The sequence below is a fragment of the Streptacidiphilus cavernicola genome (genome assembly GCF_042510955.1).
Taxonomy (GTDB): domain Bacteria; phylum Actinomycetota; class Actinomycetes; order Streptomycetales; family Streptomycetaceae; genus Streptacidiphilus; species Streptacidiphilus cavernicola.
In genome coordinates this window covers 277,681-332,571 of the sequence record NZ_JBHFAB010000002.1, presented here as the reverse complement: position 1 = coordinate 332,571, position 54,891 = coordinate 277,681, and the positions used below count along the sequence as shown (strand labels likewise).

Genomic DNA, 54,891 nt, shown 5'->3' with positions numbered 1-54,891 from the left:
CCCGGCCAGCGAGCTGAGGTCGTGCGAGATGACCACCACCGCGACGTCCAGCTCGTGCCGCAGCCGGTCGAACAGCCGCAGCACGTGGTTGCGGTTGGACGCGTCCAGCGCGCTCACCGGCTCGTCCGCCAGCAGCAGCCGGGGCCGGGTGACCACCGCGCGGGCGATCGACACCCGCTGCCGCTGGCCGCCGGACAGCCGTCCGGGCAGCCGGTCCGCCAGCGCCGGGTCCAGGCCGACCTGCCGCAGCGCCGCCGCGGCCCGCTCGGCCCGCTGCTCCCTGCTGCCGGCGCCGGTCACCGCCAGCGGCTCGGCGACCAGGTCACGCACCGTCAGATCCGGGTCCAGCGACCGCAGCGGGTCCTGGAACAGGTACTGCACCGCGCCCGACCTGCGGTAGTCGCGCAGGGCCCGGCCGCGCAGCCCGGTCAGCTCGGTGCCGTCCACGGTGATCCGGCCGGCGGTCACCGGCGAGAGGCCGACCACCGCCCGCGCCAGCGTGGTCTTGCCGGAGCCGGTCTCGCCGATGACGCCCAGCACCTCCCCGGAGCGCGCCTCCAGCGAGACCCGGTCCAGCACCCGCCCGCCCCGCCCGAACGCCACCGACAGACCGTCGACGTCCAACAGCGCCGTCATGTCCCCGCCTCCTGGAGTACCGTCCCCGACAGCGCCAGCTCGTCCGCCCGCAGGCAGCGGGTGCGCCGCCCGCCCGCGTCGCCGAAGGCCCGCAACGGCGGCGGCGCCGCGGAGCAGGCCTCCCGCGCGTAGTCGCAGCGGTCCGCGAACCGGCACCCGGCCGGGGCCGCCCCGGCCTCCGGCGGGCGGCCGGGGATCACCGCCAGCTCGCGCCGCTCCCAGTCGCCGACCGAGGCCACCCGCAGCAGCGCCTGGGTGTAGGGGTGCGCCGGACGCGTCAGCACCTGCTCGGTCGGGCCGTCCTCGACGATCTCCCCGGCGTAGAACACCAGGATCCGGTCGCAGACCTCGGCCACCACCGCCAGGTCGTGGCTGACCAGCAGCAGCGCCAGGCCGTGTTCGGCCCGCAGCCGCGCCAGCAGGTCCAGCACCTCCGCCTGGACCACGGTGTCCAGCGCGGTGGTGGCCTCGTCGGCGACCAGCAGCTCCGGCTCCCCGGCGACGGCGGTGGCGATCAGCACCCGTTGCAGCATCCCGCCGGACAGCTCGAACGGGTAGCGGTGGAACACCTGCTCCGGCCGGTGCAGCCCGACCGAGCCCAGCAGCTGCACCGACCGGCGCCGGGCCTCGGCCCGGGAGAGGCCGTGCCGCACCCGCAGCGGCTCGGCCAGCTGCCGGCCCACCGTCAGCGAGGGGTTGAGGTAGGAGGCCGGATCCTGGAACACCGCGCCCAGGTCCACCCCGCGCAGCCGCTCCCAGCCGCGCCGGTCCAGCGCGGTCAGCTCGGTGCCGGACAGCACCGCCGACCCCCGCGACACCGCGCAGCCCGGCGGCAGCACCCCGAGCACCGAGCGGCAGGTCAGCGTCTTCCCGCTGCCGGACTCGCCGACCAGGCCGACCGCCTCCCCGGCCCGCACCGTGAACGACACGTCCCGCACGGCCTCGGTGGACCCGCCGTCGACGGTGATGTGCAACCCGTCCACGGCCAGCACCGGCGACCCGCTAAGCGGCGATCCGGACATCTGCCCTCTCCTCACTCGGTTCGGCCACCGGCGCCGGTTCGACCCGGTCGATCCCGTCCCTGATCGCGTCCGCCAGCAGGTGCAGCGCACCGACGGTGACCATGATCAGCAGGCCCGGCAGCAGCGGCGCCCACGGCTGCTGGGCCAGGAAGCCCAGGTCGGAGGCGAGCATTCCGCCCCAGGTCGGGGCCGGGGGCTGGACCCCGAGCCCGAGGAAGGTCAGCGAAGCGACCGTCAGCAGCGCCGTGGCCAGCGCCTGCGCGGTGGTCACCGCGACCGTCGGCAGCACCTTGCTCCAGATGTGCCGCCGCAGTACCCAGCTGCGCGAGGCCCCCATCAGCTCGGCCGCCTCCACGTACGGCACCTGCCGCAGCCCCAGCGCGGCGGCCCGGGTGACCCGGAAGAACAGCGGGGCCAGCAGCACCCCCAGCGACAGCATCGCCTGGTGCAGCCCGTTGCCGAGCACCCCGACCGCCGCGATCACGAACAGCGTGAACGGCAGCGACATCAGCGAGTCCACCGCCCGTAGCGAGATCCACTCGAAGGCCCGGCCGAGCCAGAGCGAGGCCAGGCCGGGGACGATCCCCAGCACCAGTCCCGCGCCGACCGCCTCCAGCGCCCCGGCCACGGACAGGCCGGTCCCGGCGAGCAGCCGGCTGAGCACGTCCCGGCCGAGGTAGTCGGTGCCGAGCAGGTGCGCGCCGCTCGGCCCCTGCAGCACCCGCGCGGTGTCCTGGGCCAGCGGGTCCTGCGGCGCGAGCTGCCCGCCGAACACGGCCAGCACCCCGACCAGCAGCAGCACCCCCAGCGCGACCCGGGCGATCGGCACCCGCCAGGTGTTCCGGAAGGTCCTCATCCGGTCACCCCTTCCCGACGGGCCCGCTCGCGGCGCCGCCCGGCCGGGTTGAGCGCGGTCAGCCCGGCGTTCACGGCCAGGTTGGCGACCAGCACCACGGCGACCGTGACCAGCAGCGTGCCCTGGATCACCGGCACGTCGTGCTCCTGCGCGGCCTGCAGCGACAGCTGCGCGATCCCCGGCAGGTTGAAGATCCGCTCGGTCACCACCGCGCCGCCGATCAGCATCGGCACGCTCATCCCCAGCACTGTCAGCGCCGGCCCCGCCGCGTTCCGCAGCACATGCCCGAACAGCACCCGCCGCCGGGACAGGCCGCGCATCGACGCGCCGGTCACGTAGTTCTCCCGGAGCGCCCCCACCAGCGAGGTCCGCAGCTGCCGGGCGATCCCGGCCGCCGCCTCCAGGCTCAGCGCGAAGGCCGGCAGCAGCGAGAACCGCAGCCACTGCCCCGGATCCTGCCCGAACGGGACGTAACCCCCGGACGGCAGCAGCCCGAACTGCACCGACACGATCGCGATCAGCCCGATCGCGATCACGAAGGCGGGCAGCGTCCCCAGCACCGCGCACACCCCGGTGACCGCGCGGTCCACCCGGCCACCGTCGCTGAGCGCGGCGGCGATCCCGCCCGCGCCGCCGATCAGCACCGCCATCAGCAGCGCCAGACCGGCCACCGACAGGTCCACCGGCAGCGCCTGCCCGATGCTCTGCGACACCGGGACGGTGGTGAACCAGGAACGCCCCAGGTCGCCGTGCAGCGCGTGGCCCAGCCAGGAGGCGAACTGCAGCGGCAGCGGCCGGTCCAGCCCGAACTGGTGGTTCATCCGGGCGATGTCGGCCGGGGTCGCGGTGTCGCCGAGCACCGCCGCGCCCGGGTTGGCGCTGGACAGCGCGCCCAGCCCGAAGGTCAGCAGCGAGGACAGCAGGAACACCGAACCCGTCGTCAGCAGCCCGCGCCCCAGAGGCTTGGGCGCCCGCGCCGCGCCGCCCAGCAGCCCCCGCAGCCGCAGCCCGCCCGGGTCCGCCACGCCGATCGCGCTCATCCGGCGGTCACCCCCTCGAACCGCTGCACCACGACGTCGGCCGGGATCGGCGAGACGCTGCGGTGCCGGGCCAGGATCCGCGGCACGGTGTAGAGGAAGACGTTGGGCATGGTGCGCACCGCCAGCGCGGTCGCGGCCTGGAGCACCTTCGGGTAGTCGGGGGAGTCCAGCGGCGTCGCCGACACCTTGGCCACCGCCGCCAGCAGCTCCGGCGGGGTGCTCCGGCCCGGGTTCATCAACCCCTGCTGCCCGAACAGCACTTGGAACGCCTGCGCCGCCGAGTCGCGTCCGGCGAACTGGTCGGTGAACAGCTGCTGCGAGTGCTGGACGTAGACCACCTGGGTGGCGGTCGCCTGCGGGATCACCTTGATCGTGGCGTTGACGCCGATCGCCTTCAACTGCGCCTGCACCTGCTCCGGCAGGCCCTCGGCCGCCGAGGTGGTCAGGGTCAGCTCCAGGCCGTTCGGGTGGCCCGCCTTGGCCAGCAGCGCCTTGGCCCTGGCCGGGTCGTAGGGGTAGAGGCCGTCCGAGGCCGGATCGTGTCCGACGTAACCGGGCGGGAAGGGCTGGTTGCTGACGCTGCCGTAGCCGAACTGCTGGGTCTTCAGCAGGGCCTGACGGTCGATCGCGTACTGCAGCGCCAGTGCCACGTCCGGGTCGTCGAACGGCGCCTGCCCGGCGTTGACGTCCAGCACCGCGACCACCATCGAGGGGATCACCTGCACTTCGAGCCCGGCCGCCTTGGCCGCGGCGACCTGGCTGCCCGGGATCTGCGCCACGTTGTACTGGCCGGACTGCAGCGAGGCGATCACCGTCGAGGCGTCCGGCAGCGGGTAGACCTCGAAGTTCTCCAGCTTGATGTTCGCCGCGTCCCAGTAGCCCGGGTTGCGCTTCAGCACCGCCCTGGCGTTCTGGGTGTAGGAGGTGAGGGTGAAGGGACCGGCGCCGACCGGCTGGGTGGCCAGCCCGGCCGGGTCGCCCTCGAAGGCCTTCGGGCTGACGATCATCCCGGTCTTCCCGGCCAGCAGACTGGGTATCTGGTAGTCGGCCTGACTGAGCGTCAGCACCACCGTGGACGGGGTGCTCGCGGTCACCTTGGCGACGTGCGCCAACTGGGCCGACACCAGCGACTTGGGGTCGGTGCGGCCCCGGTCCAGACTCTTCTTCACCGCGGCGGCGTCCAGCGCGGTGCCGTCGCTGAAGGTCAGCCCCGGCCTCAGGGTGAAGCTGATCTCGGTGCCGTCCGCGTTGTAGGTCCAGCCCGAGGCGAGCGCGGGGACCGGGTTGCCGTGCGGGTCCAGCTTGGTCAGCGCCGAGTAGACCAGCGAGAGGTCGTGGACGTCCCAGCCCGCCGAGGAGAAGACCGGGTCCCAGGAGGTCGGCAGCGCCCACCCCCACTTGACGGTGCCCTGCGAGGCTCCGGCCGCGCCGGTCGAGGAGGAGCCGCTTCCGCAGGCAGTCAGGGCGACGGCGGCGCCGGCGCCGAGGCCGAGTCCGAGGAACGAGCGTCTGGCCAGCGGGCTCGTGCCGGGGGAGGTCGGGGCAGCAGTCATGACGGATCGTCACCTTCTGTGGAGGCGCGCCGAATCACCCCTCAACCGGGGGTGCGGGCAGCGCGCGGCGCCGCGACGGCGCGGGCAGGGGAGTTCAGGGAGTGGTCGCGCCGGAGGGCGCGGGAAAACGGGACGGAGTCCGTCGGAACCGACCGGGGCGCGGAGGCCGCAGCTGGGGCCGCGGCGGAAGCGCGGCGTGCGGGGCCCGGGGTCGGCAGGTCAGCGACAGAGGGCGCTGGAGGTGCGCCGCAGGTCCACGTAGCGGCACACCACGGCGGGGTGCGTCGTAAGCATGTGCCCATCCTGGCGGGGCGAGCGCGCGCTGTCAATGGACACCAAAAGGTGTCCCATTGGGCGGACGCCGCGGACTACACCCGCTGGGCGACCAGCCCGAGCTGCGGCAGCGCGTCGGCGAGCGGGCCGGGGTTGTCGCCGAAGTTGGGCCGCCAGTGGGTGCACGGCACGATGCCCGGCTCCACCGGGCGGAAGCCGGGGATCAGCGCGGCCAGCTCCTCGGCGGAGCGCAGCTTCATCGGCGCCACCAGCCGGGAGTAGCGCGCGATGGCCTCGTTCATCCGCTCCTCGGCGCCCGGCTTGAGCGCCGCGTGGGACAGCACCAGGTAGCTGCCCGCGGGCAGTCGGGCGTGGTAGGCGGCCAGGATGTCGGCCGCCTGCTGGTCGTCGGTGACGAAGTGCAGCACCGAGGCCATCAGTATCGCGATCGGCGCCGGGCCGGACGGGTCCAGCAGCCGCACCACGTCCGGGTCCGCCATGATCGCGGCCGGGTCCCGCAGGTCGCCGTGGACGCTCGCGGCGCGGTCGGTGGCGGCGTTGGTCTGCAACTGGCGCTCGCGCACCACCAGCGGGTCGTTGTCGACGTAGACGGTCCGCGCCTGCTGCGGCACGATCTCGTGGATGTTGTCGATGGTGGGGATGCCCGCCCCCAGGTCGAGGAACCCCTCGACGCCGATGCCGGCCAGGTAGTGGACGCTGCGCTGGACGAAGGCCAGGTTCGCCTTCAGTACGGCTGGGAGCTCCGGCATCGCCGCCAGCACCTGCTCCGCGGCCCGCGCCTCGACCTCCCTGGCGTGACCGCCGCCCAGGTACTTGTCGTAGAACCGCGCGGTGGTGGCCCCCGGGACGGTGCGCTCGGGTTCCGGCCTTGCGGCGTCCTGCGGCATCTGCGAAGCCCTCCCCCTCGGCGGCGGGCCACCAGGCCTACCCGCGGACCACTTTGATGATCAGTCTAGTGCCTCGTCGGCCCGGCCGGTGGCCGGTTGCCCAGGCAGTTACGGCTGTCCGCGCAGCGCCGGGTGCCCGGCGGCCTCGTCCGGGTGGAACCACAGCGCGGCGCCCGCGGTGTCCACCCGCACCGCGTCCGCGGCGACCGGGCCGCCGGTGGTCAGCAGCGCCGACTCGGCCGCGGTGAGGCTCCGGTGCAGGGCGAGCGCGGCGGCCGGGGACAGCCGCTCCGGCCCGGCCTGCACCGGGACGCCGAGCTGCCGCAGCGCCTCCGCGTAGGCGGCCGGCGGACGCCACCCCGGCACCAGCCGGTAGGCCGTCGGCGTGCGCAGCAGCAGGGTCGGCAGGGCGTAGCGGAAGCCGTCGTCCAGCTCCTTCGCGCGGCCCGGATGCGGGGGCGGGCCGACCAGGTCGAGCACCTCCGGCAGCGGGGCACGGGCCTCGGCCCGGTCCGCCCGCACCGAGGCCAGCACCGCCGCGGACGCCGCGTCGGCGCGCAGCCGCTCAGGGTCCAGACCGGGCACGTCGCGGACGCAGTCGCGCACCCGGGCCCCGGTGTCGGCGGGCCGTCCCAGCACGAACACCGACTCCCGCAGTCGGCGCAGCACCCGCTCGGCGACCGCGGGCCCCTGCGCCTCGGCGGCGCGGGCGGCGAGCGAGGCGGGCCAACTGCTCCGGGCCACCCGGTCCAGCGCGGCGGCGCGCGGAGCGCCGGTGTGCCCGGCGACCTCGGCCAGGTAGCGGCCGTACCAGGCGGCCTCGACGGCCGGGTCCGGCGCGGGGTCGTCGTCGGCGTCGAACAGGATCGCGTAGGCCCGGCGCCAGCGCGCCCGTCCGGCCAGCACCGCCCGGAGCTGTCGGAAGGCGGGCTCCGAGCCCCAGGCCCAGGGGCAGAGCGGGTCGGTGTACTCGACCACCTCCAGCTCCGGCCGGGCGTCCGCGGTCACACCGGGACCCGTTCGGCCAGCAGCGAGCCGACGCTGGTCCCGGCCAGGATCCGGCGGGCCTGCGCCTCGACGTCGCGCCAGACGTCCGGCACCCCGGCGGCGGGGCCGGGGTAGGCCAGGCCGCCCAGGGTCTCCCCGCGCAGCGTGATCAGCTCGCCGTCCACGGCCAGGGCCACGTCCAGCAGGGTGATCTCCTCGGCCGGCCGGCCCAGCCAGTACCCGCCCTCGCAGCCGCGCTGGCTGCGCACCAGCCCGGCCCGGCGCAGGTCGCCGACCACGGACTTGAGGAAGCGGAACGGGATCTCCTGCGACGAGGCAATGGTCTCGCAGGTGAGCGGACGCGCCGTGTCCTGGGCGAGTTCGAGCAGGGCCCGCACGGCGTAGTCCGCCTTCGCGGAAATGTGCATGCCCGTCATTATCCCCGCGGGCGGCCCCGGCAGCAATGGACACCTCTTGACATCCTTTCGCCGCGGCTCCTACCGTCGGCTGCACCGAGACCCCTCCCAGGACGGCCCCGATGAGCACCGACCGAGCCACCTCCGCCTGCGACGGCTTCCACCCGGACCTGCCGGACCACCCGCCGCACGGCCGTGCCGCCGACCCGTCCGCGCGCAGCCGAGTGCACCACATCCGCGCCGACGACCTCGACGGCGACACCGCGCAGACCGGCGGCATGCGCCGGTTCGCGGCGGTCAGCGGCGCGCGGGTCGGCTCGGAGCGGATGTGGATGGGGCAGACCCATGTCGCCCCGGCGACCTCCTCGGCCGACCACCACCACGGCGCGTCCGAGACCGCGATCTACATCGTCAGCGGCCACCCCGAGTTCGTCTTCCTGGCCGAGGCGGAGGACGGCGAGCAGGAGGTCCGGCTGCGCACCGGCCCCGGCGACTACGTCTTCGTCCCCCCGTTCGTCCCGCACCGCGAGGAGAACCCGGACCCGTCGGTCGAGGCCGTGGTCGTCATCGCCCGCAGCACCCAGGAGGCGGTGGTGGTCAACCTCCCCGCACTGACGGTCCACCACCCCGGCTGAGCCGGGCGACCACCGGTACGAGGCGGGCCGCTGGACCGGGCTGCGGGACTGACGGGCAGTCAATTCCTGGCTCAGTCGCCGGGGGCTTCGTCCAGGTCGAACCAGATGGCCTTGCCCTCGCCGCGCGGCTGCATGCCCCAGCGGTCGGAGAGGAGGTCCAGCAGGATCAGGCCGCGGCCGGAGGAGGCCATCTCGCCGGGGGAGCGGCGGTGGGCCAGCTCGTCGCTGCGGTCCGCGACCTCGATCCGGAGCTGCCGGAACCCGGCCGGGCCCGACATCGAGGCGACCAGCGCGGCCTCGGTCTCGGTGTGCACCAGGACGTTCGCCAGCAGCTCCGAGGCCAGCAGCACCGCCGCGTCGACCTGCTCGGGCGCGGCCCAGTCGTGCATGATCGCGCGCAGCTCCTGCCGGGCGCCGGAGATCCGTTCCGGCTGGTCCTGGGCCACCGTCAGCACCAGCCGCCGGCCGGGCGGCTCCGGCAGCTGGTCGACCGAGTCGCGGCGGAGCAGCAGCAGCGCGATGTCGTCCTCGCGCCGGTCGGCGAGGTGCCCCGGGCCCTCGTGCGAGGCGGGCCCGTGCACGGCCCGGATCAGCGCGTCCGCCATCCCCTCCAGGTCGTCGGCCGGGCCGGGTGACATGGTGTCACGGACCCGGACCCAGCCGGAGTACATGTCGTGGCCGCCGGTCTCGATCAGCCCGTCGGTGCACAGCAGCATCACCTCCCCGGACTGCAGCTCCATGGTGGTGACCGGGTAGTCCTCCTCGTCCGGCATCAGCCCCAGCGGCAGGCCGCCCTCGACGTGCCGGATCAGGCAGGTGCCGTCGGGGGTGCGGATGACCGGGTGCGGGTGTCCGGCGCGGGCGATCTGCAGGGTGCCGCGGGCCGGGTCGGCCTCGATGTAGACGCAGGTCGCGAACCGGTCCTCGTCCAGCGCGGCCAGGAAGCGCGAGGTGCGGGCCAGCACCGCGTCCGGGCGGTGGCCCTCGGCGGCGTAGGCGTGCACCGCGGTGCGCAGCTGCGCCATCAGCCCGGCCGCGTGCACGTCGTGGCCCTGGACGTCGCCGATCACCAGCGCCATCCGGCCCTCGGGCAGGTCGATGATGTCGTACCAGTCGCCGCCGACCATCAGCCCGCCGCCGGTGGGGACGTAGCGGGTGGCCACGCTGATGCCGGGCGCGGCGGGCGCGCCGGTGCCCATGCTGCGGCGCAGGCCGCGGGAGAGGGCGCGTTCGGACTCGTTGGTGTGGGCGCGTTCGAGCGCGTGCGCCAGCATCCGGGCGACGGTGGAGAGCACCGCGCGCTCGTCCGGGGAGAACCGCACCGGGGTGCGGAAGGAGGCGAGCCAGGCCCCGGTGGTGCGTCCGGCGGTGACCAGCGGCAGGAAGGCCCAGGAGCGCCGTCCGAAGCCGGTGGCCAGCGGCCAGGTGGCCGGGAACCGGTGCTGGTACTCCTCCGGGGAGGACAGGTACACCGCGCGGCCGGTGCGGACCACCTCGGCGGCGGGGTAGTCGGTCTCCAGCGGCATGGTGAAGCTCTGTTCGGCGCCCTTCTGGTGCCCGTGCTGCCCGACCACGGTCAGCATCCCGCCCTCGGAGCCGAAGACGGCGAGGCCGTCGGGGGAGAACCCGGGCATCGAGAGCGACGCGACCACCCGCAGCACCTCGCTGGTGGTCCCGGCCTCGGCCAGCGCGCGACCCGCGTCCAGGAGGAACGCCTCGCGGGAGCGGCGCAGGTGCCGCGGCGCCGGGTCGGCCGGGTACGGGCGGCCCGGGTCGGGCGGGGCCGGGCGTCCCGGGTCGGGCGGGTGCACCCCCTGGTTCAGCGCGTCGATCTGCCGCCGCTCGGTCGCCAGCGGCCCACCCCCGCCCTCGGTGCCCCCGCCCTCGGCGCCCGCGCCCGCTGTGCCGCCGTCCAGCGCGGTGCCCTGCAGCTGGTAGCCGCTCCGCGGCGGGCCCACCGCCACCTGCAGGTGCAGTACCCGCAGCAGCCGCTCCTGCTCGGTCAGCACCCGTACCCGCAGTTCGAACGGTCGCCGCTCGGAGACGGCGAGCGCCGCGGTCGAGCGCAGCCGGATGAAGTCCTCGGCGTGCAGCAGCGACCGCAGCCGCCGTTCCGGCAGCAGGGCGACCGTGTCGTCGAGCCCGAGCAGCCGGGCGCAGGCCGGGTCCAGTTCCAGCGCGCCCGCCTCGCGGTTCCAGCGCCAGACTCCGATGCCCGCAGCGCTCAGGACGTCCCCGGCGCGCAGCGGCAGCGCGAGGTCGTCGTGCTCGTCGGCCAGGCCCATCGGAATTGCCCCTTCCGCCTCCATGGATGACCCCACGGAAGGAATATACGGACAAAGCCTATTACGTCGGACTTCCAACAGGCCCGGCCAGGGCCACCAGGTCGCGCCAGCCGTCCTCGATCCGCTCCGCGGAGAAGTGCCGCTGCCGGTGCAGATGGTGCAGCAGGGCCGGTTCCAGATAGCCGACCAGGGCCTGTGCGAGCGGTTCCACGTCCCCGCCGCGACCGGCGCAGCCAGCCTGTCGCAGCAGGGTACAGACATGGGTGACGCGCAGGGCCCTGGCCGGCACCAGACATCGCTTGGTCGCGCACGGCTCGGCCGCCAGCAGTACGTCCAGGTAGCGCAGTTCGAAGCGGACCGTGGCGACGCCGAACGCCTCCAGCCGCTCCAGCGGGTCCGCGCCCGGCCCCAGCGGCGGCGGGCCGGTCATGAAGGCGTGCTGGTACTCCTGCTCGGCGTGGTCGATCAGGGCGAGCATCAGCCCGGCCCGGTCGCCGAAGCGCCGGAACAGGGTGCCCTTGCCCACGCACGCGGCGGCGGCCACGGCCTCCATGGTGACGTGCTCGGCTCCCTGCTCGGCGACCAGCGCCGCAGCCGCGTCCAGCAGCCGGACCCGGTTGCGCGCGGCGTCGGCGCGTTCACGCGGGGGCTGTCCGAGGACGGGGAGTTCTGAGCGGTCCATGCGCTCAGGATAGTCCGAAAAAGAGAAAGTGGACCGCAGTCCGCTTTTGCTGCTACACCTGTACTCGCACACCTCGCCCCGCCTGCCATCACTTCAGGAGTTCCCCGTGTCCGTACGCATCCTCGCCCTCGTCGGCAGCCTCCGCGCCGGCTCGCACAACCGCCAGCTCGCCGAGGCCGCGGTCCAGCACGCCCCCGAGGGCGTCGAGATCGTGATCCATGAGGGCCTCGCCGAGATCCCCTTCTACAACGAGGACATCGACGTCGAGGGCGACGTGCCCGCCGCGGCTGCCAAGCTGCGCGAGGCGGCCGGTTCGGCCGATGCCTTCCTGCTGTTCTCCCCGGAGTACAACGGCACCGTCACCGCCGTGCTGAAGAACGCCATCGACTGGCTGTCCCGCCCGTACGGGGCCTCCGGCTTCGCCGGAAAGCCGGTCGGCGTGGTCGGCACCGCCTACGGCCAGTTCGGCGGCCTGTGGTCGCAGGACGAGGCCCGCAAGTCGGTCGGCATCGCGGGCGGCGTCGTGGTCGAGGACGCCAAGCTGTCGGTCCCCGGCTCGGTGGTCCGCTTCGCCGAGCTGCACCCGAAGGACGACGCCGAGGTCGTGGAGCAGCTGCCGCTGGTCCTGGCCCGCATCGCGGAGGCCGTCAACGCCGCGCCGGTCGCCTGACCCGCTGTCATATCATCAGGGCGCACCCGATCGGGCCGGTTCCGCTGTCGCGGACCGGCCCGATCGGTGTGTCAGACCAGGTCACTGGTCAACCGGGTGACCACCGAGAGCGACTGCTCCAGCGTGTCCACGGCCTCCAGTGCGGTCTTCAGCGAGTCGGCTATCTTCTCGCGGCGTTCCGGGACGGTGTCGTGCCCGGCCGCGCCCGAGGTGATCCGCACCTGGTCGCCGTCCGCGAGCACGTTCAGGCCGATGCCGAGCTGCTCCAGAGCCTGCGGCAGCCGCTGGGCCAGTGTCCGCAGTGCGTGCGCGACGTCGTAGACGTCACCGGGGGAGTCGTAACCACCTTTCAGTGTCTCGTAGTTGAGCGAGCGGATCTCGTCCGCGGCAGCTCGTGCGTACTCGTACGGTGCGCGATTCTGGTCCATCGGCATCCTTCCGGGGGGTGAGGGAGATCTTAGGTCCCGTCCCTGGGGGAGCCGCAGCCGGAACATTGCAGTAACTATTTTGCGGGAATCCTATTGCAGAAGGAATCTACTGCATCTACGGTGAAGCCATGAACGAACCCGCCGCCCCGCGCCGGCTCACCGACCCGGACATGCTCAAGGGCCTGACCCACCCGCTGCGCCGCCGGCTCTACCGGCTGCTGCTGCAGCTCGGCCCGGCCACCGTCACCCTGCTCGGCGAGCATGTCGAGGCCGACCCGGGGCAGCTCAGCTACCACCTGCGCGAGCTGGGCCGGCGCGGCTTCATCGAGGAGGCGCCGGAGCTGGCCAGGGACCGGCGCGAGCGCTGGTGGCGGGTGGTGCCCGGTGCGGTCTCCTGGTCCGTCGACCAGTTCACCGACCCGGCCGACCGCGCCGTCGCCGAGACGGTGCACCGGGACATGGTCGCCGACCAGTTCGAGCGGCTGCGCGCGTTCCAGGCGGCCAAGCAGGAGTGGCCGCCGGAGTGGATCGCCGCCAGCACCACCTCCAACAACTACCTGCGCCTCACCTCCGACGAACTGACGGTCCTGAACCACGAGTTGAACCAGCTGTTGCAGCGCTGGTCGGCGCTCGGCCGGATCGACCCGGCGACCCGTCCGGACGAGCGCCCCGACGACCGGCGCGAGAACGTCTTCCTCTTCCTGCACGCCTTCCCGGAGAAGCCATGACCGCCGCTGCCACCGCCCCCGCCGCCACGACCGCCGGTACGTCCGCCGCCGCCCCGCCCTCCTCGGTGCTGCGGGACCGCCCCTACCGGCGCTATCTGACCGGCCAGAGCCTGTCCCAACTGGGGGACCAGGTCTGGTGGGTGGCCCTGTCCTGGACCGCGGTGCAGCTCGGCTCGGCGGGCACCGCGGGCCTGCTGCTCACCGTCTCCTCGGTGCCCCGGCTGCTCCTGCTGCTGTTCGGCGGGGTGATAGCCGACCGCTACGACATCCGCCGACTGATGATCGGCAGCGACGCGGCCCGGGTACTGGTCACCCTGCTCGCCGCCGGGGCGGTGCTGCTCACCCCCAGCCTCGCCGTGCTCGCCGCGCTGGCCGTGGTCTTCGGCACCGTGGACGCGCTGTTCCTGCCCGCCGCCGGGGCGATGCAGCCCCGGCTGCTGCGTCCCGAGCAGTACGCGTCCGGGGCGGTGGTCGCCAACATGGCGGCCAGGATCGCGCTGGCCCTGGGCGCGCCGCTGGGCGGTCTGGTGGTCGCCCTCGGCGGGGTGCCGCTCGCGCTGGTGGTCGACGCGGCGACCTTCGCGGTCTCGCTCGGCACCCTGGCCACGGTCCGGCCGAGGCCCCTCCCGGGCGCGGCGGGTGACGCCGGGTCCGCCGCCCCGAGGCCGCCGCGCGGCTCCTACCTCGGCGACTTCCGCTCCGGGTTCGCCTTCCTGGCCCGGCACCGGGTGCTCGGCCCGCTCACCCTGGTGATCCTGCTGACCAACCTGGGCTTCGTCGGCCCGATGAACATCGGCATGGCCGAGCTGTCCGCGGACCGCGGTTGGGGCGCGGGCGGCATCGGCCTGATGCTCACCGGCTTCGGCCTCGGCGCGGCGGCCGGGGCGCTGCTGACGACCCGTCTGCGCTCGACCCGGCGGCCCGCGCTGTGGATCACCGGCTGCGGCGCGGTCGAGGGCGTCGCCCTGCTCGGCACGGCCTTCGCGCCGACCCTGGGGCTCGCCGTCGCCACCACCGCGCTGATCGGGCTGTGCAGCGGCCCGATGGCGGTGCTCTGCTCGGTGCTGACGCAGCGGCACACCCCGGACGAGTTCCGCGGCCGGGTCTCCTCCTTCAACGCCCTGATCTCGCTCGGGGTGGTGCCGCTGGCCTCGGCCGCCACCGGCTTCGCCATCGCGGCGGTCGGCCTGGACCGCGCCTACGCCCTGTGCGCGGCACTGGAGGCGGCCGGACTGCTGCTGCTGTTCGCCCCGGGCTTCCGCCGGGCCGGGATCGCCTCCGCCCCGTGAAGATTGGTCCAGACCTTGCGCAGCCCTTTGTTCATGAGTTGAAATATGGGCGGAACGAGCTGGGCGCGGCCGGAGCGGACCGTGCCCAGTGCTGTCATGCCCATGGCATTCCCTGACCCCCACCGAAGGGCCGCGCCACGATGACCAGCAGAACCAGCAGGAAACGAACGCTGCTCCCCACCCTGCTCGCCGGTGCCCTCGCCGCCGGCGGGCTGATCCTGGCCGGCCCGACCGGCACCGCCCACGCCGCGGGCGAGCAGGTCGGCGTCACCCTCACCACCACCTCGGGTTCGAGCGGACGCACCGTCACCCGCGGTCTGCAGCAGCAGGCACCGGTCACCTTCAGCGCCGGGACCGGCAGCGCCGGCCAGGTCGTCAACGTCAACCAGAACACCAGGTACCAGCAGTTCACCGGCGCCGGTGCGTCCTTCACCGACACTGCCGCCTATCTGCTGAACAGCAGCGGCGCGCTCAGCGCGGCCACGCGCAACACCGTGATGAACAACCTGTTCAGCCCGACCACCGGCATCGGCCTGGACTTCCTGCGGAACCCGATGGGCGCCTCCGACCTGGCCCGCGGCAACTACACCTACGACGACATGCCGGCCGGCCAGACCGACCCCACGCTGGCCCACTTCTCCATCGCCCACGACCTCACCGACGTGCTGCCGCTGACCAAGCAGGCGCAAGCGCTGAACCCCAGCCTCAAGGTGATGGCCACCCCGTGGACCGCGCCGCCGTGGATGAAGGACAGCGGCGCCTACAGCCAGGGCTGGCTGCAGGCGCAGTACTACGCCGCCTACGCCCAGTACTTCGTCAAGTACGTGCAGGCGTACCGGGCCCAGGGCGTGCCGATCGACTACGTGTCCGTGCAGAACGAGCCGACCTGCTGCTCCGGCTACCCGTCGATGCAGTGGAACGGCACCGGCCTGGACTACTTCACCGGTACCGACCTGCTCCCCGCCTTCCACGCGGCCGGACTGAGCACCAAGGTGCTCGCCCTGGACTGGAACTGGGACTCCTACGCCTCCTACGGGGCGCCCACCGTGAACGACGCGGCGGTCCGCAACGACCCGCTGTTCGGCGGGATCGCCTGGCACGGCTACGAGGGCGACGTCGGCGAGCAGACCACGATCCACAACCAGTACCCCTCGGTGCCCGCCTTCGACACCGAGCACTCCGGCGGCACCTGGATCGCCAACCAGCAGCAGGAGGACATGGACAACATCATCGACTACACCCGCAACTGGGGTCAGTCGGTGGTCAAGTGGTCGCTCGCGGTGGACCAGAACATGGGCCCGCACAACGGCGGCTGCGGCACCTGCACCGGGCTGGTCACGGTCCACAACGGCGACAGCCGCAGCGGGCAGGTCGACTACACCGTCGAGTACTACGACATGGGCCAGCTCACCAAGTTCGTGAAGCCCGGCGCCTACCGGATCGACTCCACCGCCAACTCGGCCGTCCCCAACGTCGCCTGGCTCAACCCGGACGGCTCGAAGGCGCTGGTGGCCTACAACGGGTCGGGATCGACCCAGCCGCTGACCGTCAACTGGAACGGCGAGACCTTCACCTACAGCCTCCCCGCCCAGACCACGGCCACCTTCACCTGGAACACCGGCACGGGCGGCGCCGAGACCGTGCTCCCGCGCACCGGTTGGACCGTGTCGGCGTCGTCCTCCAGCACGGCCGACGTGCCGTCGAACGCGATCGACGGCAACGCGGCGACGCGCTGGTCGACGGGCGCGGCGCAGACCCCGGGGCAGTGGCTCCAGTTGGACCTGGGCAGTGCGAAGACCTTCAACCAACTGGCGCTGGACACGGGTTCAGCCAGCACCGGCGACTATCCGCGCGGCTACACGGTGCAGTCCTCCAATGACGGTTCGACCTGGGGTCCGGCGCTGGCGACCGGCGCCGGGTCGGGGCAGCTGACCACGATCTCGTTCCCCTCCACCACGGCGCGGTATCTGAGAGTCACTCAGACCGGCAGCTCCGGAAGCTGGTTCAGCGTCGCCGAAGCCAACCTCTACACCGCCTGACGGACGCACGGCCTCCCACCCGAACCCCGTACGGGTGGGAGGCCGTCGCCGTCACGTCGTTCCGTTCACCTCACTGAGCGAAGTTCGGCATGGCCGGGCGCGTCAGGTCCGCTCGGCCCCTGGGCTCCTCCCACTCCTCCTGGCGGCCGAGCGCGGTCATGTCCAGGAAGGCGTACGCGCCGCCGAGCTGCTCGGTACCGCGGGCGAAGGTCGAGTAGGTGTGGAACACCGTCCCGCCGTCGCGCAGGAAGCAGCTGTAGCCGGGCATCTCCATCGGCTCCTCCAGCAGCCAGCCCTGTCCGGCCTGCTCCAACGCGCCGCCGTCGCGGTAGTTGTACTCGACCGGCGCCACCGCGGCGTCCATCGAGACATGGAAGTCGAAGTTGAAGTCGCTGTCGGACGAGGAGTACCAGGGGTACGGCCAGCCCCGGCGCTCGCGGTAGGGCTCGATCTTCGCCAGCGGGGCGCGGGAAACCAGGACGAACGCGGTGTCGCGGACCGCCAGGTGGGCCACCAGCCCCGGGGACATCTCCTCCAGGCCGGCCGAGCAGCTCTGGCAGGCCTCGTCCCAGGACGGGTCGAACATCACGTGCTGGAGGATCAGTTGGCGGTGGCCGCCGAACAGGGCGTCCAGGCCGGCCTCGCCGTCCGGGCCCTCGAAGCGGTAGTCCTTCTCCACCGCGACCATCGGCAGCCGCCGCCGGTCGGCGTTGAGCGCGTCGCGGGCCCGGGTCGCCTCCTTCTCCCTGGCCAGCAGTTCCCTGCGCGCCACGAGCCACTCCTCGTGGGACACGACCTGCGGTAGAGCCATCACGACCTCCGATCCGAGGGGCCGCGGTCGGCTCCCTCCAGGTGGTGACGAACCGGGGGAGCGGAACTCATCGGTCGTTCACCGGCCCTTTCGCGGTCGCGTCGGGGCTGCGACACTCGCATGACATGAGCAGTTCACCAACCTCGGGTGGAACGGTGGTTCGTACGTCATCCAGCGCTCCTAGGCTGCTGCTCCGTAGCCGCGGGCTGCCATGTCCTGACCCACCCCGTCCCAGTGGAGTTCTCCCATGCGTTCGAGGTCCCGCACACTCTGGTCCCTGGCCACCGCCGCAACCGTCGCCGCCGCCTTCGGCGTGGTCGCGGTGGCCCAGCCGCACGGCACCCCGGTGGCGGCCAAGCCCGTCGCCAGCTCGGTGCCCACCCCGGCCCACGTCGTGGTGGTGATGGAGGAGAACCACTCCTACTCCGACATCATCGGCAACAGCGGCGCCCCGTACTTCAACTCGCTCGCCTCCCAGGGCGCGCTGCTCACCTCCTCGTACGGGGTCACCCACCCCAGCGAGCCGAACTACATGGCGCTGTTCGCCGGGAGCACCTTCGGCCTGAGCGCCGACACCTGCCCGGTCAACAAGGGCAACGTCGCCAACCTCGGCTCCGAGCTGCTGGCCGCGGGCAAGACCTTCAAGGGCTACTCCGAGGGCCTGCCCTCCACCGGCTCCACCACCTGCTCGTCCGGCAAGTACGCGCGCAAGCACTCGCCGTGGATCAACTTCAGCAACGTGCCCGCCGCGGACTCGCTGCCGTTCACCTCGTTCCCCACCAGCGCCTCCGGCTACGCGAGCCTGCCGACGCTGTCGTTCGTGATCCCCAACCTCAACGACGACATGCACGACGGCACCATCGCCGCCGCCGACACCTGGCTGAACAGCAAGATGTCCGCCTACGCGACCTGGGCCAAGGCCAACAACAGCCTGCTGATCGTCACCTGGGACGAGGACGACTACACCGAGAGCAACCAGATCCCCACCATCGTCGTCGGCCAGTCGGTCAAGACCGGCCACTACGACGAGACCGTCAACCACTACAACCTGCTGGCCACTCTGGAGCAGATGTACGGTCTGGCGGCCGTCGGCTCCAGCGCCACCGCGCCCGCGATCACCGACATCTGGAACTGAGCAACCCGCCACCATGACCGACCCGTCCCCGCGCGCCCGGCGGCTGCCGTTCCGGATCCTGGCAGCCGCCGCCGTGTGCGCCGCCGCGCTCGCCCTGCTCGGCGGCGCCGTCCCGGCCTCCGCCGGGCCCGTGGTCACCGTCGGCGAGGGCGACTGCGGCTCCGGCTGGACCCCGGCCGCGGCCGGACCGCAGTCGTTCCAGCTCAGCGACACCGCCCGGGACCCGGCCGAGGTCTACCTGGTCTCGGCGGACGGCGGCGAGGTCTACGCCGAGGTGCTCTCGCTGCTGCCCGGCGTGCCGCGGACCCTGGCCACCGCGCTGGGGCCCGGCCGCTACGCGCTGCGCTGCGTCTTCACCGACGGGACGGTGCGGACCTCCCCGGTGCGCGGCCTCACCGGGGCCGTCGCCGACCCGGTCCGCGGCATCCCGCCGCTGCCGGACCTGGACCTGGCCGGACCGGTGAACGCCTACCGCCGCTACGTCGACGCCGCGCTGCCCGGCCTGCTCGCCGCCGGCCGGGTGCTGGACGCGGACGTCCGGGCGGGCGACCTGACCCGGGCCCGCGCCGACTGGCTCACCGCGCACCTGGACTACGAGCGCCTGGGCGCCGCCTACAACAGCTTCGGCGACTTCGACGCCGCGATCGACGGAACGGCGGACGGCCTGCCGCTGGGCACCGCGGACCCGTCCTGGACCGGCTTCCACCGGATCGAGTACGGCCTGTGGCACGGTCAGTCCGCGTCGGTGCTAAGGGTACTGACGCACCGTCTGGTCGGCTCGGTGCAGGGCATGATCGCGGACTTCCCCAGCGCCGACATCGACCCGGGCGACCTGCCGCTGCGTAGCCACGAGATCCTGGAGAACGCGCTGCAGTTCCAGCTCACCGGTAGCTCCGACTACGGCAGCGGCACCGCGCTGGCGACGCTCCGGGCCAACGTCCAGGGGACCGTGGCAGTGCTGGCCACGCTGACCGGGCTGATCGCCCCGCGCGATCCGGGCCTGACCGGCCGGCTCGACTCCGGCCTCACCGCACTGGACCGCGACCTCGACGCCGACCGCACCCCGGCCGGGGCCTGGATCCCGCCCGCCGCACTTACGCTGACGCAGCGTCAGCGGCTCGACAGTGACCTGGGCGGGCTGCTGGAACAGCTCTCCACCGTCCCCGACCTGCTCCAGGGAAGGCCGAACGCATGACCGCCGACGCCGCCGCCGACGCCGCTGCCGCCGAACTGACCGGCCCCGGGCCGGGCGCTGACCCTGGACCCGGCCCGAGGCCTGGCCTGGGCCGCCGTACCTTCCTGCGCGGGGCGGCGCTCGGCACCGTGACGGGGGCGGGCGTCGGCGTGCTGGCCGGGGCGGAGAACGCCGACGCGGACTCCGGCCGGGCCCCGGGCGCGGACCGGCGGATCCCCTTCGAGGGCCCGCACCAGGCCGGGATCACCACCGCGCCGCAGGCCGCGGCGACCTTCGCCGCCTTCAACGCCACCGCCGCCGACCGGGCCGGGCTTGAGCGGCTGTTCCGCACCCTCACCGACCGGATCCGCTTTCTGACCGCGGGCGGCACCCCGCCCGCCGTGGACGTGGCACAGGTCCCGGCCGACAGCGCCACCCTCGGCCCGGTCGTCCCGGCGGACGGGCTGACCGTGACGGTCGCGGTCGGCGCCTCGCTGTTCGACGCCCGCTACGGGCTGGCCGGGCGCAAACCGGCCCGGCTGAAGCCGATGCCGGTGTTCCCCAACGACGACCTGGCCGGCTCCACCGAACTGCACGGCGACCTCTGTCTGCAGATCTGCGCCGACTCCCGGGACACGGTGATGCACGCACTGCGCGACATCGCCAAGCACACCCGCGACGGCATGCAGCTGAGCTGGAAGGCCGACGGCTTCCACGCCGGACCGCGGCCCACCGGGGTCCAGCGCAACCAGCTCGGCTTCAAGGACGGCATCGCCAACCCGGACGTCCGCGACGCCGCCGTCACCGACGCCCTGCTCTGGACCGGCGGCGGGCAGCACGGCGAACCGGCCTGGACCGACGGCGGCAGCTACCAGGTGGTGCGGATCATCCGGATGCTGGTCGAGTTCTGGGACCGGGTCTCGCTGCACGAGCAGGAGACCATGATCGGCCGCCGCCGCGACAGCGGAGCCCCGCTGGACGGCACCGCCGAGACCGACGTCCCCGACTACGCCGCGGACCCGCAGGGCATCGCGGTCCCGCTGACCGCGCACATCCGGCTCGCCAACCCGCGGGACAGGGCGACCAGGGCGCAGCAGATCCTGCGCCGCGGCTACAACTACGACCGGGGCGTCGACAGCAACGGCAACCTCGACGTCGGCCTGCTGTTCTGCAGCTACCAGCAGGACGTCGTCCGTCAGTTCGAGGCAGTCCAGGCCCGCTTGGCGGACGAGCCGCTGGTCGACTACATCCGCCCCACCGGCGGCGGCTACTTCTTCGCCCTCCCCGGCGTCCCCGACCCGACCGACCACCTCGGCTCGGGCCTGCTGGCCTGACGCGACTTGGTCTGGCCGGACCTGGCCCGATCTGACCTCGGCGGCCGGATCGGGGAGACTGCTCGGGTGAACCCTGCCTGGCTCGACCTCCCCGTCCGTGCGGCCGTGCCCGCGTTGCTGCGGGCGCTCGACGCCCGGGGGACCGCGGTGCTCGCCGCGCCGCCCGGGACCGGCAAGACCACGCTGGTGCCGCTGGCGCTGGCCGGGCTGGTCGACGCGCTGCCGGGGCCGCTGCGGCGGGTGCTGGTCGCCGAGCCGCGCCGGCTCGCGGTGCGGGCGGCGGCCCGGCGGATGTCCTGGCTGCTGGACGAGGCCCCCGGCGGGCGGGTCGGGCACACCATCCGCGGCGAGCGGCGGGTCGGGCCCGGCACCGTGGTCGAGGTGGTCACCACCGGCGTGCTGCTGCAACGGCTGCAGCGCGATCCGGAACTGCCGGGGGTGGACACCGTCGTCCTGGACGAGTGCCATGAACGCCACCTGGACGCCGACACCGCGCTGGCCTTCCTGCTCGACGTCCGGGCGACGCTGCGCCCCGAACTGCGGCTGGTCTGCGCCTCGGCCACCTCGGACACCGCCGCGTGGGCCGCGCTGCTCGGCGGCCAGGACGGGCCCGCCCCGGTGGTGGAGGCGCACGGGGTCTCCTATCCGGTGGAGACCGTCTGGGCGCCGCCGCCGCGCCCGGTCCGTCCGCCGCAGGGGCTCCGCACCGACCCGGCGCTGCTGGACCACGTGGCCGCGACGGTCCGCCGCGCGCTCCGCGAGCGGGACGGCGATGTGCTGTGCTTCCTGCCCGGCGCGGGGGAGTTGGCCCGGGTGGCCGGGCTGCTCGGCGGCCTCGGCGGTCACAGCGGTCACGGCGACGGCGGCGACGGTGGCCCGGTGGAGGTGCTGCAACTGCACGGCCGGGCGCCGGCCGAGGTGCAGGACGCCGCGCTCGCGGCGGGCCGGGGCGGTCGCCGGGTGGTGCTGGCGACCGCGGTGGCCGAGTCCTCACTGACCGTGCCGGGGGTGCGGGTGGTGGTCGACTGCGGGCTGGCCCGCGAGCCGCGCACCGACCACGCCCGCGGACTGTCCAGCCTGGTGACGGTGCGGGCCTCGCTGGCGACCGGCCGCCAGCGGGCGGGCAGGGCCGGACGCGAGGCCCCGGGGACGGTGTACCGCTGCTGGTCCGAGGCCGAGGAGGCGATGGCGCAGCGGCTGCCGACCCCGGAGATCGCCCTGGCCGACCTCACCGCGTTCGCCTTGCAGGCGGCCTGTTGGGGCGACCCGCGGGCCCACGGCCTGGCCCTGCTGGACGCCCCGCCGACCGGCGCGATGGCCGCGGCGCGGGAGACGCTCACCGCGCTCGGCGCGGTCGACGCCGCGGGCCGGGTCACCGCCAGGGGCCGTCGCATCACCGCCACCGCGCTGCACCCCCGGCTGGCCCGCGCCCTCCTGGACGGCGCACCGCTGGTCGGCCCGACCCGGGCGGCCGAGTTGGTCGCCGTCCTCTCCGAGGAGCCCCCGCGCGCCCTGGGCGACGACCTGTCAGCGGTCTGGCGGATGGTCCGCCGCAGCCGCGACCCCTACGCCACCCGCTGGCACGAGGAGACCCGCAGGCTCGCCCGCCAACTGTCCCCGGAGCGGGGTGTCGGCAGAGCCGACAGCGATCCGCCGCGCCGCGCCGCGGGGGCGGTGGTCCCGGACCCCGCGCAGGGCGACCGTCCCGGGGCCGACCGTCCCGGAGCCGACGGTGGCGGTGCTGACCGTCCCGGAACCGACCGTCCCGGGGCCGACGGTGGCGGAGCCGACCGTCCCGGAGCCGACCGTGCCGGAGTCGACGGTGGCGGGGCCGACCGCCGCGGTGCCGACCGTCCCGGAACCGACCGTCCCGGAGCCGATGGCCGTGGAGCCGACGGCCGCGGAGCTGATCGTCCCGGACTCGGCCGAACGGCCGCTGCCGCGGCCGGGTCGCTTGGGTTGGCGGATGGGGCGGCGGCCGGGCTGGTGGCGGCGTTGGCGTTCCCGGAACGCGTCGCGCGGGCGCGGCGTCCGGTCACCGACCGGGCCACCGCCGGGGCCGACCCCCGTGCGGGCGCGGAGTTCCTGATGGCGTCGGGGACCGCCGCCGCGACCGCTCCCGGCTCGCCCCTGGCCGCGGCCCCGTGGCTGGCGGTGGCGGTCGCCGACCGGCCCGCCGGGTCGGCGTCGGCGCGGATCCAACTCGCCGCCGTCCTCGACGAGGAGACCGCGTTGCAGGCCGGGGCCGCGCTGCTGGCGGAGCGGGAGGAGGTCCGCTGGGCGGTGCCGCCCGGCGCCCGCCGGGGCGACGTCGCGGCGCGGCGGGTGCGCGCGCTGGGCGCGATCGAGCTGTCCGCGAAGCCGCTGACCGCCCCCGACCCGGCGCTGCTGCGGGCCGCGCTGCTGGAGGGGCTGGCCCGGGAGGGCGTCGGCGAGCTGCTGACCTGGTCGGAGCGGGCGGCGTCGTTGCGCCTGCGGCTGGCCTTCCTGCACCGGGTGCTCGGTGCGCCCTGGCCCGACGTCGAGGACGCGGCGCTGCTGGCCGCCGCCGACGACTGGTTGGAGCCGGAGCTGTCCCGGGCCCGCCGCCGCGCCGACCTGGCCCGGCTGGACACCGCGTCCGCGCTGGCCCGGCTGCTGCCCTGGGCCTCCGGCGCGGCCGGACGGCTGGACGAGCTCGCGCCGGAGCGGATCACCGTCCCCTCCGGCTCGCGGATCCGGGTCGACTACTCCGGCGACCGGCCGGTGCTCGCGGCGAAGCTGCAGGAGCTGTTCGGCTGGGCCGCGGCCCCGGCACTGGCCGGGGGCCGGGTCCCGCTGACGGTGCATCTGCTGTCCCCGGCCGGTCGCCCGGCCGCGGTGACCGCGGACCTGGCGTCGTTCTGGGGCGACGGCTACCGCGCGGTCCGCGCCGACCTGCGGGGGCGCTACCCGCGCCACCCCTGGCCGGAGGATCCGTCAGCCGCGGCCCCCACCCGCCGTCTCAACCCCCGCAGGTGACCGGCGCTGCCCGGTCCGGCCGGACCGAGGCGCGGACCACCGGGTCCGGTGGGGGCGCACGGGCGGGCTAACAGATCGTGTCGTCCGCGCACAGTCGGTGCGAAGGTGACGGTATGTCGGCAAAGCGCTCCGGTCGCGATCCCCAACCCAAACGCCAGCCCCCGGCCGAGTCTGCGGCCGAGCCCCCGGCCGAACCCCCGGCCCGGTCCGGGTCCGAGCCCCCGGCCAAGCCGGTCGCCGCGTCCGCGGCCGAGCGCTCAGCGCAGTCCGCGGCCGAACCGCTGGCCGAGTCGGTCGCCGCGTCCGACCGCTCAGCCCGGTCCGGGTCCGAGCCCCCGGCCAAGCCGGTCACCGCGTCCGCGGCCGACCGCTCAGCGCAGTCCGCGACCGACCGCTCAGCGCAGTCCGGGGCCGAACCCCCGGCCGAGCCGGTCGCCGCGTCCGCGGCCGAGCCGCCGGCCGAGCCCCCGGCCGATCCGCGGGCCCAGTCCGCGGCTGAGCCCCCGGCCGAGGCGTCAGCCGAGCCCGCTGCCCACCCTCACCCCCACGCCCGCGCCACCAGCTCCCACAAGGGCACCCTCGCGCTGCGCCTCCTCGGTGCCAGCGTCCTGGCCGGAGGCCTCGCCGCGGCGCTCGCGCTGCCGGTGGTGGCCGCGGTCGGGATGACCGGCAAAGCGGCCGTGACCGGGTTCGAGAGCATCCCCGATACCTTCACCGCCCCCGCCCTCTCCCAGGCGTCCACCGTCTACGACTCGGCCGGTGGCGTCATAGCGACCGTCTACTCGCGCGACCGCACCGTCGTGCCGCTGACGAAGATCGCCCCGGTGATGCAGCACGCGCTGATCGACATCGAGGACGCCCGCTTCTACGACCACGGCGCGATCGACCTGCGCGGCACGCTCCGCGCCCTCTCCGAGAACCTCGGCTCCGCCCAGGTCTCCCAGGGCGGGTCCACGCTGACCCAGCAGTACGTGAAGAACGTTTTTGTCGAGCAGGCCGGGGACGACCAGCAGGCCGTGCTGGAGGCGCAGCGGCAGACCGTCGGCCGCAAGATCGCGGAGATGAAGTACGCGATCAGGCTGGAGGAGACGCTCTCCAAGGACCAGATCCTGGCCGACTACCTCAACATCACCTTCTTCGGTGAGCAGGCCTACGGGATCGAGGCCGCCGCCGAACGCTACTTCAGCGTCCACGCCAGCGAACTGACGCTGACTCAGGCTGCCACGCTGGCAGGCCTGGTGCAGTCGCCGAGCCGCTACGACCCGGTGCTGAACCCGGACGAGGCCAAGGCCCGCCGGGACACCGTGCTGGATGCGATGGCCGCGAACAACTCGATCACCGCGGACCAGGCGACCGCCGCCAAGGCGCAGCCGCTGGGACTCGCGGTGAGCCGTCCGCAGCAGGGCTGCATCACCGCGCAGAAGGGGGAGGCGTTCTTCTGCGACTACGTGCAACACGTCTTCCTGAACAGCACGGCGTTCGGGGCCACCGCGGCGGAGCGCGAGCAGCTCTGGGACGCCGGCGGGCTGAAGATCCACACCACCCTGGACCCGATCGCCCAGACCGCCGCGCAGAAGGCGGTGACCAGCCACGTCTACGCCACCGACCGGGCCGCCGCGGCGGTGAGCCTGGTCCAGCCCGGCACCGGGAAGATCCTGGGCATGGCGCAGAGCCGCCCCTACGGCCCCGGCGACCACCAGACCGAGCTGAACTACAACGTGGACCGGCTGATGGGCGGCGGCAACGGCTTCCAGACCGGCTCGACCTTCAAGCCGGTCACCGCCGCCGCCGCGCTGGAGGCGGGGATCAGCATGTCCCAGTCCTTCCCCGCGCCCTACCAGGACGACTACCCGGCGATGCGGACCTGTGACGGCGCGGTGCTGCCGCAGGTCCCCGGCGACCAGAACGACAGCCCGAGCCTGGTCGGCCCGTTCACCATGCCCGACGCCATGGCCCAGTCGGTGAACACGTACTTCGTGCCGTTGGAGGCCAAGACCGGGCTGTGCAAGGTGGTGCAGATGGCCGGGAAGCTCGGCCTCGGCTCGCAGGCGCTGGTCGACAAGCCGGGCCACCTCAAGCCGATCGACCAGGTGCAGTCGCTGACCCTGGGCACCAACAACTTCACCCCGCTGCAGATGGCCGCGGTCTACGCGACCTTCGCCGCGCGCGGCCACTACTGCGCGCCGATCGCGCTGACCTCGGTCACCACCCCGGACCACCGCTCCATCCCGGTCCCGGCGGCGTCCTGCCGCCGGGTGATGACGGTGCACACTGCCGACTCGATCACCACCATGCTGCACGGCGTGGTGCAGGACGGCACCGGCGCCCCGGCCGGGCTGTCCGACCGCGACGACGCGGGAAAGACCGGCACCACCGACGGCCACCGGCAGGTCTGGTTCACCGGCTTCACCGCGCAGGTGTCGGCGGCGACCGTGGTCAGCGACACCCAGGCCCCGCTGGGCAGCCTCAGCTACCGCTCCTACGCGGGCCAGTCCATCGGCGAGGCCTTCGGCGGCACGCTGGCCGGACCGATCTGGAAGGAGGCCATGACCGGGGCGCTGCACGGCCAGCCGTCGCTCTCCCTGGCCAAGGTCACCCTGCCGACCCCGCCACCGCCGTCCAGCGACTCGGTCGCGGCCAAGCCCGCCGCCAAGCCCGCCGCCAAGCACGCCGCGGCCCCGGCGAGGCGTCCGGCCGCGAAGAAGAAGCCCGCCGCCCGGCCCCGGGCCGGACACCCGGCGCACCGCAAGGCGCACCACTGACCGGCCGTCAGCACCGTCGGCGGCGCGGCGGTCAGAGCGCGAGCAGCGCGGTCAGCTCCGCCGTCGGCAGGCTCCCCGGCGCCCGTCCCGCCCGCGCGTATGCGGTGGCCAGGCGTTGCAGTGCCTCGTTCACCGGGGCCGGGACGCCGTGCCGACGGGCGAGCAGCACGATCTCGCCGTTGAGGTAGTCGGCCTCGATCGAGCCGGTGCCCCGGGCCAGGCTCTGCCACGAGGAGCTGCCGCCCCGCTCCGCGCCGTCCAGCGGGACCGGATCCATCAGGTCGCCGCGCACGGCGAGCTGCTCGTCGACCGAGGCGAAGGGGATGCCGGCCGCGGTGAGCACCGCCGCGCCCTCGGCCCGCGCGCGCCGGTAGAGCTCGGCGGCGGTGTCCTGCTCGGCCGGATCGGCCAGCGCGTCGACGGCGTTGCCCAGGTTGCCGATGAGCTTGCCGTACTTCCAGCGCATCACGTCCCGGTGGACCGGCGCCCGGAAGTGGGCCTTCTCCAGGTCGGCGGAGATCGCCCGCACGGTCGGGTCGCCGCCGCTCGGGTCCGCGCCGGTCGGCGCGGGGTAGCGGCCGAGGTGCAGGAAGCCGCTCAGCGGTGCGCCGGGGACGGCGACCCTGCCTGGCTCCAGGTGGGTGGCGGGCATCCAGACCGACACCCCGTAGACCCGGCGGAACCGGCGCAGCGCCAGCCGCTCGTTCTCCACGCCGTTCTGCGCGCAGAGCAGCGGCAGCAGTTCGCCCGCGGTGCCGCCGCCGTCGACCGGGCGGCCGGACCAGTCGTCCAGCAGGGCGGCGGTGTGCTGGGCCTTGACCGCGAGCAGCAGTACGTCGTCGCGGTCCAGCCGCAGTTCGCCGGGCCCGCCGACGGCCGGGACGGCGAGCGTCCTGGTGCCCTCGGGGCTGCTGAAGCGCAGGCCGTCCGTGCGGAGCGCCGCGAGATGCGGCCCGCGGGCGACCAGCACCACGTCCTGCCCGCTCTCGTGCAGCCGCCCGCCGATGCCGCCGCCGATCGCCCCGGCTCCGATGATGATGTAGCGCATGCGGTGAGCCTGGCACGGCGCGGTGCCCCCGGCAACGAACGGCTTGACCGGGCACGGTCACCTACTGTCCGGTCGTTGATACGCAAGGCGATTTCTGTTGCCCTGGGTGTCCGCTTGTGCTGCTATCTAGCTTGCAATTAATCACATCGGGCACTTTCCTGTCCGGCTGCGAACCGGCGATGCGTGTGCGGCGACGTACACCACGACCTTCAGGTTCTGGCCGCCTCCTTCATTGATGAGCGCGCCATGCCCCAGAACCTCTTCGAGCCCCGTCGCCCTGTCACCCGCGACCGCGTTGCCGGGATCTCCGCCGGACCACCGCCGCCGACAGTCGATGTGACGGTCCCGCAGCCGCCGGGCGCACCCGAGCCGTCCTGGCTGCGGGTCTACTGGAACACGCTCCGCTCCTTCGTCCGGCGGCGGCTGGGCCTCGGCCCGATGACGCCGCGGACCGGACGGCGGGGCGGTTCCAGCGGTCGGGCGGCGCTGGTCGCACTGGCCGTCACCATCGTGCTCGGGCTGGTCGGCGCGGGCATCGTGCTCAGCGGCGGCACCGGCGGCGGCTCGGTCGCGGGTCGCACCGCGGCCGGATCGGGCCCGGCGCCCGGCGCGGGCACGGCGACCGCCGGGTCCGGCGCGGCCGACACCGCACCCAGCGGTGTGCCGTCCCCGGCGGTCAGGACCCAGGTCGCCCAGTGGGTCATCGCCGACGTCGGCCCCGGCCAACTGGTGGCCTGCGACGCGGCACTCTGCGCGACGCTTTCCTCGCTGGGCTTCCCGACCGCCTCGCTGGTCCCGGTCGACGACAGCGCACAGGCCCTGCAGGGCGCGGACGTGGCCCTGGTCACCGGCACCCTGCGGAACCGGCTCGGGGCCGGGCTGACCGCGCTGACGGCGACCCAGCCGCTGGCCGAGTTCGGCAGCGGGGCCCAGGCGGTCATCGTCCAGGCGGTGGCGCACATGGGCCGCGCGGCCTACGACCGGCAGCTCGCCGCCGACCTGACGGCGCGTCGGCAGGCCGGGAAGGCGCTGCTGGCGAACAGCCACCTGGTCTTCGCGCCCACCGCCCGGCTGGTGATCGGCCAGGGCCTGGTGGACCTGCGGGTCTGCGCCGTGCTCGCCGCCCTCAGCAGCGGTCACACGCTCACCGTCAGCTCGTTCGGGCCCGCCGTCCCCGGGGCCGGGCCCTCCGTCCCGCGCGGCGGGCTGGAGCTCGGCACCGTCGACCACCGGCCCGCGACCGGCGACAGTGCCGGTGCGCGGGCGGTGCGCACCCTCCTCGCCGCGCAGCAGCCGCCGTACCGGGCGCTGCGCACCGGCACCGCCCCGGCCGCCGACGGCGCCCCGGCCGGGCTGCTCCTGACCTATGCCCAGCCGGCCCCGATCGGCGTCCCGTAGTGACAACCCCGTTGTCCGACAAGAGAGTTGTGCATCCCATGCGCCCCATGACGCTACGCCTCCGCAGACCCGCGGCCGTTCTGCTCGCAGCGGCCCTCGGCTCCGCGGCCCTGGTCGCCCCGGCCGCCGCCGCGACGCCCGCCGCCTCCAACGCCTGGACCGGCGGCTGGCTCCGGCTGGCGCACTTCTCCCCGGGGACGCCCCCGGTGGACGTCTACCTCTACCCCTTCGGCGGTTCGCGCGCGGCGCTGGTGCTCAAGCACGTGGCCTACGGCGACGCCTCCCCGTACGAGTCGGTGGCCACCGGGCAGTACACCGTGGCGATGCGGCTGGCCGGGGCATCGTCCACGCAGCCGCCGGTGATCTCCTCGACCGTGGACGTGGTGCGGGGCAAGGCCTACACCGTGGCCGGGCTCGGGCCGACCAAGGCGCTGCAGTTGCAGACCCTCCCGGACCAGCTGTCCGCGCCCAGCGGCGAGGCCGGGGTCCGGGTGATCCAGGCGTCGCTGACCCAGCCGAGCGTCTCGGTGGACGTGGCCGGGCTGGACCAGAGCAGCCTGCGCTTCCCGACCTCGACCCCCTACCGCACGGTCCCGGCCGGCAGCACCACGGTGAAGGTCAGCACCGCCGCGGCCAGCACCAGCCGCACCGTCGAGCTGGCCGGGCGGAGCACCCACACCCTGGTGGTGCTCTCCTCCGCTGCCGCCGCTCCCCAGGTGATCGACCTGACCGACTCGGCCGGTCCTTCCACCCAGCCGCAGGGCGGGGTCGCGGCGGGCCTCGGCGGGGCAAGCAGCACCGGGTCCTCCCTGGCCGCGACCGCCGGCTGGGCCGCTGCCCTGCTGGCCGGCGCGGCCGTGGCCTTCCTCGCCGCCAGGCGCCTGCGGCGGCGTTGAGCCGCAGGTGGGACGTCATGCGAGGCCCCGAGCGGGGGGCCGAATCGCGCCGCGACCGCTGATGCTGGTGCTGGCGGGGACAGCATCAGCGGTCGTCGGCGCGGTCGGGCTCGGGGCCTCACTGGAGCACCGGGCCGGTCCTTCGTCGAACCTGGCGCCGCTCGCCGCCGCCGCGCCCGGAGCGGCGCTCGGGCCGATCGTGGCGCAGCCGAGCCCGCCGCCGGCCGGAACCGCGGCGCACCCGGTCGAGGTGTCCATCCCGGCCCTGAAGGTGCACGCCTCGACCGAGTCGCTCGGCCTGACCGCGACCGGCGCCCTCGACGTCCCGGCGAACCCGGACCAGGTCGGCTGGTTCGACGCGGGACCGGTCCCCGGACGGGCCGGACCGGCCGTGCTGGTGGGCCACGTCGACTCCTCCAGCGGCCCCGCGGTGTTCGCGGACCTGCGGCTGATCCGGATCGGCGACATCGTAGTGGTCACGCTGAGCGGCGGCGGGACGGTCCGGTTCCAGGTGACCTCGGTCGCGCACTACCCGAAGGACGCGTTCCCGACCGCCGCGGTCTACGGGGCGCGCCCGGACCCCGAACTGCGGCTGATCACCTGCGGCGGTGCGTTCACCGACCAGGAGTACCAGGACAACGTGGTGGTCTACGCCCGGCTCGCGCCCAGCGGCTGAGCATGGCGACAGGCACGGCGGTGGCCGACGCGTCGTGCGCCGGCCATCGCCGTGCCTGTCGAGTGCTGCGAGGAGTCGTGCCCTGGCCTCTACCTGAGGTTGCGGTCGTCCCGGTTCATCTTGTCCTTGAGGGTGTCCTTGATGCCGCCCTTGGTCTTGTCCCCGAGCGGCCGGGTCTCGCCTTCGAGGTCGATGTGCTCCGTGCGGAGCTCCTCCATGACGGTCACCTCCTCGGTGACCTCCTCCAGGTGGACGTGCACCCGCTCGACCGGGACGGTCTCCTTGGTGACGACGGTGCGCTCCTCGAAGAACGCCACGTCCTGCTCCAACTCGCCGATCCGGCCGTCGCCCATGGCGGCCCTGCGCTCGGCCTCCGGGATCATCTCCCGCTCGATCCTGACCTCCTGGTGGGTCAGCGGCACCACCTGCTGGACCTGCTCGGTGGTGACGTACTTGTGCAGCCGCGCGTGGCCCGACTCGACCCGCTCGGTGCCGACCCGCATCCGCTCCTCGTAGCGGGTCATGGTGTTCTCGTCGCGGTCGTGACGCAGCAGGTCCTCGTCACGGGTGTCGGCCTTGAGGCCGGGGGTCTTCACGGTGGCCGCGCCCGCGGCAGCGCCCAGACCGGCCGCGCCGGCGGCGGGGGCGGCGAGGCCGCCGGTGCCGAAGCCCGACGTGGTGGGGGCGGGGGCGGCCAGGCCGCCGGTGCCGAAGCCGGAGCCCGACTGGCCGAGACCGTAGTGCTGGTAGAGCGCGCGCTCCTCCTCGACCGACAGGTGGTGTCCGGTCTCCAGGTCGGGCGCGCTGTCGACCTGGGCCTTGTCGCAGGTCAGCCGGACATCGTCCTCGACGATGCTGGCGCCTTCGAGCGGTGCGAAGTGCTCCTTGCCGCCGAACAGGCCGCCCTTGACGGTGACCCACTGCGGCGCGCCGGTGCTGTCGTCCAGGTACACCTCCTCGGCCTGGCCGATCTTGTGGCCCTGCGCGTCGATCACCTTGTGGCCGATCACTTGAGTGGGGTCGATCACCGTAGCCATGGACTACCTCCAGAGATCTTGCTGGAAGAACGGGTGGCACCCGGGGTGGACGGACGGTGCGACACCGCAAAGCACCACATCTCGACCGTGCGCCGCCCCACAGCGGGCCGCAACCGGTGGGTCGGGACGGGACGGGGCAGGTGCCGGAACCCTTGTGCGGCAAGCGTTCGGCGGCTCCGCCCGGACAACCGCTGTTGTCATTGCTCCGGGGTCGTCACACTCTGACCCGGCGGCGTCCGAGCCGGGCCCGCTGCACGCGCTGGGAGGCGGAGGCGCGGTCCAGCTCCTCCAGCAGCCGCCGGGAGCGGTGCTCCAGGTCGAGTTCGTCCAGGATCCGGTCCAGCTCGGCCAGCAGTGAGCCGTGCAGCTGCCAGGCCTCGGGATGCCGCTGCACCTGAAGCAGCATCAGCCGCGCCACCCGGTCCCGTCCGGCCGCGGCGGCCGAGAGCTCCGCCGCCAGGCGGGCCTCCGCCTCGCCGCCGTCCGTGCTGGCCTGGGCCGTCACCAGCACGGCGAAGCTGACCAGGGCGGCGCCGATGTGCGTGAACAGCTCCTCCAGCACCACCGCCACCTCCTCGGGGAACAGCGGTTGGTCGTCCTCCCGGCGCTTGGCCAGGTCGGTCAGCGAGCGGGCCAGCACCCGCAGCACCACCACGCAGATCTCCAGCGTGTCCAGCCCGGTGCGCAGCACCACCCGGGACAGCGTGCCCCCGGCGATCCGCGGGTTCAGCCGGAGGCTGTCCTCGGCCTGCCGCAGCGAGGCGTCCACCTGGGCGATGTCCTGGTCCAGGCCCCGGGCCTGGTGCAGCCGGGTGGCGGCCCGTTCGACCGGGAGCGGGCCGCGCAGCTCCTCGGCCAGGTGCAACAGCAACTGCCGGGCCCGCCGGGCCAGGTCCTGGATCGACTCCCCGGCCGAGTCCACCCAGACCGGGGGCGCGAACACCAGGTTGAGCAGCAGCCCGACCCCGGCGCCGATCACCGTCTCCAGCACCCGGTCCCAGGCCTGGGAGGCCAGCCGGGTCACCCCGAGCACCAGCATGGCGCTGATCGCCACCTCGTTGACGAACTCGTCGACCCGGACGAACCGTCCGACCGTCAGCGCGGCCAGGATGATCAGCCCCAGGCTCCACCAGGTCAGCCCCATCACCGCGCTGAAGCCGATCGCGATCAGCACCCCGACCACCACCGAGTTCACCCGCCGGACGCCGGTGGTGAGGGTCGAGTAGAGGGTGACCTGGACCACCAGCAGCGCTGTCAGCGGGGCGGTCAGCGGCGCGGGTTCGCTGCTCAGCCGCTCCGCGATGGCGTAGGCGGCGGTGGCAGCGACGGTCGCCCGCACCGTCTGCACCACCACCGGATGCCGCCACCGGGCCCGCAGCCAGACCGACAGCCGGGCCGTGAGCCGGGCCGACGGCCGGTCCGAGCGCCGGTCCGACGGCCGGGCATCCGCACGGCTCGTGCGTGCCACTCGCCCTCCTCGCCAAGGGGTGCGCACCTGCACCGGATCGCCCGCCACCGGGGCAGCAGCACCGTAGCGTCCCGGCCGCCCGATCCGGCCGAACGCCACGGCGCACAGGGCCGAACGGGCCGGTCGCGGCCCGCCGCGGCGGTCGGCCGGTTCAGCTGAGCAGCCGGAGCCGGGTCGCGGCGACGCCGACGTGGACCACCTGACCCCAGGTCAGTTCCAGGGCGTCGGCCTCGATGCCGTCGCCGAAGGCGACCAGGCGGTCGGACTCGACGGTGAGCGAGAGCCGCTGGTCCCGGGCGAGCAGCCCCTGCACCTGCTCGGTGCCGGTGGTGGGGGAGGGCCAGGCCTCGCGCACGAACCAGGCCAGCTCGGGGCCGCCGGGGGCGGGCAGCTCCAACGCGCTGCGGCGCTCCAGCCAGGTGGAGCGGCACCAGCCGGTGGCGCCGGTGCCGGTGCCGACCAGCACCCCCGAGCTGGCCTGCCGCTCGGCCGCGTCGCCGGTCCGCAGCCGGTAGCGCGCGGTCTGGTGGCCCGGCTGGCCGAGGTAGATCTCGTTGAGGGCCAGCAGCCGCTGGGTGTCGTCGGCGACGGCCTCCACCATGGTCCGCTGGTCGAGCCGGGCCTCGACCCCGGTCCCGACCGCGGCCCTGAGCAGCTTCGCCGCGTCGGCGGCGCGGTGCCGGACCAGCACGCCGGGGTTGCGCCCCGGGTCGGCGTCGATGCCCAGCACGGTCTGCCCGGCCAGGTACTTGGCGGCGTTCGCGACCAGCCCGTCCTGGCCGACCACGACCACCACGTCGTCCGGCGCGAACAGGAACCGGGCCAGGTCCGCGCGCTCCACCCGGGCCTGCCGCCAGTCGGCCGGGACCGCGCCGGCCACCTCGGCCAGGGCGGTCTCGGCGAGCCGGTGCCCGCGTTCCACCTCGGCGATCTCCCTGCCCCTGGTCCGCAGGAAGAACTCGGCCTGTCCACGCGTGCTGTGACGGTCGATCAGCTCCTGGTACTCGGTCCGCCGGTGGACCAGGACGGCGCGCGGGGCCAGGCTCACCGGGCCAGCCTGCCCAGCAGGTCGGTGAGCAGGTCCGGGCTCAGCGTGAGGTGGTCCACCTGGGGCAGGTTACCGGCCAGCTCGATCAGCGCCAGGGCGTGCAGCACCGCCGGGTCCACCTGCTGGTGCGCGGCGAGCCGGTCGGCCTCGGCGGCGGCGGTGGCAGCGCCGATGGTCCGCACCGCCTCGGCCTCGGCGGTCGCCAGGGTGGTGCGCCGACCGGCCTCGGAGTCGGTGCGGACGACCGCTGCCGCGGCCTCCTCCTCGGCCAGGCGACGTGCGTTGGCGCCCTGCTGGGCGACCAACTGCTCCTCGCGCCGGGCGAGTTCGATCCGACTGTCCAACTCGTTCTCGGAGATGGCCCGCTCGTTCTCGACCGCGACCGCGCGGCGTTCGAAGGTGGCCCGGTCCGCCTCCTGCTGGATCCGCTCCCGGGCCGGGGTGCGCAGCGCCCGCTCCACCTCGGGCTCCGGCCGCAGCGCGACCACGCGCACCGAGATGACCGCGAGCCCGGTCTCGGTCAGCCGGGGCTCGCTGCCCAGCCCCTCCGCCATCCGGGCCCGCACCGCGGCGACGCCGTCCACCAGCGCGTCGGCCAGGGTGGTCCGGGCGAGCAGGTGCAGTGCGTGCTGCTGGGCGGTCTCGGTGAGCAGCGAGCCGATCTGCTCCAGCGGCGCGGCCCGCCACACCCCGGTGTCGGGGTCGATGCCGAAGTCGAGCCGGGTGGCCGCGGCGGCCGGGTCGGTGATCCGGAAGGTGACCGTGGCCTGCACGGTCACGTCCTGGAAGTCGACCGTGCGGCCGTGGAACAGCATGGACAGCTCCCGGTCGTCGACCGGCACTTCGGACAGCGCGGCGAGCAGCGGCCGGAACCAGAAGGCGAGTCCGGCGCCCTCGTGCGCCACCTCGCCGCGGCGCAGGTGGCGGATGTGCGAGGTGGGCGCGGCGCGGAGATGGCGCAGCCCGAAGCGCTTACTGATGTCAGCCATGGTGGAGGCCCCCTTTTCGTCATCTAGACGATATTGGCTCGACCTAGTTATCGTCAAGGTGACAAACCGGCGTTACCCGGCCAGGTCGCGGCGGCGCAGCCCGAGCAGCCCGGCCGTACCCAGCACCACGCTGACCAGGGTCAGCCAGAGCAGCGGACGGAGCGTCAGCACGCCGCCGGGCAGCCGGGGGACGTGGGTGAACGGGGTCAGGTCGAGCAGCCACTGACCGGCGTGCAGCGCCGGACCCAGGTAGCCGATCAGCAGCAGCGCGCCGAGGACGCCCCAGCCCGCGGCGGTCCGCCGCGGCGCCAGCCCGAACAGCGCCAGCGTCACCGCGGCGAACACCCACACCGCCGGGAGCTGCACCAGACCGGCGCCGACCAGCCGCCCGGTCCAGCCGCCGGTGTCGCCGAGGACGGCCCCGGCGCCGAGCCCCGCGCCGAGTCCGCCGGACAGCAGCAGCACCGCCGATCCGGCCAGCGGATACAGCAGGTGGCTGCCGGCCCAGCCGAGCCGGGTCACCGCGGTGGCGAGCACCGGCTCGGCCCTGCCCTCGGCCTCCTCGCCGCGCAGCCGCAGCACGGTCTGCACGGCGTAGACGGCGGCAGCCATGCCCAGCGTGCCCATGATGGTGGCGAGGTAGGAGTCGACCACCCCCTCGGCGCCGCCCATCCGCCGCAACAGCTGCTCGACCTGCTGGTTGCCGTCCACGAGCCGGGAGATGCCCCGGCTGATGCCGCCCAGCACCGCTCCGGAGACCAGGAACGCGGCGGCCCAGCCGAACAGGCTGCCCCGCTGCAGCCGCCAGCCCAGGGCGTACGCGCCGCGCAGCGACGGCGCCGCGGCGGCGGGCCCCGGGCGCTGCGGCAGCAGCCCGCCGCCGAGGTCGCGCCGTCCGGCCAGCGCGTACGCGGCGGCGGTCGGCACGGCGGCGGCGAGCAGCATCAGGCCGAGCAGCCACCAGGCGTCGCCGCCGTAGGAGTGGACCCGTTCCGCCCAGCCGAGCGGGGAGAGCCAGGCCGACCAGGCGGGTCCGCCGTCGCCCGCGGCGTCCCCGGTGGCGCGCAGCAGGTAGGCCGCGCCGAGCAGCGCGCCGCCGATGCCGTTGGCGGCCCGGGAGGTCCCGGTGAGCTGGGCGGCCAGCGCGGAGACCCCGGCGAAGACCAGGCCGACCCCGGCGTAGGCGAGGCCGAAGGCGACCGACCCGGCCAGGTCCTGGCCGAGCGCGGCCATCAGCACCGGCACCACGACCGCGACCGCCGCGCAGGCCGCCAGCGCGGTGCCGAGTGCGGCGGTGAGCGGCGCGGCCCGGCCGACGGCTCCGGCGCCGAGCAGTTCCAGTCGGCCCGACTCCTCCTCGGCCCGGGTGTGCCGGGTCACCAGCAGCACGCAGAGCAGGCCGATCATCACCCCGCCGAACGGCAGGACCCGCCAGGCCGTGAGCGCGCCCAGGCTGTGCGTGTCGTAGACCGGGCCGTACAGGGCCCGGAGCGAGGCGTTGTCGTTGATGCCCGCGGCGAGCCGGTCCCGGGAGGCCTGGTCGGGGTAGAGGGCGCGGATCGAGACGGCGGTGCTGGCGGCCGTGCCGATCAGGGCGTAGAGCCAGACCGGCAGCATCACCCGGTCCCGGCGCAGGGCGAGCCGCAGCAGCACACCGAGCCCGGCGGTCACGCCCGGCCCCGGGGGTCGGTGGCGGCGGCGGACGGGGCGCTGGCGGACGGGTCTGCGGGTTCGTAGTGCCGCAGGAACAGCTCCTCCAGGGTCGGTGGACGACTGGTCAGTGACCGCACTCCGGCCGCGGTGAGCGCGCGGAGCAGGCCGTCGAGGTGGTCGGCGTCGACCTGGCAGCTCAGCCGCCCGCCGTCCAGCCGCAGTTGGTGCAGACCCGGCAGTGCGTCCAATCCTGCTGGCGGGGCCGCGAGTTCGGCGCTGATCGAGGTCCGGGTGAGGTGCCGCAGCGCGGTCAGCGTCCCGGTCTCGACGGTGCGTCCGGCGCGGATGATGCTGACCCGGTCGCACAGTGCCTCGACCTCGGAGAGGAGATGGCTGGACAGCAGCACGGTCCGGCCGCGGTCCCGCTCCTGGAGCACGCAGCCGCGGAAGGCCTCCTCCATCAGCGGGTCAAGTCCGGAGGTGGGCTCGTCCAGGACCAGCAGCTCGGCGTCCGAGGCCAGCGCGGCGACCAGGGCGACCTTCTGCCGGTTCCCCTTGGAGTAGGCGCTGCCCTTCTTGGTCGGGTCGAGCTCGAAGCGCTCCAGCAGGTCGGCCCGGCGCCTCGGGTCGAGGCCGCCGCGCAGCCTGCCGAGCAGGTCGATCACCTCGCCGCCGCTGAGGTTGCGCCACAGCGTGACGTCCCCGGGGACGTAGGCGAGCCGCCGGTGCAGGGCGACCGAGTCGCGCCAGGGGTCGCCGTCCAGCAGCCGGGCGCTGCCGGAGTCGGCCCGGATCAGCCCGAGCAGGATCCGGATGGTGGTGGACTTGCCCGCGCCGTTGGGTCCGAGGAACCCGTGCACCTCGCCCCGGGCGACGCTGAGGTCCAGCCCGTCGAGGGCGCGGGTCCGGCCGAAGGTCTTCACCAGGCCGGACACGGAGATCGCTGTGGTCATGGCTCGACGCTACGCTTGTTTTACAATTTTGTGAATGTTATGAATCCTCTAATGGGCGGGTAGCCTCGGGCGCATGGAGACTGATCAGCTGCGGGACTTCATCGAGCGCTTCGCGGGCGTGCTCTGCGACAGCGGCATCCCGCGGATGCCCTCCCGGGTCTTCGTGGCGCTGCTGGCCACCGACTCCGGTCGGCTGACCTCGACCGAGCTGGCCGAACTGCTGGACATCAGCCCGGCCGCGGTCTCCGGCGCGGTCCGCTACCTGACCCAGGTCTCCCTGGTCACCAGGGAGCGCGACCCCGGTTCGCGGCGGGACCGCTACCGGGTGCTCGACGACGTCTGGCACGAGGCGCTGCTGCGCCGGGACCAGATGCTGGTGCGCTGGGAGTCCGGCCTCGCCGAGGGCGTCGCACTGCTCGGCGCCGACTCCCCGGCCGGCGCCCGGCTGAACGGGTCGCTCACCTTCTTCGCCTTCGTCCGGCGCGAACTCCCGACGCTGCTGGAGCGCTGGTACGAGGAGCGGGCGGCCTCCGCGGACCGTCCGCGCTGACCGTTGGGAACCGCTGTTAAGGCTGTGAACTGGGGTTTCAGTTCGCGTTCCGGGGCTAGAGAACAGGCATGAGCAAATTCGTGCTGACGATCCCGGGCACCTTCAAGCGCCCGCTGGCGGACGACGCCAGGGCCCGGCTGGTGGCGGCCCTGCAAGGGGTCGACCCCGACCAGGTCGGCGCCGTCCCGGCGGACCTGGACCTGGTCAGCGTCGACCCGGACAGCGGGCGGTTCGTGCTGCACCTGGAAGTCCAGGCCGACGACCGCACCGCCGCCCAGGCCGAAGCGGTGTCGGTGGCCCGGAGGGCGCTGGCAGCAGCCGGATACGGCGACCAGGACGCCCCGACCGGCGCCCCCGCAGTCACCGCCATCGACGTCGGCTAGGCGCTCAGGGCCGATCCAGTGCCGCGAGGAGTTCGGGGTCGGTGGTCTCGGTCCAGGGGGTGCGGACGGTGCGGCGGGTGAGTACGGCGATGCGGTAGCCGTCCGGCTGGGGCTGCTCCAGTCGGACCAGGAGCAGTTCGCGGTCGGTGCCGTAGTCCTCGACCGCGCCGACCTGGCCGTCGATCACGGCTCGCACCGCGTACTCGGGGGTGCCGCCGGAGAGCAGCGCGGTGAGCCGCTCGGTCTCGTCGAGCAGTCGGGCGATCTCCGGTCCCGCCTCCGGCAACTCCCCGGCGGCCAGCCGCGCCCGCAGCCGGGCGGTCAGCACCTGCACATCGTCAGCCACGTGCACATCTTGGCGCAGACCCGCCGACCGGCGCAGCGTCTCCGGCCGAGTACCGGGCTCAGTGCCGGGCCGCTGGCCGGACGCGATGCCGCCCGCTGGGGCCGACGCGCTGTCAGCTCCCGCCGGTGACCGGGGTGATGACGGCGGCTGTGCCGTAGGCGCAGATCTCGGCGCCGTTGCCCGCCTCGCTCACGTCGAAGCGCATCGCCAGCACCGCGTTGCCGCCGCGGCTGCGGGCCTGCTCGATCAGCCGGTCCATCGCCTCGTTCCGGCTCTGCACGAGTGTTTTGGTGAGGCCGCGCAGCTCGCCGCCGGCCAGCGACTTGAGGCCCGCGCCGAGCTGGGTGCCGATGTTCCGGGAGCGGACGGTCAGCCCGAACACCTCGCCGATCACCCGCTCGACCCGGTGGCCCGGCACGTCGTTGGTGGTGACCACCAGGACGTCGGGAGTGTGCTGGCCGCCGCCGTACTCTTCGATGTTCGCCATGGAATGCATGCTCGCACGGAACCTGTGCCCCGGCCCGGCGGCGGCGAACCTGTGCCCCAGCCCGCCGGGGCCGGTGTCAGCGCAGTAGGACCGGCAGTGCCTGCTCGATCCAGATCGTCTTGCCGGTGTCGGTGTAGCGGGTGCCCCAGCGGTCGGCGATCTGGCTGACCAGGTCGAGGCCCCGGCCGCCCTCGTCCATCAGCTGCGCGTGCCGCAGCCGCGGGGCCGAGCTGCTGCAGTCGCTCACCTCGCAGATCAGCGCGCGGTCCCTGATCAGCCGCACGGTGACCGGGCCGCGGGCATGGGTGACCGCGTTGGTGAGCAGCTCGCTGACCGCCAGCTGGGTGCCGAACGCCATGTCGCCCAGCCCCCAGGCCTCCAGCTGCGCGGTGACCGCGTTGCGGGCCCGCGGCACGGAGCGCGGCGCGGCCGGGTAGTCCCAGCTGGCCACGTCGGCGGTCGGCAGGGTCCTGGTCCTGGCCAGCAGCAGGGCGACGTCGTCGTCGGTGCTGACATGCGGGCTCGAGCAGACCCGGTCGGCCATGCCGTCCAGCCCGGGGCCGCCGTGGGCGAGGTCGTCGGCGAGGTGGGACAGCGCGACGTCGGTGTGGTTGCGGCGCAGGTCGAGCAGGCCGTCGGTGTAGAGCGCGATGACCGTGCCGGGGGCGATGGCGAAGTCGACCTTGCGGAACCGGGTGCCACCGAGCCCCAGCGGCGGGTGCTCGGGGAGCCGGGCGAACTCGACCCGGCCCTCCCGGTCCACGAAGGCGGGCGGCGGCTGGCCCGCGCCGGCCATGCTGCCGTGCCCGGTGACCGGGTCGTAGACCAGGTAGAGGCAGGTGGCGGCCAGCTCGCACTGCTCCTCGTTGGCCCCGGTGCGGGCGACCAGGTCGTCCATCCTGGCCAGCAGCTCGTCCGGGCCGAGGTCCAGATCGGCCAGGGTGTGCACGGCGGTGCGCAGCCGCCCCATCATCGCGGCGGCGTGGATGCCGTGCCCGGCCACGTCCCCGATCACCAGGGCGACCCGGGAGCCGGACAGCGGGATCACGTCGTACCAGTCGCCGCCGACGCCGGCCTTGGTGTCGGCCGGGATGTAGCGGTGGCACACCTCGACCGCGCTGCTGTGCGGGAACTGCCGTGGCAGCAGCCCCTGCTGCAGCGCCAGCGCCAGATCCCGGCTGTGCGCCAGCGCGCGTTCGCGCACCCGCGCCTGCGCCATCAGCACGGCGACCACCGCGGAGGTGGCGACGAAACCGAGCTTGATCAGCCACACCGAGGTCTCGCCCTCGGCCAGCTGGCTCCGCAGCAGTACGTACGTCCCCAGCGTCAGTGCGCCCACCGCGGCCGTCCCGGCCACCGTGTGCACCGCCGCTGCCAGGAACGGCACCACCGCCAGGACCAGGCCGTAGTGCCCCGCGGGGCTGGCCAGCAGCAGCGCCAGGGCTGCCAGCAGCAGTGTCGTCAGGGGAATCGCCCGCCGGGCGGCACTGCCCGGATTGCGGCACACCCACGACAGGGCCTGCGAGGCTGCCTGCATGAAGGCCAACTTTCTGCGCCCGGCACAGCCGACCGGTTGTCGGCAGTGATGCGCGGTTTCGACAGCCGGTCCACGGGTACGGAGAGCCACATAAGCGGGAGGCCGTCTGTCTCACACCCTACGTCTCGGCAGGGCGAGGGCAAGAGCAGGACGATGAGATCACTCCAGGTGACAGCCTGCTCACCGGCCCGTTCACCGGCTCGGACGGGACAACCGCGGTTGTCGCTCCCGGGCCGCGGGCCTAGGGTGACTGACATGCCCAGCACACCGTTCGCCCTGGTGCTGTCCGAGGACGAGATCGCCGCGCTCGCCGACGAGGCCGTGGCCGACCTGGCCCGGCGGGTGGCCCGGCGCGCCTTCCGCCCGCTGGGCGGCTCGCACCCGGCCGGGGCGCCACCGGCCCCTCGAACGGCGGGCGGCTCCAGCCCGTCCAGCGGCACCCGATCGGGGGGCTCCAGCCCCTCAAGCGGCTCCAGTGCCTCAAGCCCCTCCAGCGCCTCAAGCGCCGAGGACCCGTTGGCCACCCTGCACGCGCTGGCGCACCTGCAGCGCGCGTTGGCCCGGCAGATCGACCGGACCGCCGCCCGCGCGGCCCACGCCGGGGCCGGTTACCCGGAGCTGGGCCAGGCCTGCAATATGACCCGGCAGGGCGCCCGCCGCCGCTGGCCCGGCCTGGTCCCGGGCACCGCCGCGGCCGTCCCCACCCGGACACCCACCGCCGAGCCGCAGGGCTGAGGGAGGGCTTCAGGCCGCGCCTGCCTTGCGTCCGGACCTGCGGGCGGGGGCGGCCAGGGCGTCGAGCAGCTCTTCGCGGGACATCTTGGAGCGTCCGGCGATGCCCCGCTCGGTCGCCCGTGCGTACAGCTCGGCCTTGCTGAGGCCGTCCAGGCCCGCGTCCTGCTTGATCGGGGTGACCTTGGCCGGCTCGTCGTCGTCGTCGGCGGCCTTGGCCGGGCTGCTGCTGCCGGCCCGGTCGAGGCTGGCCCGCAGCGCCTCGATCAGGTCGATCACATTGGTGGCCTCGGGGGCGGCCTCGGCGCTGACGACCTCCTGCCCGGCCCGCTTGGCGTCGATCAGCTCGTGCACCCGGTCCTCGAAGGTGTTGCGGTACTGGTCCGGGTCCCACTCGGTGCTGAGCGCCTCGATCAACTGCCGGGCGGCGGCCAACTGCTTGTGGTCGACCTTGGTCCGCTCGGGCAGCGAGGGCAGCTCCTCGGCGGCCGAGCGGACCTCGTCGGCGTAGTGCAGCGTGTGCAGCTGCAGCACGTCACCGGCCGGGCGGATCGCCGCCAGGTACTCCTTCCCGCGCATCACGAAGTTGGCCACCCCGACCTTCTGGCTGTCCTCCAGCGCCTCCCGCAGCAGGCCGTAGATCTGGGTGAACTCCTCACCGCGCGGCGCCAGGAAGTACGAGCCGGTGAAGTAGACCGGGTCCACCGCCGCGAGGTCGACGAACGCGGAGACGTCGATGACCCGGGAGCGCCCGGGGGCGATCTGCTCCAACTCCTTGGGATCGATCACCACGTACTGGTCGTCGCCCAGGTTGTAGCCCTTGACGATGTCGCCGAACTCCACCTCGCGGCCGGTCCGCTCGTTCACCCGGCGGATCCGGACCCGGTCGGTGGTGCCGCGCTGGATTTGGTGGAAGTGGGTGGTGCGGTCCTCGGTCGCCGAGTACATCCCGACCGGGACGGTGACCAGTCCGAAGCTGAGGGCTCCGGTCCATATCGCTCGCGCCATCATCGGTTCCTTGGGTCTAGGGGGTTGGGTGGTTTGCGGTCTGATGCTGGACGGTGGAGGGGTCAGGCGGCCTTCTGGCCCAGGTACTGCAGGTGTTCGGCGGCGTCGCGGGCCAGGCCGGAGGCCTTGCGGGCGGCACGGTCGGTGGTCTCGACCCGGCTCCGGGCCGAGCGGACGGCGGTGGCCGCCTTCCGCTCCTCGTCGCGGGCCTGCTGCAGCCGGGCGGTGAGGTCGGCGATGCTGCGCCGCAGGCGCTCGCGCTGGGCGGTGGCCCGGTCCAGCGCGCGGCGGGCCGCGACCGCGGCGGCCTGCGCCTGCTTGGCGTCCTGCTCCGCCTCGGCCCTGCGCCGCCGCGCCTCGGCCCGGCGGTCCGCCTCGGCCTGCCGCCGTGCCGCGGCGCGCTCGGCGGCCGGGTCCGGTGCGGCGGGCGAGGACGTCGCGGCGGGGGAGCGCGCGGCGCCGGGGGAGCGGGTCGGGGCGGATGCGGACAGTGCGGCGGAGCCCGAGGCAGCCGCGCCGCGGGTGCTGCTCAGGCGGCCGGTGGCGAAGGCGTCGGCCAGCTCCTGGTCGGCGAGGACCGCCTGCAGGTGGTCCTCCAGGTCCTGCCGCGGGCCCTCGCCGACGCTGAGGCCGGCCCGGGTCGCGGCCTGCCCGGCCTGCCGGGACAACGCGCTGACCACCGACCTTCGCCGCGCCGTCAGCTCGCGCAGCTCCGGGCCGTCCAGCGCGTCCTGGGCGGCGCGCAGCCCGGCGCCGAGCTCCAGCAGCGCCCGGACCTCGTCCGGGTGCTCGCGGACCAGCAGGTCGGCCAGCCAGGCGCCCAGCGTGGGCCGCCGCAGCGCCTTGATCCGGGCGGCGGCGTCCGGCTCCCCGTCCTTGCGGGCCTGCGCCGCCGCGGCGTCGCGAGCCGCGGTGAACTGCGCCGGGAGCAGCCCGTACAGCTCGTCCGCGACCTGGTCGACGTCCACGACGACTCTCCTTCCCTTATTTCCATATTCGTACCTATTGGGCGGATTTGGGTATGGGAGGTCCGCCGACGGGGATACGTCCCTGCATGGAACCGGTGGAGGCGCTGGAGCGGATCGCGTTCCTGCTGGAGCGCGAGCAGGCGCAGACCTACCGGGTGCAGGCCTTCCGGCACGCCGCCGAGGTGGTGGGCGGCCTGTCCCGGGTCGAGGTGCTGCAGCGGGCGGTGGCCGGGCGGCTGACCGACCTGGAGGGCATCGGCAGCAAGACCGCCCGGGTGGTCGCCGAGGCCGCCGCCGGGCGGGTTCCGTCCTATCTGGCCGACCTGGAGCAGCGGTCCGCCGCCGCGCCGCTCGGCGGCGGGGCCGGACGCGCGCTGCGGGCCGCCCTGCGCGGCGACTGCCACCTGCACTCGGACTGGTCCGACGGCGGCAGCCCGATCGAGGCGATGGCCCGCGCCGCCCGCGACCTTGGGCATGAATGGGCGGCGCTCACCGACCACTCGCCCCGGCTCACCATCGCCCGTGGACTGTCCGCGGACCGGCTGCGCGAGCAGTTGGACGTGGTCGCCGAGCTGAACGAGCGGATGGCGCCGTTCCGGCTGCTCACCGGGATCGAGTGCGACATCCTGGCCGGCGGCGGCCTGGACCAGCAGGACGACCTGCTGGACCGGCTCGACCTGGTCGTCGCCTCGGTCCACTCCGGGCTGCGGGCCGACCCGCGGACGATGACCCGCCGCTTGGTCGCCGCCGCCGAGAACCCGCTGGTGGACGTGCTGGGGCACTGCACCGGACGGCTGCTGTCCGGCAAGGTCCGGCCCGAGTCCGACTTCGACGCCGAGCAGGTGTTCGCGGCCTGCGCGGCCGGTGGCACCGCGGTGGAGGTCAACAGCAGGCCTGAACGGCTCGACCCGCCGCGTCGGCTGCTGCGGTCGGCCCGCGACGCCGGGGTGCTGTTCGCGATCGACAGCGACGCGCACGCCCCGGGCCAGCTGGACTGGCAGATCCTCGGCTGCGCCCGCGCCGAGGAGTGCGGGATCACCGCGGACCGGGTGGTCAACACTTGGACCGCCGAGCAGCTCCTCACCTGGACCCGCACCCGCGCCGTCCCCACGTCCCCCCGAACCAGCTGACCGGAGCGCCGATGCCCGCCGCCGAACGTCCCGCCGCCGAACGAACCGCCGCCGAACGCACCGTCGTCGACGTCGAAGGACGCCGGGTCTCGCTGTCCCACCTGGAGCGGGTGCTCTACCCGCGGACCGGGACCACCAAGGCCGCGGTGCTGCACTACTACACCCAGGTCGCCCCGTTCCTGCTGCCGCACCTGGCCGGACGCCCGGCCAGCTTCCTGCGCTGCCCGACCGGAGTGGACGGCGAGCGGTTCTGGGCCAAGAACGTCCCGGCCGGGGCCCCGGACTGGGTCCGGGTGCTGGACGTCGAGGTGCGCACCGCGACGCTGCGGCAGGTGGTGGTCCAGGACCTGCCCACGCTGGTCTGGGCGGGCAACCTGGCCTGCCTGGAGATCCACACCCCGCAGTGGCGCGAGGCCCCCGACCTGCACGACCGGCTGATCATCGACCTGGACCCGGGCGAGGGCACCAGCATGACCGACACCTGCGCCGCCGCCCTCGCCGTCCGCGAGGTGCTGGCCGAGGACGGGATCGCGGCCTGGCCCAAGACCAGCGGCTCCAAGGGCGTGCACCTGGTCGCGCCGCTGCGGCCGTCCCCGGCGGAGGCGGTCAGCCGCTACGCCAAACGGCTCGCCGGACGGCTGCGCGAGCGCTACCCCGGGCTGGTCATCGACCGGATGAACCGCGACGCCCGGCACGGGCTGATCTTCCTGGACTGGTCGCAGAACACCGGGATGAAGACCACCGTGGCCCCCTACTCGCTGCGCGCCCTGGCCGAGCCCACCGTCTCCACCCCGGTGGGCTGGGAGGAGCTCGCCGACTGCCGCGACCCCGAGGGCCTGCGGTTCACCCCGGAGCAGGTGGTCGCGCGGGTCGCCGAACGGGGGGACCTGATGGCTCCGCTGCTCGACCCGTCCGGACGGGAGGAGCTCCCGGGCGTTCCCGGCTGAGCGGGAACCGTCACATCGGCGGCTGCTCCGGGGTCTACTTCCGAGGAGAGCGAACGAGGAACGGGGAGAGACCGACCGATGACGGACGACAGCGCGAGCGCGAGCGCATGGCTGCCCGAGCGGTTCGACGAGCACCGGGCCCGGCTGCGGGCCGTGGCCTACCGGATGCTCGGCTCGGCCGGCGAGGCGGACGACGCCGTCCAGGAGGCCTGGCTGCGGGTCAGCCGGGCCGACACCGACGAGGTGGAAAACCTCGGCGGCTGGCTGACCACGGTGGTGGCCCGGGTCTGCCTGAACATGCTGCGCACCCGCCGGTCACGGCGCGAACTGCCGCTCGACCTGGGACTGCCGGAGACCGCCGGCGCCGTCCAGGAGACCGCGGCCGGGATCGACCCCGAACAGGAGGCGCTGCTGGCGGATTCGGTCGGCCTCGCCCTGCTGGTGGTGCTGGACACGCTGACCCCGGGCGAGCGGCTCGCCTTCGTGCTGCACGACATCTTCGCGGTGCCGTTCGACGAGATCGCGCCGATGCTGGACCGCTCCCCGGCGGCGGCCCGGCAGTTGGCCAGCCGCGCGCGCCGCCGGGTCAAGGGCGTGCCCCGGGTGCCCGACGCCGACCTGGCCCGGCAGCGCCGGGTCGTGGACGCCTTCCTGGCCGCGTCGCGCGGCGGGGACTTCGAGGCGCTGGTCGCCCTGCTCGACCCGGACGTGGTGCTCCGTGCCGACCGGTCGGCCGGGCCGACCCCCGAGCCGCTGCTGCTGCGCGGCTCGCACACCGTCGGCAGGGGCGCGTCCGGCGCCTCGGCGCGGATCCCGTTCACCCGTCCGGCGTTGGTGGACGGGACGGTCGGGCTGGTGATGGCGCCGCGCGGAAAGCTGTTCCTGGCGCTCGCCTTCACCATCACCGGGGAGCGGATCACCGAGATCGACGTGATCGCCGACCCGGACCGGCTGGACCGGCTCACCCTCGCCGTCCTGGACGACCGAACGGGAGAGTGGGACGACTGACCGGGGGAGCGGGACGGGGTGACGGCTGCGGCTGGCCGCTGCGGCTGACCGCCTGCTCACCAGCCGACGGGGCCGAACCGGTCGATGAAGCGGCCGGTTCCGGCGTCGGCGGTCTCGGTCGCCAGGGCGACGATCGCGTCGGTTCCCTGAGCCACGGTCTGCGGGCCGCTGTGGCCGTTGAGGTCGGTGGCGGTGTAGCCGGGGTCGGCGGCGTTCACCCGGATGCCGGGCAGGCCCTTCGCGTACTGGGTGGTCAGCATCGTCACCGCGGCCTTGGACGCGGTGTACAGCGGCGCGGTGATCCGCGACTCGACCCGGTCCGGGTCGTGGGTGAGCGCCTGCGAGCCCATCCCGCTGCTGACGTTGACCACCGCCGGGCGGTCCGAACCGCGCAGCAGCGGCAGGAACGCGCCGGTGACCCGGACCACGCTGATCACATTGGTCGCGAAGACCTCCGCCGCGTCGGCCGCGGTGAGTTCTTCGGCGGGTGCGTGCGACCCGATGATCCCGGCGTTGTTGATCAGCGTGTCGATCCGGCCCTCGTGCTCCCGGACATCGGCGGCGGCTGCGGCGACCGAGGCGTCGTCGGTGACGTCGATCCGTACGAAGCGGGCGCCGAGCCGGTCGGCCGCGGCCTGGCCCCGCTCGGGGTCGCGGGCGCCGACGATCACGGTGTGGCCCAGCTCGATCAGGCGGCGGGCGGTCTCGTAGCCGAGGCCCTTGTTGGCCCCGGTGATGAAGGTGATGTTCATGGACCCAGCGTCGGCGCACCGCGCACGAACAACCAGGGAGGGCCGGACGGTAGGAAAAGCAGTACCACCCCCGGCGCGGCCGGACCGACCCACCCGCCGCTGGTCCGACCCACAATGGACCCATGCCCACGGAGCAGCCGGGCCCCGCGGGGAAGCCATGACCACGGAGCAGCCATGACCACTGCGGACGCGACCGGTCTCGGCGCCACGATCCGCTCCTGGCGCGACCGGCTCACCCCGGCGGCGGTGGGACTGCCCGCGGGCCGGGCCCGCCGGGCCGTCGGCCTGCGCCGCGAGGAACTCGCCGAGTTGGCCGGGGTCTCGGTCGACTACGTGGTGCGGCTGGAGCAGGGACGGGCCACCACACCGTCCGCGCAGGTCGCCGGAGCGCTCGCGCGGGCGCTGCGGCTCAGCCGCGAGGAGCGCGACCATCTCTACCGGCTGGCGGGGCTGCAACCGCCGAGTGACGGCATGGTCAGCGACCATATCCCGCCCGGGATGCAGCGTGTGGTCCAGCGGCTCGGGGCGACTCCGGTGGCCGTGTTCGCCGCGGACTGGCGGCTGCTGTGGTGGAACCGCGGCTGGGCCGCGCTGCTGGGCGACCCCTCGACCGTCGCGCCGAACGAACGGAACCTCGTCACCTCGCGGTTCCCGACCGCAGCCGGACGCGGGCAGCTCTCCCCACGGCTGATCGTCTCGGAGAACGCCGAGGCCACCGACCGGGCGATCGTCGCCGACCTGCGCCGCGCGTCCGCCCGCTACCCGGCGGACCCCCGGCTGACGGAGCTGCTCCGCACCACCGTCGCCGGGAACCCGCACTTCGCCCGGCTGTGGCGGGCGGGCGCGGTCGGCACCCACGCCGAGGACCGCAAGACCATCCACCACCCGGTGGTCGGCCCGATCACCGTCGACTGCGACGTACTCGCCGACACCGACACCGACCTCAAGATCGTCGTCTACACCGCGGAGCCGGGCAGCGAGGAGCAGACCAAACTCGACCTGGTCCGGGTGGCGGGCATCGTCGTTCTCACATCCACCGATGGATGACGGGGCTGGTAGAGACCCTCACTCCAACCAGCCGCGTAGGCTCATGATGTCAATCCCCTCGAATCGTAGAGACCTTCCTTATGCGGTTCGGTCCTGCTGAATGTGGCCGGTGCGCGCGTTGCTGATGATCCGTTCGAACTCGGTGGGTGATGGCCAGCTGCCGAGGTATGTCTGCGGCGGGTGTTGTAGAAGTCGGTGATCCAGGTGGCGATCTTGATCCTGGCCTGGTCCCGGGTGGCGAAGTGGCGCCGGTGGATGTACTCGACCTTGATCAGCGAGTTGAAGCTTTCGGCGGCGGCGTTGTCCAGGGCCGAGCCCACGCGCCCCATCGACTGGACCACGCCCAGCCTGTCGCACAGGCCGTTGTAGGCCTGGCTCGTATACTCGCTGCCGCGGTCGCCGTGGAAGATCACGCCGTCCACTTCGCCTCCCAGGGTGGCGGCCGCCACCCTCAGGGATGCGCAGACCAGAGCGGCGTCGTGCCGCTCACCCATCGCGTAGCCCAGGCAGCGACGGGAGAACAGATCGATGACCGTGGCCAGGTAGAGCTTGCCCTCGCCGGTGTCGGTCTCGGTCATGTCACCGACCCACAGCACGTCGGGCCCGATCGCGTCGAAGCCGCGGTGGACCAGGTCGGGGGCCGCTCTTCGTCTGCCCTGGCGGGTCAGCGAGTGCCGTCTTCGCGGCGGTCTGCGGCCCTGCAGGCCCAGGTCGGCCATGATCTCGGCGACGGTGTTCACCGAGACCTGCCAGCCCTCGGCCCAAAGGTCCAGCGTGATCCTCGGCGAGCCATAGGTGTCACCGGACTCCCGGAAGAAATGCGTAACCCGCTCCTCCAAGGCTGCCCGTCTGGCCTCGCGCTTCGTCGGCTCGGCCGGTCTGCGTCGCCACTTGTAGAACCACGCCTGGGACACGCCGAGCGCGCGGCAGGCGACGGTGTGCGGGATGCCGTGCACGGTCCTCTGGTCGCTGATCGCCCCGACGAGCACCGCCGGGTCCGCTCGACTTCTGCGGCCGCGTGCAGATTCTCCTCTCGCAGCCGTTCCGGATGCGCTTCGAGGCGAACGGGCGCTGGCGGCGGCACACCCCGGATTACCTCGTGGTTTCCGACGACGGGTCTTCGTCGTTGACGTCCGTCCGGCAGGGCTGATCAAGTCCGAGGACGAGGAGTCCTTTGCCGCCGCTCACGAGCTCTCGCTGGCCTGTGGCTGGCGCTACGTGGTCGTGGCGGCGGGCTGGTCGCCGCACGTCCAGGCAACTCTGGACGCGATGTACGCGCGGCGGCGCCCGATGGGCGACCCCTTGAATCTGCGCCCGGGGCTACTCGCGGCAGCCGAGCATGGTGTGACCTTCCGCGAGGCCGCGATGGCCTGCCATGTCTGGTCAGCTTGCTTGACATCCCGTGGACGGTCGGCCCGGTCGGGGTGGATGATCCGGTCATGCCGACTGAAGAAGAGCTCGTTTCGATGGAGGTGCGCATCGCGGCCGCGTCCACCGGGGCGTGGGTTCCCGTGCTGGAGACTCGCGGTGCGACCGGCGGGGCGAGCTGCATCCAGATCGCTCCGGCCACTGCCGTGGACGACGATGAGGTGTATCTCAGTCGGTTCATCAACGGAGAGCAGGTCCAGGTCAGTCCGGACCTGCAACTGGATGCCGATCTCGATTTCATCGCTTCCGCACGACAGGACATGCCCCGCTTGATCTCTGAGGTGAGGCGACTGCGCGCACTGCTGCGGGGGGACAGTGACCGGCGGCATGCCGCTTTCGTGGCGCTCCGTGAGCTCGGGCGAAGCCAGGACTACCGCGACCGGGCGGACGCCGGTCGCGGCCTGGCGGCCTTCGCCGACGTGCAGGAGGCCATCGAGCCACTGCTGGAGCTCGTGCTCGACCCGGGCGACACCTTCGTCACCCGGGTGACCGCGGAAGCCGTGCTCCGGAGAAGGGACAGGATCGGGCTGACGATCGTCGCCTCCGCGCTGGCGGTTGCCGACTGGAGTCACAGCGAATGGATCCACACGGCGGTCCGCGATGTGTTCGCTATCTTCTCCGAAGAGAGGGACAGAGCGATGCAGCTGTGCGAAGAGATGCTGCAAGACCCTGACGACCGCGTTGCCCTGGGGGCCCGTCAGCTCTACGAAGCCCTGGCCGGGATCGACCCCGTTCTTCGCTCCAAGTAGCTCCCGCAGCGCGGGACAGGCTTCAGTAAGGCGTACAGAGCTGGAGCGAACCGGTGGCACTTCGGTCTCGTCAGCGGCGAATCAGGGAGATTGTCTTGTGGACGGCGTCGAACAGCGTCCAGCCGTCGAGCTCTTCGGTGGTGGGTTCTCCGGGGTTCAGGCCATGCCGGATGGCCTCGTCGAGCAGAGCCCTGACGGTGCCGGGTTCGTGAAGGTTGAGGGTTCTGCCGTCGCGGGTTCCGACGGTCCCGGACGGCTGCGGATAGCCGTCCGGGACGAGCCAGTCAGGGCCGTATGGGAAGTGGATTCGCAGGCCGCCGCGACCTTCCAGTGAGCGGATGGACAGCGTTTCGCAGCAGTCCTCGCAGGTGCCATCAGCGAGCGCGTGGTGAGTGTGCCGCAGCGACCACAGGTAGGTCCTATCGTCGATCGTGAGGTGGCGTTTCCTCTTTCCGCTGCGAGTCATCCGCAGATCGTAGCGGTGGCCGAGGGTCGGACTTCAGGGTCGGCTAGTACTCCAGTGGGAGTTCTCCGTATGTCCTGGTCAGCGGCCTGGTGGTGGTGAGTGCAGCCGGGCTGCTGCGGGGCCGGGGCCGGTTTCGCGGGCGGGTCGCACGAAGGTGTGCCCTGGCGCATGCTGTGGCAGTGCGGTGGACAGCCCACGGATGTGCTCGATGATCTGCCCACGGAGACGTGGGGCCGGGAACTGGACGAGTTGCTCCTACGAGTCGGGTCCCGCTTCGGTCAGGTTGAACCAAGGCGGCGGATGCGGGACTACGTGCAAGGACTCCTTGGCCCGGTAGGCCGCAAGAACAGCTGGCAACTGGCCGAGTACGCAGGCCATTCGGCCCCGCACCGGCTGCAGCACCTGCTCGCAGGAGCCTGCTGGGACGCGGACCAGGTCCGCGACGACCTCCAGGCCTACGTCGCCGAACGCCTCGGCGCCCCCAACGGCGTCCTGATCATCGACGACACCGGCTTCGTCAAGAAGGGCACCGTCTCCGCCGGCGTCCAGCGCCAGTACTCCGGCACCGCGGGCCGGACCGAGAACTGCCAGATCGGCGTCTTCGCCGCCTACGCCACCACCAAGGGACACGCCCTGGTCGACCGCGAACTCTACCTGCCCAAGTCCTGGACCGAGGACCGCGAACGCTGCAAGACCGCCCGCATCCCTGAGGACCGCACCTTCGCCACCAAGCTCGACTTGGCCCGGGCCATGGTCCGCCGCGCTCTGACCTCATCCCTGCCGATCGCCTGGGTCACCGCGGACTCCGCCTATGGCCAGGACTCCCACTTCCGCCGCTTCCTGGAAGACGCCGGGCTGTCCTACGTGGTCGCCGTCCCCAAGTCCCAGCAGGTCCACGGCCCACGCATCGACCACCTCCTCAGCGGAGCCCCTCCCGAAGCCTGGCGGCGCCTGTCCGCTGGCCCGGGCGCCAAGGGCGAACGCCTCTACGACTGGGCCGCCGCCCGGCTGCCGGCAGTCTGGGAGTTCGACGGCGACGAACCCATCCGCCAGCGCTGGATGCTGGCACGCCGCAGCATCGCCAAGCCCGACGAGGTGGCCTACTACCTCGCCTGCGCACCCTTGGACGCCACCGTCGCCGACCTCGTCCGTATCGCCGGATGCCGCTGGAGGATCGAGGAGTCCTTCCAGAGCGCGAAGAACGAGTGCGGCCTGGACCAGTACGAAGTGCGGCGCTTCGTGGGCTGGTACCGCCACATCACCTTGGCCATGCTCGCCCACGCGTTCCTGGCTGTCCTGGCCGCCCAGGAGCGTGAAAAGGGGGAGGCGCCCACGACACACCCGAGCTCGTGGACCTCACGCCCGCCGAAATTCGCCGTCTGCTGGCAGATGGACCCCGCCACCGTCCTGCATCCCGCGACCACACACTGACCTGGTCCCACTGGCGCCGCCGACACCAGGCACACGCACGCCGCTGCCACTACAAACGACGCGGACACGCCTTCGTGCGACCCGCCCGCGAAACCGGCCCCGGCCCCGCAGCAGCCCGGCTACACTCACCGCCACCAGGCCGCTGACCAGGACATACGGAGAACTCCCACTGGAGTACTAGGGCCGTCGTAGTAGCCCGGACGCGCCAGCAAGACGGAGTTGAAGAAGTAGCCCTGTTCGTCCTCCGGGTCGTCCTCTCCCTGGAAGGGGCGCCAGAAGCTGAGCAGTAGGTCCGGCGCGATGAACGACGCAGGATCGTCCTCCGCGGCGACGATCGTGGTGACCTCGGCCATGCGGCTGACGACGTCCCGGGCCGGCAGTCCGAACACGTCAATGCCGCGGAAGAGGACGATGCCGGACCGCTGGGAGGGACGGCCGAGTTCGACAGCTTCCAGGAGGTCGCGGGTGCATGCGATGCTGATCATGAGGCCGCTCGGCCGGAAGATGTGCTGCCCCGCCCGGTCGGATGCGGAGATCGCCGTGGGTTCCCGCAGCGATTCCAACGCGTGGTTCGCGGCCTGGCGTGTCATGCCGATCTGCAGGGGACCGACGCCTGCGGGCGGAGCGAGCTCGAAGTGCATGCGCGCATCGTGTCACGGTGCCTCCGGCTCGCCAGCAGGGGCCGCGATGCGGGCTTCGAGGTCGGCGACGCGGCGGTCCTGGAAGCGGAGGTTGGTGCGGGCGGCCTTGAGGCGTTCGTCGAGGGTGCGGTTGTCGGTGGTGAGCTGGCGGACGCGCTGCTTGAGGGCGGTGTTCTCGGTGGTGATCCGCTGGAGGGTCTCTTCGGTCCACTCGGTCTGCAAGTCGCGGACCTGGCCGAGGAGTTCACCGATGCGGGTGCGCTGGGACTGGATCTCGGCATGGGCAGACTTGAGGGCACCTTCGGCGTTCAGTGCGCGTTCGCGCCAGGTCGCCTCTCGCTCGTCGTCCTGGTCGGCGAGTGTTCGGTGGCGCTGGTTGCCCGCCTCGGCAAGTGCTGCGGCGACGGCGGCTCTGGCCTGGGGGTTGTCGTAGAGGAAGGTGCGGGAGACGCTCGCGCGGCGGCCGACTGCGGCGACGCTGACCTGGGCCTTCTCGCGACGCAGTCTGGCGATGGCTTCGTGGACGCGGCCCAGGGCGGTCTCGGTCTTGCGGTGCCGGGCGGCGAGAGTCGCGGCGGTGCGGGCCTGGGGAGCGGTGCCGATGGTCATGCGACCTCCTCTGCTGTGCCGTCCGGCCCCGGAGGCATCCGCCTTCGTCTGGGCCAAGGTCACCCAGGGTGAGCCCCGCTTCGCGCCACGACCGATCGAAGCAGCTCAACCGGCTCCGGTCCGCAGCACGTGGCTCCAGCGCCGCAGCAGCACCTGGGCCAAACTTATTCACCCAGACCCAATGGCCCACTACGCGGCCCTGCGCGACCTCCTGCTTCAACACGCCGAGCATCTCACCCGGGAGATCGACAGCGATCCGGATGCTGCCCGGCTTCATGTGACTGCGCGTTCTGGCTGGTCCCGTCCGGCCTCGTCGGTGCTCGGTCAGAGACCGGATCAGTGCGGCGGCGAAGCCGACAGACATGGAGTCCCGGACTGACGCGCAAATTGATGAAATTGGGGACCTCGGGGCCGTCAAAAACGGTGTCGTACGCGGCTTCGCCGGGCCCGTGGCAGCGATCCGGCGCCAGTTTGCGACCTCGGGATCGACCGTCTCCAGGCAGGCTCTCACCCGCCCGTCTACGCACACGGCAAACATGACCTGACCTGGTGTTTTCCAGAGATTCGCCTAGGCTGAGCAGTTCTGCTGGACAGCATCGGAGGGGACGTCATGAGCGAGGAAGCCAGCAAGTACGACGCCAGCCAGATCCAGGTGCTGGAGGGGTGGGAAGCCATCCGGAAGCGGCCTGGGATGTACATCGGCTCGACCGGTGAACGCGGCCTGCTTCACATGGCCTTCGAGGTCGCCGACCGGGCCGTGAACGAGGTCCTCGCCGGCCACGCCAGCTGCGTCGCCGTCACCCTCACACCCGACGGCGCCGTGCGTGTCGCCGACGACGGGCG

General features: G+C 73.5%; 52 protein-coding genes (2 of these 52 cut by a window edge). 23 read left to right on the top strand and 29 right to left on the bottom strand.

Annotation, left to right across the window (positions count from 1 at the left end; genetic code table 11):
* The 8 genes from ACEZDE_RS03715 to ACEZDE_RS03680 form a co-directional block, all read right to left on the bottom strand.
* Positions 1-636, bottom strand: partial view of an ABC transporter ATP-binding protein gene (locus ACEZDE_RS03715; protein ID WP_380531994.1) — the 5' portion only. The gene continues 369 nt to the left of window position 1, outside the view; the window shows 636 of its 1,005 coding nt (coding positions 1-636); it begins with the start codon at positions 634-636; its stop codon lies beyond the left edge, outside the window.
* Entirely contained in the window at positions 633-1,658 is a 1,026-nt protein-coding gene (locus ACEZDE_RS03710) for an ABC transporter ATP-binding protein (RefSeq protein WP_380531992.1), read from the bottom strand. Before ACEZDE_RS03710 ends, ACEZDE_RS03715 begins: the two co-directional genes overlap by 4 nt.
* A complete protein-coding gene (locus tag ACEZDE_RS03705) occupies positions 1,639-2,514 on the bottom strand; it encodes an ABC transporter permease (RefSeq protein WP_380531989.1) in 876 nt (291 codons plus the stop codon). Before ACEZDE_RS03705 ends, ACEZDE_RS03710 begins: the two co-directional genes overlap by 20 nt.
* Entirely contained in the window at positions 2,511-3,554 is a 1,044-nt protein-coding gene (locus tag ACEZDE_RS03700; RefSeq protein ID WP_380531987.1) for an ABC transporter permease, read from the bottom strand. Before ACEZDE_RS03700 ends, ACEZDE_RS03705 begins: the two co-directional genes overlap by 4 nt.
* On the bottom strand, positions 3,551-5,107 hold the full coding sequence (locus ACEZDE_RS03695) for an ABC transporter substrate-binding protein (protein WP_380531984.1): 1,557 nt from the start codon (positions 5,105-5,107) through the stop codon (positions 3,551-3,553). Before ACEZDE_RS03695 ends, ACEZDE_RS03700 begins: the two co-directional genes overlap by 4 nt.
* Positions 5,108-5,475: 368 nt before the next feature.
* Positions 5,476-6,288 carry an SAM-dependent methyltransferase gene (locus ACEZDE_RS03690; RefSeq protein WP_380531981.1) on the bottom strand — a complete coding sequence of 271 codons (813 nt, stop codon included), beginning with the start codon at positions 6,286-6,288 and terminating at the stop codon, positions 5,476-5,478.
* Between the two features lie 108 nt (positions 6,289-6,396).
* The gene (locus ACEZDE_RS03685; RefSeq protein ID WP_380531980.1) at positions 6,397-7,296 is read right to left on the bottom strand and encodes a DsbA family protein; all 900 of its coding nucleotides are present in this window, start codon (positions 7,294-7,296) and stop codon (positions 6,397-6,399) included.
* Positions 7,293-7,703, bottom strand: coding sequence for an RrF2 family transcriptional regulator (locus tag ACEZDE_RS03680; protein WP_380531978.1), 411 nt, complete (start codon positions 7,701-7,703; stop codon positions 7,293-7,295). Before ACEZDE_RS03680 ends, ACEZDE_RS03685 begins: the two co-directional genes overlap by 4 nt.
* Positions 7,704-7,813: 110 nt before the next feature.
* Here ACEZDE_RS03680 and ACEZDE_RS03675 point away from each other — a divergent pair, with 110 nt between their 5' ends.
* On the top strand, positions 7,814-8,326 hold the full coding sequence (locus ACEZDE_RS03675) for a cupin domain-containing protein (RefSeq protein WP_380531976.1): 513 nt from the start codon (positions 7,814-7,816) through the stop codon (positions 8,324-8,326).
* 71 nt (positions 8,327-8,397) lie between these two features.
* On the opposite strand, the gene ACEZDE_RS03670 is transcribed toward ACEZDE_RS03675, so the two are convergent.
* Together ACEZDE_RS03670 and ACEZDE_RS03665 are read right to left on the bottom strand one after the other, a co-directional pair.
* Positions 8,398-10,611, bottom strand: a complete 2,214-nt coding sequence (locus ACEZDE_RS03670; RefSeq protein ID WP_380531973.1) for a SpoIIE family protein phosphatase — start codon at positions 10,609-10,611, stop codon at positions 8,398-8,400.
* Positions 10,612-10,672: 61 nt separating this feature from the next.
* The gene (locus ACEZDE_RS03665) at positions 10,673-11,293 is read right to left on the bottom strand and encodes a TetR/AcrR family transcriptional regulator (protein WP_380531970.1); all 621 of its coding nucleotides are present in this window, start codon (positions 11,291-11,293) and stop codon (positions 10,673-10,675) included.
* Between the two features lie 106 nt (positions 11,294-11,399).
* Between ACEZDE_RS03665 and ACEZDE_RS03660 the strand changes: the two genes are divergently transcribed.
* Positions 11,400-11,963, top strand: a complete 564-nt coding sequence (locus tag ACEZDE_RS03660; protein ID WP_380531968.1) for an NAD(P)H-dependent oxidoreductase — start codon at positions 11,400-11,402, stop codon at positions 11,961-11,963.
* 71 nt (positions 11,964-12,034) lie between these two features.
* Here the strand turns inward: ACEZDE_RS03660 and ACEZDE_RS03655 are convergent, their stop codons facing one another.
* Positions 12,035-12,391 carry a hypothetical protein gene (locus tag ACEZDE_RS03655; protein WP_380531965.1) on the bottom strand — a complete coding sequence of 119 codons (357 nt, stop codon included), beginning with the start codon at positions 12,389-12,391 and terminating at the stop codon, positions 12,035-12,037.
* A gap of 128 nt (positions 12,392-12,519) precedes the next feature.
* On the opposite strand from ACEZDE_RS03655, the gene ACEZDE_RS03650 reads away from it, so the two are divergent.
* From ACEZDE_RS03650 to ACEZDE_RS03640, 3 genes are all read left to right on the top strand, one after another.
* Positions 12,520-13,119 (top strand): helix-turn-helix domain-containing protein, encoded by a 600-nt coding sequence (locus ACEZDE_RS03650; RefSeq protein ID WP_380531962.1) that lies wholly within the window; start codon positions 12,520-12,522, stop codon positions 13,117-13,119.
* Positions 13,116-14,408 (top strand): MFS transporter, encoded by a 1,293-nt coding sequence (locus ACEZDE_RS03645; protein WP_380531959.1) that lies wholly within the window; start codon positions 13,116-13,118, stop codon positions 14,406-14,408. The genes ACEZDE_RS03650 and ACEZDE_RS03645 overlap by 4 nt, the downstream gene beginning before the upstream one ends.
* A gap of 140 nt (positions 14,409-14,548) precedes the next feature.
* Complete coding sequence (locus tag ACEZDE_RS03640; RefSeq protein WP_380531956.1) at positions 14,549-16,447, top strand: discoidin domain-containing protein; 1,899 nt, start codon at positions 14,549-14,551, stop codon at positions 16,445-16,447.
* Positions 16,448-16,517: 70 nt separating this feature from the next.
* Here the strand turns inward: ACEZDE_RS03640 and ACEZDE_RS03635 are convergent, their stop codons facing one another.
* Positions 16,518-17,258, bottom strand: a complete 741-nt coding sequence (locus ACEZDE_RS03635) for a DUF899 domain-containing protein (protein ID WP_380531954.1) — start codon at positions 17,256-17,258, stop codon at positions 16,518-16,520.
* A gap of 247 nt (positions 17,259-17,505) precedes the next feature.
* Here ACEZDE_RS03635 and ACEZDE_RS03630 point away from each other — a divergent pair, with 247 nt between their 5' ends.
* The 5 genes from ACEZDE_RS03630 to ACEZDE_RS03610 all read left to right on the top strand — a co-directional run bounded on the left by ACEZDE_RS03630 (position 17,506) and on the right by ACEZDE_RS03610 (position 26,663).
* Positions 17,506-18,393 carry an alkaline phosphatase family protein gene (locus ACEZDE_RS03630; RefSeq protein WP_380531951.1) on the top strand — a complete coding sequence of 296 codons (888 nt, stop codon included), beginning with the start codon at positions 17,506-17,508 and terminating at the stop codon, positions 18,391-18,393.
* A gap of 13 nt (positions 18,394-18,406) precedes the next feature.
* Positions 18,407-19,588 (top strand): EfeM/EfeO family lipoprotein, encoded by a 1,182-nt coding sequence (locus ACEZDE_RS03625; RefSeq protein WP_380531948.1) that lies wholly within the window; start codon positions 18,407-18,409, stop codon positions 19,586-19,588.
* Positions 19,585-20,901, top strand: a complete 1,317-nt coding sequence (gene efeB / locus ACEZDE_RS03620) for an iron uptake transporter deferrochelatase/peroxidase subunit (RefSeq protein WP_380531945.1) — start codon at positions 19,585-19,587, stop codon at positions 20,899-20,901. The genes ACEZDE_RS03625 and efeB overlap by 4 nt, the downstream gene beginning before the upstream one ends.
* Before the next feature lie 66 nt (positions 20,902-20,967).
* Positions 20,968-23,901 carry an ATP-dependent helicase C-terminal domain-containing protein gene (locus ACEZDE_RS03615; RefSeq protein ID WP_380531942.1) on the top strand — a complete coding sequence of 978 codons (2,934 nt, stop codon included), beginning with the start codon at positions 20,968-20,970 and terminating at the stop codon, positions 23,899-23,901.
* A 113-nt stretch (positions 23,902-24,014) separates the two neighbouring features.
* Positions 24,015-26,663, top strand: coding sequence for a transglycosylase domain-containing protein (locus tag ACEZDE_RS03610; RefSeq protein WP_380531940.1), 2,649 nt, complete (start codon positions 24,015-24,017; stop codon positions 26,661-26,663).
* A gap of 31 nt (positions 26,664-26,694) precedes the next feature.
* On the opposite strand, the gene ACEZDE_RS03605 is transcribed toward ACEZDE_RS03610, so the two are convergent.
* The gene (locus ACEZDE_RS03605) at positions 26,695-27,711 is read right to left on the bottom strand and encodes a ketopantoate reductase family protein (protein ID WP_380531938.1); all 1,017 of its coding nucleotides are present in this window, start codon (positions 27,709-27,711) and stop codon (positions 26,695-26,697) included.
* A gap of 246 nt (positions 27,712-27,957) precedes the next feature.
* Here ACEZDE_RS03605 and ACEZDE_RS03600 point away from each other — a divergent pair, with 246 nt between their 5' ends.
* From ACEZDE_RS03600 to ACEZDE_RS03590, 3 genes are all read left to right on the top strand, one after another.
* The gene (locus ACEZDE_RS03600) at positions 27,958-29,109 is read left to right on the top strand and encodes a hypothetical protein (RefSeq protein WP_380531935.1); all 1,152 of its coding nucleotides are present in this window, start codon (positions 27,958-27,960) and stop codon (positions 29,107-29,109) included.
* A 47-nt stretch (positions 29,110-29,156) separates the two neighbouring features.
* Entirely contained in the window at positions 29,157-30,005 is an 849-nt protein-coding gene (locus tag ACEZDE_RS03595; protein ID WP_380531933.1) for a DUF4397 domain-containing protein, read from the top strand.
* A gap of 61 nt (positions 30,006-30,066) precedes the next feature.
* Complete coding sequence (locus ACEZDE_RS03590) at positions 30,067-30,681, top strand: class F sortase (protein ID WP_380531931.1); 615 nt, start codon at positions 30,067-30,069, stop codon at positions 30,679-30,681.
* 89 nt (positions 30,682-30,770) lie between these two features.
* Here ACEZDE_RS03590 and ACEZDE_RS03585 read toward each other — a convergent pair whose 3' ends face one another.
* The 6 genes from ACEZDE_RS03585 to ACEZDE_RS03560 all read right to left on the bottom strand — a co-directional run bounded on the left by ACEZDE_RS03585 (position 30,771) and on the right by ACEZDE_RS03560 (position 37,829).
* Complete coding sequence (locus tag ACEZDE_RS03585) at positions 30,771-31,718, bottom strand: DUF2382 domain-containing protein (protein ID WP_380531928.1); 948 nt, start codon at positions 31,716-31,718, stop codon at positions 30,771-30,773.
* Positions 31,719-31,932: 214 nt separating this feature from the next.
* Positions 31,933-33,108 carry an FUSC family protein gene (locus ACEZDE_RS03580; protein WP_380532350.1) on the bottom strand — a complete coding sequence of 392 codons (1,176 nt, stop codon included), beginning with the start codon at positions 33,106-33,108 and terminating at the stop codon, positions 31,933-31,935.
* Between the two features lie 229 nt (positions 33,109-33,337).
* A complete protein-coding gene (locus tag ACEZDE_RS03575) occupies positions 33,338-34,234 on the bottom strand; it encodes a hypothetical protein (protein ID WP_380531926.1) in 897 nt (298 codons plus the stop codon).
* Positions 34,231-35,223: an SPFH domain-containing protein gene (locus tag ACEZDE_RS03570; protein WP_380531925.1), complete on the bottom strand. Its 993-nt coding sequence runs from the start codon at positions 35,221-35,223 to the stop codon at positions 34,231-34,233. Before ACEZDE_RS03570 ends, ACEZDE_RS03575 begins: the two co-directional genes overlap by 4 nt.
* A gap of 72 nt (positions 35,224-35,295) precedes the next feature.
* Positions 35,296-36,894 carry an ABC transporter permease gene (locus ACEZDE_RS03565; protein WP_380531922.1) on the bottom strand — a complete coding sequence of 533 codons (1,599 nt, stop codon included), beginning with the start codon at positions 36,892-36,894 and terminating at the stop codon, positions 35,296-35,298.
* Positions 36,891-37,829, bottom strand: a complete 939-nt coding sequence (locus ACEZDE_RS03560) for an ABC transporter ATP-binding protein (protein ID WP_380531919.1) — start codon at positions 37,827-37,829, stop codon at positions 36,891-36,893. The genes ACEZDE_RS03565 and ACEZDE_RS03560 overlap by 4 nt, the downstream gene beginning before the upstream one ends.
* A 73-nt stretch (positions 37,830-37,902) precedes the next feature.
* Here ACEZDE_RS03560 and ACEZDE_RS03555 point away from each other — a divergent pair, with 73 nt between their 5' ends.
* Together ACEZDE_RS03555 and ACEZDE_RS03550 are read left to right on the top strand one after the other, a co-directional pair.
* A complete protein-coding gene (locus ACEZDE_RS03555) occupies positions 37,903-38,379 on the top strand; it encodes a GbsR/MarR family transcriptional regulator (RefSeq protein WP_380531918.1) in 477 nt (158 codons plus the stop codon).
* A 68-nt stretch (positions 38,380-38,447) separates the two neighbouring features.
* The gene (locus tag ACEZDE_RS03550; protein WP_380531915.1) at positions 38,448-38,762 is read left to right on the top strand and encodes a hypothetical protein; all 315 of its coding nucleotides are present in this window, start codon (positions 38,448-38,450) and stop codon (positions 38,760-38,762) included.
* A gap of 4 nt (positions 38,763-38,766) precedes the next feature.
* Here the strand turns inward: ACEZDE_RS03550 and ACEZDE_RS03545 are convergent, their stop codons facing one another.
* The 3 genes from ACEZDE_RS03545 to ACEZDE_RS03535 all read right to left on the bottom strand — a co-directional run bounded on the left by ACEZDE_RS03545 (position 38,767) and on the right by ACEZDE_RS03535 (position 41,132).
* The gene (locus ACEZDE_RS03545; RefSeq protein ID WP_380531913.1) at positions 38,767-39,108 is read right to left on the bottom strand and encodes a hypothetical protein; all 342 of its coding nucleotides are present in this window, start codon (positions 39,106-39,108) and stop codon (positions 38,767-38,769) included.
* A 112-nt stretch (positions 39,109-39,220) separates the two neighbouring features.
* On the bottom strand, positions 39,221-39,595 hold the full coding sequence (locus ACEZDE_RS03540; protein ID WP_380531911.1) for a YbjQ family protein: 375 nt from the start codon (positions 39,593-39,595) through the stop codon (positions 39,221-39,223).
* Between the two features lie 76 nt (positions 39,596-39,671).
* A complete protein-coding gene (locus tag ACEZDE_RS03535; RefSeq protein ID WP_380531908.1) occupies positions 39,672-41,132 on the bottom strand; it encodes an ATP-binding SpoIIE family protein phosphatase in 1,461 nt (486 codons plus the stop codon).
* A gap of 255 nt (positions 41,133-41,387) precedes the next feature.
* On the opposite strand from ACEZDE_RS03535, the gene ACEZDE_RS03530 reads away from it, so the two are divergent.
* Complete coding sequence (locus tag ACEZDE_RS03530) at positions 41,388-41,867, top strand: hypothetical protein (RefSeq protein WP_380531906.1); 480 nt, start codon at positions 41,388-41,390, stop codon at positions 41,865-41,867.
* A 9-nt stretch (positions 41,868-41,876) separates the two neighbouring features.
* Here ACEZDE_RS03530 and ku read toward each other — a convergent pair whose 3' ends face one another.
* Together ku and ACEZDE_RS03520 are read right to left on the bottom strand one after the other, a co-directional pair.
* The gene (gene ku, locus ACEZDE_RS03525) at positions 41,877-42,872 is read right to left on the bottom strand and encodes a non-homologous end joining protein Ku (protein WP_380531904.1); all 996 of its coding nucleotides are present in this window, start codon (positions 42,870-42,872) and stop codon (positions 41,877-41,879) included.
* A 62-nt stretch (positions 42,873-42,934) separates the two neighbouring features.
* Positions 42,935-43,840, bottom strand: a complete 906-nt coding sequence (locus ACEZDE_RS03520) for a hypothetical protein (protein ID WP_380531901.1) — start codon at positions 43,838-43,840, stop codon at positions 42,935-42,937.
* A gap of 86 nt (positions 43,841-43,926) precedes the next feature.
* Here ACEZDE_RS03520 and ACEZDE_RS03515 point away from each other — a divergent pair, with 86 nt between their 5' ends.
* The 3 genes from ACEZDE_RS03515 to ACEZDE_RS03505 all read left to right on the top strand — a co-directional run bounded on the left by ACEZDE_RS03515 (position 43,927) and on the right by ACEZDE_RS03505 (position 46,925).
* Complete coding sequence (locus ACEZDE_RS03515; RefSeq protein ID WP_380531898.1) at positions 43,927-44,970, top strand: PHP domain-containing protein; 1,044 nt, start codon at positions 43,927-43,929, stop codon at positions 44,968-44,970.
* Positions 44,971-44,981: 11 nt separating this feature from the next.
* Complete coding sequence (gene ligD / locus ACEZDE_RS03510) at positions 44,982-45,917, top strand: non-homologous end-joining DNA ligase (RefSeq protein WP_380531895.1); 936 nt, start codon at positions 44,982-44,984, stop codon at positions 45,915-45,917.
* 78 nt (positions 45,918-45,995) lie between these two features.
* Positions 45,996-46,925 (top strand): sigma-70 family RNA polymerase sigma factor, encoded by a 930-nt coding sequence (locus ACEZDE_RS03505; protein ID WP_380531892.1) that lies wholly within the window; start codon positions 45,996-45,998, stop codon positions 46,923-46,925.
* A gap of 56 nt (positions 46,926-46,981) precedes the next feature.
* Here ACEZDE_RS03505 and ACEZDE_RS03500 read toward each other — a convergent pair whose 3' ends face one another.
* Positions 46,982-47,677, bottom strand: a complete 696-nt coding sequence (locus ACEZDE_RS03500; RefSeq protein ID WP_380531889.1) for an SDR family NAD(P)-dependent oxidoreductase — start codon at positions 47,675-47,677, stop codon at positions 46,982-46,984.
* A gap of 174 nt (positions 47,678-47,851) precedes the next feature.
* Here ACEZDE_RS03500 and ACEZDE_RS03495 point away from each other — a divergent pair, with 174 nt between their 5' ends.
* Positions 47,852-48,724, top strand: coding sequence for a helix-turn-helix transcriptional regulator (locus ACEZDE_RS03495; RefSeq protein ID WP_380531887.1), 873 nt, complete (start codon positions 47,852-47,854; stop codon positions 48,722-48,724).
* Between the two features lie 41 nt (positions 48,725-48,765).
* Here the strand turns inward: ACEZDE_RS03495 and ACEZDE_RS03490 are convergent, their stop codons facing one another.
* Positions 48,766-49,680 carry an IS3 family transposase gene (locus ACEZDE_RS03490; RefSeq protein WP_380531884.1) on the bottom strand — a complete coding sequence of 305 codons (915 nt, stop codon included), beginning with the start codon at positions 49,678-49,680 and terminating at the stop codon, positions 48,766-48,768.
* A 483-nt stretch (positions 49,681-50,163) separates the two neighbouring features.
* On the opposite strand from ACEZDE_RS03490, the gene ACEZDE_RS03485 reads away from it, so the two are divergent.
* Positions 50,164-50,901, top strand: a complete 738-nt coding sequence (locus ACEZDE_RS03485) for a hypothetical protein (RefSeq protein ID WP_380531882.1) — start codon at positions 50,164-50,166, stop codon at positions 50,899-50,901.
* A 70-nt stretch (positions 50,902-50,971) separates the two neighbouring features.
* Here ACEZDE_RS03485 and ACEZDE_RS03480 read toward each other — a convergent pair whose 3' ends face one another.
* Positions 50,972-51,367 carry a hypothetical protein gene (locus ACEZDE_RS03480; protein WP_380531879.1) on the bottom strand — a complete coding sequence of 132 codons (396 nt, stop codon included), beginning with the start codon at positions 51,365-51,367 and terminating at the stop codon, positions 50,972-50,974.
* 168 nt (positions 51,368-51,535) lie between these two features.
* On the opposite strand from ACEZDE_RS03480, the gene ACEZDE_RS03475 reads away from it, so the two are divergent.
* A complete protein-coding gene (locus ACEZDE_RS03475) occupies positions 51,536-52,798 on the top strand; it encodes an IS701 family transposase (RefSeq protein WP_380531877.1) in 1,263 nt (420 codons plus the stop codon).
* A gap of 125 nt (positions 52,799-52,923) precedes the next feature.
* On the opposite strand, the gene ACEZDE_RS03470 is transcribed toward ACEZDE_RS03475, so the two are convergent.
* Both ACEZDE_RS03470 and ACEZDE_RS03465 read right to left on the bottom strand, forming a co-directional pair.
* Complete coding sequence (locus ACEZDE_RS03470) at positions 52,924-53,439, bottom strand: hypothetical protein (RefSeq protein WP_380531874.1); 516 nt, start codon at positions 53,437-53,439, stop codon at positions 52,924-52,926.
* A gap of 12 nt (positions 53,440-53,451) precedes the next feature.
* A complete protein-coding gene (locus tag ACEZDE_RS03465) occupies positions 53,452-54,048 on the bottom strand; it encodes a DUF6262 family protein (protein WP_380531871.1) in 597 nt (198 codons plus the stop codon).
* Positions 54,049-54,658: 610 nt separating this feature from the next.
* Here ACEZDE_RS03465 and ACEZDE_RS03460 point away from each other — a divergent pair.
* A protein-coding gene (locus ACEZDE_RS03460) for an ATP-binding protein (RefSeq protein WP_380531868.1) crosses the window boundary here: on the top strand, positions 54,659-54,891 show its start. It continues 931 nt past the right edge of the window; the window shows 233 of its 1,164 coding nt (coding positions 1-233); it begins with the start codon at positions 54,659-54,661; its stop codon lies off the right edge, out of view.

Coding starts and splice junctions, on each gene's coding strand:
- ACEZDE_RS03710 (WP_380531992.1), bottom strand. CDS start 1,658: ATGTCCGGATCGCCGCTTAGCGGGTCGCCGGTGCTGGCCGTGGACGGG.
- ACEZDE_RS03705 (WP_380531989.1), bottom strand. CDS start 2,514: ATGAGGACCTTCCGGAACACCTGGCGGGTGCCGATCGCCCGGGTCGCG.
- ACEZDE_RS03700 (WP_380531987.1), bottom strand. CDS start 3,554: ATGAGCGCGATCGGCGTGGCGGACCCGGGCGGGCTGCGGCTGCGGGGG.
- ACEZDE_RS03695 (WP_380531984.1), bottom strand. CDS start 5,107: ATGACTGCTGCCCCGACCTCCCCCGGCACGAGCCCGCTGGCCAGACGC.
- ACEZDE_RS03690 (WP_380531981.1), bottom strand. CDS start 6,288: ATGCCGCAGGACGCCGCAAGGCCGGAACCCGAGCGCACCGTCCCGGGG.
- ACEZDE_RS03680 (WP_380531978.1), bottom strand. CDS start 7,703: ATGCACATTTCCGCGAAGGCGGACTACGCCGTGCGGGCCCTGCTCGAA.
- ACEZDE_RS03675 (WP_380531976.1), top strand. CDS start 7,814: ATGAGCACCGACCGAGCCACCTCCGCCTGCGACGGCTTCCACCCGGAC.
- ACEZDE_RS03670 (WP_380531973.1), bottom strand. CDS start 10,611: ATGGGCCTGGCCGACGAGCACGACGACCTCGCGCTGCCGCTGCGCGCC.
- ACEZDE_RS03665 (WP_380531970.1), bottom strand. CDS start 11,293: ATGGACCGCTCAGAACTCCCCGTCCTCGGACAGCCCCCGCGTGAACGC.
- ACEZDE_RS03655 (WP_380531965.1), bottom strand. CDS start 12,391: ATGGACCAGAATCGCGCACCGTACGAGTACGCACGAGCTGCCGCGGAC.
- ACEZDE_RS03650 (WP_380531962.1), top strand. CDS start 12,520: ATGAACGAACCCGCCGCCCCGCGCCGGCTCACCGACCCGGACATGCTC.
- ACEZDE_RS03645 (WP_380531959.1), top strand. CDS start 13,116: ATGACCGCCGCTGCCACCGCCCCCGCCGCCACGACCGCCGGTACGTCC.
- ACEZDE_RS03640 (WP_380531956.1), top strand. CDS start 14,549: ATGACCAGCAGAACCAGCAGGAAACGAACGCTGCTCCCCACCCTGCTC.
- ACEZDE_RS03635 (WP_380531954.1), bottom strand. CDS start 17,258: ATGGCTCTACCGCAGGTCGTGTCCCACGAGGAGTGGCTCGTGGCGCGC.
- ACEZDE_RS03630 (WP_380531951.1), top strand. CDS start 17,506: ATGCGTTCGAGGTCCCGCACACTCTGGTCCCTGGCCACCGCCGCAACC.
- ACEZDE_RS03625 (WP_380531948.1), top strand. CDS start 18,407: ATGACCGACCCGTCCCCGCGCGCCCGGCGGCTGCCGTTCCGGATCCTG.
- efeB (WP_380531945.1), top strand. CDS start 19,585: ATGACCGCCGACGCCGCCGCCGACGCCGCTGCCGCCGAACTGACCGGC.
- ACEZDE_RS03610 (WP_380531940.1), top strand. CDS start 24,015: ATGTCGGCAAAGCGCTCCGGTCGCGATCCCCAACCCAAACGCCAGCCC.
- ACEZDE_RS03605 (WP_380531938.1), bottom strand. CDS start 27,711: ATGCGCTACATCATCATCGGAGCCGGGGCGATCGGCGGCGGCATCGGC.
- ACEZDE_RS03600 (WP_380531935.1), top strand. CDS start 27,958: ATGCCCCAGAACCTCTTCGAGCCCCGTCGCCCTGTCACCCGCGACCGC.
- ACEZDE_RS03595 (WP_380531933.1), top strand. CDS start 29,157: ATGACGCTACGCCTCCGCAGACCCGCGGCCGTTCTGCTCGCAGCGGCC.
- ACEZDE_RS03590 (WP_380531931.1), top strand. CDS start 30,067: ATGCTGGTGCTGGCGGGGACAGCATCAGCGGTCGTCGGCGCGGTCGGG.
- ACEZDE_RS03585 (WP_380531928.1), bottom strand. CDS start 31,718: ATGGCTACGGTGATCGACCCCACTCAAGTGATCGGCCACAAGGTGATC.
- ACEZDE_RS03570 (WP_380531925.1), bottom strand. CDS start 35,223: ATGGCTGACATCAGTAAGCGCTTCGGGCTGCGCCATCTCCGCGCCGCG.
- ACEZDE_RS03560 (WP_380531919.1), bottom strand. CDS start 37,829: ATGACCACAGCGATCTCCGTGTCCGGCCTGGTGAAGACCTTCGGCCGG.
- ACEZDE_RS03555 (WP_380531918.1), top strand. CDS start 37,903: ATGGAGACTGATCAGCTGCGGGACTTCATCGAGCGCTTCGCGGGCGTG.
- ACEZDE_RS03550 (WP_380531915.1), top strand. CDS start 38,448: ATGAGCAAATTCGTGCTGACGATCCCGGGCACCTTCAAGCGCCCGCTG.
- ACEZDE_RS03540 (WP_380531911.1), bottom strand. CDS start 39,595: ATGGCGAACATCGAAGAGTACGGCGGCGGCCAGCACACTCCCGACGTC.
- ACEZDE_RS03535 (WP_380531908.1), bottom strand. CDS start 41,132: ATGCAGGCAGCCTCGCAGGCCCTGTCGTGGGTGTGCCGCAATCCGGGC.
- ACEZDE_RS03530 (WP_380531906.1), top strand. CDS start 41,388: ATGCCCAGCACACCGTTCGCCCTGGTGCTGTCCGAGGACGAGATCGCC.
- ku (WP_380531904.1), bottom strand. CDS start 42,872: ATGGCGCGAGCGATATGGACCGGAGCCCTCAGCTTCGGACTGGTCACC.
- ACEZDE_RS03515 (WP_380531898.1), top strand. CDS start 43,927: ATGGAACCGGTGGAGGCGCTGGAGCGGATCGCGTTCCTGCTGGAGCGC.
- ligD (WP_380531895.1), top strand. CDS start 44,982: ATGCCCGCCGCCGAACGTCCCGCCGCCGAACGAACCGCCGCCGAACGC.
- ACEZDE_RS03505 (WP_380531892.1), top strand. CDS start 45,996: ATGACGGACGACAGCGCGAGCGCGAGCGCATGGCTGCCCGAGCGGTTC.
- ACEZDE_RS03500 (WP_380531889.1), bottom strand. CDS start 47,677: ATGAACATCACCTTCATCACCGGGGCCAACAAGGGCCTCGGCTACGAG.
- ACEZDE_RS03495 (WP_380531887.1), top strand. CDS start 47,852: ATGACCACTGCGGACGCGACCGGTCTCGGCGCCACGATCCGCTCCTGG.
- ACEZDE_RS03485 (WP_380531882.1), top strand. CDS start 50,164: ATGCCGACTGAAGAAGAGCTCGTTTCGATGGAGGTGCGCATCGCGGCC.
- ACEZDE_RS03480 (WP_380531879.1), bottom strand. CDS start 51,367: ATGACTCGCAGCGGAAAGAGGAAACGCCACCTCACGATCGACGATAGG.
- ACEZDE_RS03475 (WP_380531877.1), top strand. CDS start 51,536: ATGCTGTGGCAGTGCGGTGGACAGCCCACGGATGTGCTCGATGATCTG.
- ACEZDE_RS03470 (WP_380531874.1), bottom strand. CDS start 53,439: ATGCACTTCGAGCTCGCTCCGCCCGCAGGCGTCGGTCCCCTGCAGATC.
- ACEZDE_RS03465 (WP_380531871.1), bottom strand. CDS start 54,048: ATGACCATCGGCACCGCTCCCCAGGCCCGCACCGCCGCGACTCTCGCC.